This window comes from Pseudomonas sp. SAS7 (assembly GCF_052112345.1).
GTDB lineage: Bacteria > Pseudomonadota > Gammaproteobacteria > Pseudomonadales > Pseudomonadaceae > Aquipseudomonas > Aquipseudomonas putida_Q.
In genome coordinates, this window is the sequence record NZ_JBEGGO010000007.1 from 171,656 (window position 1) to 229,326 (window position 57,671).

45 protein-coding genes (2 of these 45 running past the window's edge) are annotated in these 57,671 nt (G+C 61.4%); 17 read left to right on the forward strand and 28 right to left on the reverse strand.

Annotated elements, in window-relative coordinates:
* The 8 genes from ABI582_RS13480 to ABI582_RS13515 form a co-directional block, all read left to right on the forward strand.
* A protein-coding gene (locus ABI582_RS13480) for a glycosyltransferase (protein ID WP_442119418.1) crosses the window boundary here: on the forward strand, positions 1-1,690 show its 3' portion. The gene continues 1,646 nt to the left of window position 1, outside the view; the window shows 1,690 of its 3,336 coding nt (coding positions 1,647-3,336); the start codon falls outside the window, past its left edge; the stop codon is at positions 1,688-1,690.
* Complete coding sequence (gene rfbB, locus ABI582_RS13485; RefSeq protein ID WP_442119419.1) at positions 1,687-2,787, forward strand: dTDP-glucose 4,6-dehydratase; 1,101 nt, start codon at positions 1,687-1,689, stop codon at positions 2,785-2,787. Before ABI582_RS13480 ends, rfbB begins: the two co-directional genes overlap by 4 nt.
* Positions 2,784-3,689, forward strand: coding sequence for a dTDP-4-dehydrorhamnose reductase (gene rfbD, locus ABI582_RS13490; RefSeq protein ID WP_442119420.1), 906 nt, complete (start codon positions 2,784-2,786; stop codon positions 3,687-3,689). Before rfbB ends, rfbD begins: the two co-directional genes overlap by 4 nt.
* A 9-nt stretch (positions 3,690-3,698) precedes the next feature.
* Positions 3,699-4,580 carry a glucose-1-phosphate thymidylyltransferase RfbA gene (rfbA, locus tag ABI582_RS13495; protein WP_442119421.1) on the forward strand — a complete coding sequence of 294 codons (882 nt, stop codon included), beginning with the start codon at positions 3,699-3,701 and terminating at the stop codon, positions 4,578-4,580.
* Entirely contained in the window at positions 4,580-5,128 is a 549-nt protein-coding gene (gene rfbC / locus ABI582_RS13500; RefSeq protein WP_442119422.1) for a dTDP-4-dehydrorhamnose 3,5-epimerase, read from the forward strand. The genes rfbA and rfbC overlap by 1 nt, the downstream gene beginning before the upstream one ends.
* A gap of 195 nt (positions 5,129-5,323) precedes the next feature.
* Positions 5,324-6,436: an acyltransferase family protein gene (locus ABI582_RS13505; RefSeq protein ID WP_442119423.1), complete on the forward strand. Its 1,113-nt coding sequence runs from the start codon at positions 5,324-5,326 to the stop codon at positions 6,434-6,436.
* 161 nt (positions 6,437-6,597) lie between these two features.
* Positions 6,598-7,692: an acyltransferase gene (locus ABI582_RS13510; RefSeq protein ID WP_442119424.1), complete on the forward strand. Its 1,095-nt coding sequence runs from the start codon at positions 6,598-6,600 to the stop codon at positions 7,690-7,692.
* A 165-nt stretch (positions 7,693-7,857) separates the two neighbouring features.
* Positions 7,858-9,003: an acyltransferase family protein gene (locus tag ABI582_RS13515; RefSeq protein WP_442119425.1), complete on the forward strand. Its 1,146-nt coding sequence runs from the start codon at positions 7,858-7,860 to the stop codon at positions 9,001-9,003.
* A 133-nt stretch (positions 9,004-9,136) separates the two neighbouring features.
* Here the strand turns inward: ABI582_RS13515 and ABI582_RS13520 are convergent, their stop codons facing one another.
* The 12 genes from ABI582_RS13520 to ihfB form a co-directional block, all read right to left on the reverse strand.
* The gene (locus ABI582_RS13520) at positions 9,137-9,529 is read right to left on the reverse strand and encodes a GtrA family protein (protein WP_338746418.1); all 393 of its coding nucleotides are present in this window, start codon (positions 9,527-9,529) and stop codon (positions 9,137-9,139) included.
* Positions 9,526-10,470: a glycosyltransferase family 2 protein gene (locus tag ABI582_RS13525; RefSeq protein WP_442119426.1), complete on the reverse strand. Its 945-nt coding sequence runs from the start codon at positions 10,468-10,470 to the stop codon at positions 9,526-9,528. The genes ABI582_RS13520 and ABI582_RS13525 overlap by 4 nt, the downstream gene beginning before the upstream one ends.
* A complete protein-coding gene (locus ABI582_RS13530) occupies positions 10,467-12,047 on the reverse strand; it encodes a DUF6311 domain-containing protein (protein WP_338746416.1) in 1,581 nt (526 codons plus the stop codon). The genes ABI582_RS13525 and ABI582_RS13530 overlap by 4 nt, the downstream gene beginning before the upstream one ends.
* A 102-nt stretch (positions 12,048-12,149) precedes the next feature.
* Positions 12,150-14,681 carry a glycosyltransferase family 4 protein gene (locus ABI582_RS13535; protein WP_442119427.1) on the reverse strand — a complete coding sequence of 844 codons (2,532 nt, stop codon included), beginning with the start codon at positions 14,679-14,681 and terminating at the stop codon, positions 12,150-12,152.
* A 6-nt stretch (positions 14,682-14,687) separates the two neighbouring features.
* Positions 14,688-16,079: a methyltransferase domain-containing protein gene (locus ABI582_RS13540; protein WP_338746414.1), complete on the reverse strand. Its 1,392-nt coding sequence runs from the start codon at positions 16,077-16,079 to the stop codon at positions 14,688-14,690.
* Entirely contained in the window at positions 16,079-17,293 is a 1,215-nt protein-coding gene (locus tag ABI582_RS13545; RefSeq protein WP_338746412.1) for an ABC transporter ATP-binding protein, read from the reverse strand. Before ABI582_RS13545 ends, ABI582_RS13540 begins: the two co-directional genes overlap by 1 nt.
* On the reverse strand, positions 17,290-18,084 hold the full coding sequence (locus ABI582_RS13550; RefSeq protein ID WP_442119428.1) for an ABC transporter permease: 795 nt from the start codon (positions 18,082-18,084) through the stop codon (positions 17,290-17,292). The genes ABI582_RS13545 and ABI582_RS13550 overlap by 4 nt, the downstream gene beginning before the upstream one ends.
* Before the next feature lie 2 nt (positions 18,085-18,086).
* Entirely contained in the window at positions 18,087-19,448 is a 1,362-nt protein-coding gene (locus tag ABI582_RS13555; protein WP_306380058.1) for a phosphomannomutase, read from the reverse strand.
* Positions 19,449-19,573: 125 nt separating this feature from the next.
* Entirely contained in the window at positions 19,574-21,016 is a 1,443-nt protein-coding gene (locus ABI582_RS13560) for a mannose-1-phosphate guanylyltransferase/mannose-6-phosphate isomerase (protein ID WP_084966315.1), read from the reverse strand.
* Between the two features lie 318 nt (positions 21,017-21,334).
* Positions 21,335-22,768: an MBL fold metallo-hydrolase RNA specificity domain-containing protein gene (locus tag ABI582_RS13565; RefSeq protein ID WP_442119429.1), complete on the reverse strand. Its 1,434-nt coding sequence runs from the start codon at positions 22,766-22,768 to the stop codon at positions 21,335-21,337.
* 102 nt (positions 22,769-22,870) lie between these two features.
* Entirely contained in the window at positions 22,871-23,134 is a 264-nt protein-coding gene (locus tag ABI582_RS13570) for a lipopolysaccharide assembly protein LapA domain-containing protein (RefSeq protein ID WP_338746407.1), read from the reverse strand.
* Positions 23,135-23,153: 19 nt separating this feature from the next.
* A complete protein-coding gene (gene ihfB, locus ABI582_RS13575; RefSeq protein WP_019472263.1) occupies positions 23,154-23,450 on the reverse strand; it encodes an integration host factor subunit beta in 297 nt (98 codons plus the stop codon).
* A 665-nt stretch (positions 23,451-24,115) separates the two neighbouring features.
* On the opposite strand from ihfB, the gene ABI582_RS13580 reads away from it, so the two are divergent.
* Positions 24,116-24,571, forward strand: a complete 456-nt coding sequence (locus ABI582_RS13580) for an REP-associated tyrosine transposase (RefSeq protein ID WP_442119430.1) — start codon at positions 24,116-24,118, stop codon at positions 24,569-24,571.
* Between the two features lie 364 nt (positions 24,572-24,935).
* On the opposite strand, the gene rpsA is transcribed toward ABI582_RS13580, so the two are convergent.
* The 7 genes from rpsA to mtnA all read right to left on the reverse strand — a co-directional run bounded on the left by rpsA (position 24,936) and on the right by mtnA (position 36,400).
* Positions 24,936-26,612 carry a 30S ribosomal protein S1 gene (gene rpsA / locus ABI582_RS13585; protein WP_003252673.1) on the reverse strand — a complete coding sequence of 559 codons (1,677 nt, stop codon included), beginning with the start codon at positions 26,610-26,612 and terminating at the stop codon, positions 24,936-24,938.
* A 124-nt stretch (positions 26,613-26,736) separates the two neighbouring features.
* Positions 26,737-27,423: a (d)CMP kinase gene (gene cmk / locus ABI582_RS13590; protein WP_338746405.1), complete on the reverse strand. Its 687-nt coding sequence runs from the start codon at positions 27,421-27,423 to the stop codon at positions 26,737-26,739.
* A complete protein-coding gene (locus ABI582_RS13595) occupies positions 27,420-29,672 on the reverse strand; it encodes a bifunctional prephenate dehydrogenase/3-phosphoshikimate 1-carboxyvinyltransferase (RefSeq protein ID WP_442119431.1) in 2,253 nt (750 codons plus the stop codon). Before ABI582_RS13595 ends, cmk begins: the two co-directional genes overlap by 4 nt.
* A 153-nt stretch (positions 29,673-29,825) precedes the next feature.
* Positions 29,826-30,920 (reverse strand): prephenate dehydratase, encoded by a 1,095-nt coding sequence (pheA, locus tag ABI582_RS13600; protein ID WP_016485356.1) that lies wholly within the window; start codon positions 30,918-30,920, stop codon positions 29,826-29,828.
* A complete protein-coding gene (gene serC, locus ABI582_RS13605) occupies positions 30,920-32,005 on the reverse strand; it encodes a 3-phosphoserine/phosphohydroxythreonine transaminase (protein WP_063423002.1) in 1,086 nt (361 codons plus the stop codon). Before serC ends, pheA begins: the two co-directional genes overlap by 1 nt.
* Positions 32,006-32,252: 247 nt before the next feature.
* Positions 32,253-35,018 (reverse strand): DNA gyrase subunit A, encoded by a 2,766-nt coding sequence (gene gyrA / locus ABI582_RS13610; protein ID WP_258655628.1) that lies wholly within the window; start codon positions 35,016-35,018, stop codon positions 32,253-32,255.
* Positions 35,019-35,323: 305 nt separating this feature from the next.
* On the reverse strand, positions 35,324-36,400 hold the full coding sequence (gene mtnA, locus ABI582_RS13615; protein WP_442119432.1) for an S-methyl-5-thioribose-1-phosphate isomerase: 1,077 nt from the start codon (positions 36,398-36,400) through the stop codon (positions 35,324-35,326).
* Positions 36,401-36,510: 110 nt separating this feature from the next.
* On the opposite strand from mtnA, the gene ubiG reads away from it, so the two are divergent.
* Genes ubiG through ABI582_RS13630 form a run of 3 tightly spaced genes read left to right on the forward strand, consistent with a single transcriptional unit; the run spans position 36,511 to position 38,645 of the window.
* Positions 36,511-37,209 carry a bifunctional 2-polyprenyl-6-hydroxyphenol methylase/3-demethylubiquinol 3-O-methyltransferase UbiG gene (gene ubiG / locus ABI582_RS13620; protein ID WP_012271034.1) on the forward strand — a complete coding sequence of 233 codons (699 nt, stop codon included), beginning with the start codon at positions 36,511-36,513 and terminating at the stop codon, positions 37,207-37,209.
* Between the two features lie 2 nt (positions 37,210-37,211).
* On the forward strand, positions 37,212-37,883 hold the full coding sequence (gene mupP, locus ABI582_RS13625) for an N-acetylmuramic acid 6-phosphate phosphatase MupP (protein ID WP_258655626.1): 672 nt from the start codon (positions 37,212-37,214) through the stop codon (positions 37,881-37,883).
* Between the two features lie 21 nt (positions 37,884-37,904).
* Entirely contained in the window at positions 37,905-38,645 is a 741-nt protein-coding gene (locus ABI582_RS13630) for a YciK family oxidoreductase (RefSeq protein ID WP_442119433.1), read from the forward strand.
* A 137-nt stretch (positions 38,646-38,782) separates the two neighbouring features.
* Here ABI582_RS13630 and ABI582_RS13635 read toward each other — a convergent pair whose 3' ends face one another.
* The 7 genes from ABI582_RS13635 to ABI582_RS13665 form a co-directional block, all read right to left on the reverse strand.
* Positions 38,783-39,568, reverse strand: coding sequence for a TenA family transcriptional regulator (locus ABI582_RS13635; protein ID WP_442119434.1), 786 nt, complete (start codon positions 39,566-39,568; stop codon positions 38,783-38,785).
* Positions 39,569-39,598: 30 nt separating this feature from the next.
* Entirely contained in the window at positions 39,599-42,055 is a 2,457-nt protein-coding gene (locus tag ABI582_RS13640; protein ID WP_338746400.1) for an EAL domain-containing protein, read from the reverse strand.
* A 269-nt stretch (positions 42,056-42,324) separates the two neighbouring features.
* Positions 42,325-44,157 (reverse strand): ABC transporter ATP-binding protein, encoded by a 1,833-nt coding sequence (locus ABI582_RS13645; protein WP_442119435.1) that lies wholly within the window; start codon positions 44,155-44,157, stop codon positions 42,325-42,327.
* Positions 44,150-44,782: a DsbA family protein gene (locus ABI582_RS13650; protein WP_442119436.1), complete on the reverse strand. Its 633-nt coding sequence runs from the start codon at positions 44,780-44,782 to the stop codon at positions 44,150-44,152. Before ABI582_RS13650 ends, ABI582_RS13645 begins: the two co-directional genes overlap by 8 nt.
* Before the next feature lie 3 nt (positions 44,783-44,785).
* The gene (gene trhO, locus ABI582_RS13655; protein WP_338746397.1) at positions 44,786-45,718 is read right to left on the reverse strand and encodes an oxygen-dependent tRNA uridine(34) hydroxylase TrhO; all 933 of its coding nucleotides are present in this window, start codon (positions 45,716-45,718) and stop codon (positions 44,786-44,788) included.
* A gap of 220 nt (positions 45,719-45,938) precedes the next feature.
* A complete protein-coding gene (locus tag ABI582_RS13660; RefSeq protein WP_016501024.1) occupies positions 45,939-46,235 on the reverse strand; it encodes a BolA family protein in 297 nt (98 codons plus the stop codon).
* A 10-nt stretch (positions 46,236-46,245) separates the two neighbouring features.
* Positions 46,246-46,770 carry a DUF2059 domain-containing protein gene (locus ABI582_RS13665; protein ID WP_019473006.1) on the reverse strand — a complete coding sequence of 175 codons (525 nt, stop codon included), beginning with the start codon at positions 46,768-46,770 and terminating at the stop codon, positions 46,246-46,248.
* Between the two features lie 154 nt (positions 46,771-46,924).
* Between ABI582_RS13665 and ABI582_RS13670 the strand changes: the two genes are divergently transcribed.
* On the forward strand, positions 46,925-48,319 hold the full coding sequence (locus ABI582_RS13670) for a class II fumarate hydratase (RefSeq protein ID WP_338746396.1): 1,395 nt from the start codon (positions 46,925-46,927) through the stop codon (positions 48,317-48,319).
* 139 nt (positions 48,320-48,458) lie between these two features.
* Here ABI582_RS13670 and ABI582_RS13675 read toward each other — a convergent pair whose 3' ends face one another.
* Complete coding sequence (locus ABI582_RS13675) at positions 48,459-49,424, reverse strand: DMT family transporter (protein WP_442119437.1); 966 nt, start codon at positions 49,422-49,424, stop codon at positions 48,459-48,461.
* 254 nt (positions 49,425-49,678) lie between these two features.
* Complete coding sequence (gene pap / locus ABI582_RS13680) at positions 49,679-51,172, reverse strand: polyphosphate:AMP phosphotransferase (protein ID WP_338746394.1); 1,494 nt, start codon at positions 51,170-51,172, stop codon at positions 49,679-49,681.
* Between the two features lie 136 nt (positions 51,173-51,308).
* Here pap and mnmC point away from each other — a divergent pair, with 136 nt between their 5' ends.
* The 4 genes from mnmC to ABI582_RS13700 all read left to right on the forward strand — a co-directional run.
* Positions 51,309-53,273: a bifunctional tRNA (5-methylaminomethyl-2-thiouridine)(34)-methyltransferase MnmD/FAD-dependent 5-carboxymethylaminomethyl-2-thiouridine(34) oxidoreductase MnmC gene (gene mnmC / locus ABI582_RS13685; RefSeq protein ID WP_442119438.1), complete on the forward strand. Its 1,965-nt coding sequence runs from the start codon at positions 51,309-51,311 to the stop codon at positions 53,271-53,273.
* Between the two features lie 228 nt (positions 53,274-53,501).
* Positions 53,502-55,289, forward strand: a complete 1,788-nt coding sequence (locus tag ABI582_RS13690) for an N-acetylglutaminylglutamine amidotransferase (RefSeq protein ID WP_442119439.1) — start codon at positions 53,502-53,504, stop codon at positions 55,287-55,289.
* A gap of 3 nt (positions 55,290-55,292) precedes the next feature.
* The gene (ngg, locus tag ABI582_RS13695; RefSeq protein ID WP_442119440.1) at positions 55,293-57,038 is read left to right on the forward strand and encodes an N-acetylglutaminylglutamine synthetase; all 1,746 of its coding nucleotides are present in this window, start codon (positions 55,293-55,295) and stop codon (positions 57,036-57,038) included.
* A 129-nt stretch (positions 57,039-57,167) separates the two neighbouring features.
* On the forward strand, positions 57,168-57,671 hold the start of the coding sequence (locus tag ABI582_RS13700) for an osmoprotectant NAGGN system M42 family peptidase (RefSeq protein ID WP_338746390.1). 681 nt of this gene lie beyond the right edge of the window; 504 of the gene's 1,185 nt are visible here — the first part of the coding sequence; its start codon is at positions 57,168-57,170; its stop codon lies beyond the right edge, outside the window.

The window sequence follows — 57,671 nt, forward strand, 5'->3', positions numbered from 1 at the left end:
CATCGTGCTGGCCGAGCAGCCACTGGAAGCCCAGCGTGTGGTAGTCGTAGGGCGTCATCTGCTGGCCTACCCATTGGATCAAGTACCGGTCATTGACGGCTTGCAAAGCTGCCAGGTAGTGGAGACCGTGCGTGAAGCCAAGCTGCTGGCGATTGCACCTGTAGCTCAGGCCATTGCGCCAAGCGAAAAGCAGCACTCGGTAGCCGAGCACCCCGCCCCTGCTACTGCTTTGGCGGAACCCGAGGCGCCCGAGCCGGCCCCGGTGCAGGACAACGCCACAGGGCTACCAGCATTGTTCGACGCCGCCTGGTACCTGCAACGCTACCCCGATGTGGCGAAAGCCGGTATCAGCCCCTGGGAACACTATGTTGCCAACGGTTTTGCCGAAGGCCGTGAGCCGGGCCCGGACTTCAATACAGCCTGGTACCTGGAACAATGCATAGAGGCGCGCGACAGTGGTCTGCCGCCGCTGGTGCATTATGAACAGGTCGGTCGCCAGGCAGGTTACAACCCCACCCACCCTACTTTCACGGGCAACCAGCCGAACCGAGCGGGTCGGCCAACCGTGTTGCTGTGCGCCCACGCGGCCGATGTGCAACTGTTTGGCGCCGAACGCAGCCTGCTGGATGTACTCGATGCCTGCAACGCCCTGCAACTCAACGTGCTGGTCAGCGTGCCAAGCGTTGCCAACATCGCCTATATCGATGAATTGCGCGCCCGCTCGCTGTTCGTCACCTGTATTCCAACTCGACCATGGTCAGCCAGTACAGCGCCATGCCCGCTGGCAGTGGAACGCTTCCGCACGCTGATCCGTGACCATTCGGTAGAGTTGGTGCAGGCCAACACCCTGATGCTGCGCGAGCCATTGCTGGCTGCACGTAGCGAGAACGTACCGGCAGTGCTGCATGCACACGAATCCCCGGCCCATGACCCGGCACTCTGCGCCTCAATCGGCCTGCCTGCCCCGCAGATTGTGGAGCAAGCCCTGGAACGCGCCGATCACGTACTGGCCAACTCAGCCTTTACTGCGCAGCATCTGGGCAAGCCAGGGGCCACCCACGTGGTCAGCAACATCATTGACCTGAAGGCGTTCGACCTGCCTAACGTCATTGACAACAAGCGCATCACGGCCGCGCTTATCAGCAGCAACTTGCCGAAAAAAGGTATCCAGGACCTTCTGCAGCTGGCCTGCGACACCGCTCGGGACACGCCTAACCTTCAGTTGTTGCTGATAGGGCCAAATACGCCAAGTGTCGCCGCCTTGAGAACACTGGAAGCGCGTGGCCAGCTGCCAGCCAACTTCAGCTTGTTGCCTTACGCAACCAGCCCGCAAACGGCTATTTCTCAAGCTAATATTGTGCTCAACCTGTCGCACTGCCAGGAAACCTTTGGCCGTACGCTGCTCGAAGGCATGGCCGCCAGCCGTCCAGTATTGGCTTATCGCTGGGGGGCATTGCCCGAATTGGTTGATGAAGGGGTCAATGGCCACACCTTCGAGCACGGTGACACCAAAGCAATCGCCAACAGGCTGCGCCAGTTCTGCCGCAACCCGAAAAAAATTCGTACGCTGGGGGCTGCCGGGCGCAAACGTGCCAAGCAGTACAACTTGAAGCGCTTGTGCAAGCAGTTGGGCGAGGCCTATACGTCGATCCTTGACTATCCCCTGCTGCAGACAGAGGAATTGACATGATTCTAGTCACAGGCGGGGCCGGCTTCATCGGGTCCAACTTCGTGCTGCAATGGTGTGCGAAAGGTGGCGAAGAGGTGCTGAACCTCGATGCCTTGACCTATGCTGGCAACCTGGCCAACCTGCAATCGTTGGAAGGCAACGACCAGCATCGGTTCATCCAAGGCAACATTTGCGACGCCGACTTGCTTGCGCGGCTGTTCGCCGAGCATCGCCCAAGGGCAGTGGTGCACTTTGCCGCCGAATCTCACGTCGACCGGTCCATTGCGGGCCCCGAAGCATTCGTTGAAACAAACGTGGTCGGCACCTTCCGCTTGCTGGAAGCGGCTCGCGCCCACTGGAACCAGCTGGAGGGGGAAGCCAAGGCAAGCTTCCGCTTCCTGCATGTTTCTACCGATGAGGTCTACGGCACGCTGGGTAGCAACGACCCGGCATTCACCGAGGCCACGCCATACGCCCCGAACAGCCCCTATTCGGCTAGCAAGGCCGCCAGCGATCACTTGGTGCGATCGTACTTCCATACCTATGGCATGCCAGTACTGACCACCAACTGCTCGAACAACTATGGGCCGTTCCACTTCCCGGAGAAGTTGATTCCGCTGATGATCGTGAACGCTCTGGCGGGAAAGGCACTGCCTGTGTATGGGGATGGCCAGCAGATTCGCGACTGGCTGTACGTCGAAGACCACTGCGCTGGTATCCGCCGAGTGCTGGAAGCCGGTGCTTGCGGGGAAACCTACAACATTGGCGGCTGGAATGAAAAAGCCAACATCGACATCGTGCGCACACTGTGCACGCTGCTCGATGAAATGGCGCCTGCCAGCGAGCGAGATGTCATCAATGTGAAGACCGGTGCACCAGTCAAGCAGTATGCAGAGCTGATCACCTATGTCACAGACCGCCCGGGCCATGATCGCCGCTACGCCATCGATGCACGCAAGATTGAGCGAGAGCTTGGCTGGAGGCCTGCAGAAACATTCGACACGGGTATCCGCAAGACCGTGCAGTGGTATCTGGACAACCAGCATTGGGTAGCTGGCGTCATCGATGGCAGCTACCGGGACTGGGTAGCGCAGCAGTATGGTTCGGGTAAACAGTGAAAATTCTGCTTTTGGGTAAAAATGGTCAAGTGGGTTGGGAGCTGCAACGTTCACTCGCACCGCTTGGCCATGTGATTGCGCTGGATCGTCAAGGATGCCTGGACCTGAGCGGCAATCTGGGGGACCTGGATGCCATAGCGGCCACAGTTAGGGCGTTAAAGCCGGATATCATCGTCAACGCGGCCGCCTACACCGCGGTAGACAAGGCGGAAAGCGAAGCAGCCTTGGCTGTACGCATCAATGCCGAAGCGCCTGGGGTATTGGCGCGCCAGGCGGCTGCTATCGGCGCTTGGCTGATTCACTACTCCACAGATTATGTATTCGACGGCAGCGGCTCGACCCCCTGGCCAGAAGAGGCGCCCACCCATCCGCTTTCGGTGTATGGCCGTACCAAGCGCGATGGTGAAGCAGCCATCGCTGCCAGCGGTGCCCGCGCCGTGGTGCTTCGCACCAGTTGGGTATACGCCGCCCGCGGTCAGAACTTTGCCAAGACCATGCTGCGGCTGGCTAAAGAGCGCGACGCACTTAACGTGGTAGCTGACCAGTACGGTGCACCCACCGGGGCGGAGTTGATCGCTGATGTAACGGCCCACATCATCAGGCAGATCTTCAGCTGCGCCAATGCGAGTCAGCTAGCGGGTATCTATCACCTGGCAGCAGCGGGTGAAACCAGCTGGCATGGCTACGCGCAGTTTGTACTGCAACATGCCAGCCGCCAGGGTTGTGCGTTGAAGGTAAGCCCCGAACAGGTGGGTGCAATCGCCACTGAGGATTATCCGGTCCCGGCCGCCAGGCCGCGAAACTCTCGCCTGAATTTGGCTAAACTCGAAAAGGTATTCAACCTCAAGATGCCGCCTTGGCAACAAGGTGTGCAGCGCATGCTGGACGAGATCCAGCTTTAAGGACCGCATATGGCGCGTAAAGGAATTATTCTGGCGGGGGGTTCGGGCACGCGCCTGCATCCCGCCACATTGTCGGTATCCAAGCAACTGCTGCCGGTATACGACAAGCCCATGATTTATTACCCGCTCAGTACGCTATTGCTGGCGGGTATCCGCGACATCCTCATTATCTCGACGCCTCAGGATACGCCCAGGTTCGAGCAACTACTGGGTGATGGCAGCCAGTGGGGGCTGAACCTTTCCTATGCGGTACAACCAAGCCCGGATGGCCTGGCCCAGGCGTTCACCATCGGCGCAGGATTCATTGGCAATGATCCATCGGCGCTGGTGTTGGGCGACAATATCTTCTATGGCCATGACTTCCAGGCGCTGCTGCTCAATGCAGACAAGCGACAGGATGGTGCTTCGGTGTTCGCTTATCACGTTCAGGACCCTGAGCGGTACGGGGTGGCTGAGTTCGATGGGCACGGCTGCGTGCTTTCCATCGAGGAAAAGCCGAAAGTACCCAAGTCCAGCTATGCCGTAACGGGCCTTTACTTCTATGACAACCAGGTCGTTGACCTTGCCCGGCAGTTGCAACCTTCAGCGCGGGGCGAACTGGAAATCACCGACCTGAACAACCTGTACCTGCAACAAAAGCAGCTGCACGTAGAGATCATGGGCCGCGGGTACGCCTGGCTGGATACCGGCACTCACGACAGCCTGCTTGAAGCCAGCCAGTACATTGCGACCATTGAGCGCAGACAAGGACTGAAAATAGCCTGCCCCGAAGAAATCGCATATCGCGCCGGGTGGATCTCTGCAGAACAAATCGAACGCCTGGCGCAACCCATGATGAAAAATGGCTATGGGCAATACCTGCGTAATTTGCTTGAGGTGAAAGTTTTCTGATGCGTGCAATACCTTTAGCCATCAAGGACGTAATGCTCATCGTTCCCAAGGTGTTCGGCGACGAACGTGGTTTCTTCTACGAAAGCTTCAACGCCAGTGTCTTCAGCGAAGTGACCGGCCTGCAGCCCGACTTCGTACAAGACAACCACTCGCGCTCGGTAAAAGGCGTGCTGCGTGGCCTGCACTACCAGCTGGCACCTCACGCCCAGGGCAAGCTGGTGCGTGTGGTGCAAGGCGAAGTCTTCGATGTTGCGGTGGATATCCGTCGCTCGTCCCCTACCTTCGGTAAATGGGTAGGTGCGGTGTTGTCGGCCGAGAACAAGAACCAACTGTGGATCCCGCCAGGGTTCGCACACGGGTTCGTCACGTTGAGTGAAACCGCAGAGTTCCTCTACAAGACCACCGACTTCTACTCGCCGCAGTGCGAGCGCTGCATTGCCTGGGATGACCCGGCAGTCGGCATCGAATGGCCTATCGATTTCGCACCAAGCCTGTCTGGCAAGGACCAGCTTGGGGTCGCGCTAGCTGACGCCGAACTGTTCGATTGATGAGATAGGCGAGGCGGCATGGCCTCGCCTATCTTGTTTCTCTCAGCAGCCACCCTGCATAAACGCGATTCGTCCAGCCTGAACGGCTCGCACTCAGACGTAGTAAAACCTATTGGATGAGTGGCCGCTTTACGTTGACAGGGCGCAGCAACAGCTGCCAGCATTTCGCTTTTTCTGCGACCAGCGACTACTCCAATGTCTGCCACATCCGCCCCAGCCGAACGGCTTTATATCCTGGACACTTTACGGGGTATCGCAGCGCTCTGCGTCGTGTTCTGGCATTGGCAACATTTTTTCTACGTGGGGAACAGTCCGTCAGATTTCGACCCAACGCGCCAACCCTTCTATACCGCGCTTGCGCCGTTGTACCAGCATGGCGGTCTGGCGGTGCAACTGTTTTTTTCCATTTCCGGGTTTGTGTTCTTCTGGTTGTTCGCGCAAGGCGTGGCCACGCGCAGGGTCAACGCGCGCAACTTCGCGGTCGACCGTTTTAGCCGTCTATACCCGCTGCACTTGCTGACATTCGCCGCAGTAGGGGCGCTGCAGTTTGTCTACTCCAACAGTCATACTGGCTTTTTTGTTTACCCTTTCAACGATGCCTATCACGCATTGCTCAATCTTTTGCTGGTGCCCGCCTGGGGATTTGAACGCGGGTGGTCGTTTAACGCGCCAATCTGGTCGGTCTCGGTCGAGGTGCTGCTCTATACCTTGTTTTTCGTCATCTGTCTGGCCGGCCGCTGGCGCTGGTTACTTACCGTAATCGCTTTTGCCGCAGGCCTGATGCTATACCCCGACAACTACAAAATCGGTAGCGGGTTGTTATGCTTTTTTGCTGGCGGGCTCGCTTACGGCGTACTTTGCGAGTTACGGAAATGGCTAGGCTCCGGCCCGGCGTTTCTCGCTGCCTGCTGCATTGCGTCAGGTAGTTGGGGCTCGCAAATATGGCTATACGATGCGATAAACCCCACCCTGGTCATATGCCTGTGCTTCCCTGCTACCCTGGCTGCGCTGGCCGCTGCCGGCCTGCACTGGCCAGGGCTGTTGCGCAGTACTGCCTGGGTCGGAGATATCAGCTACGCCTCTTACCTCCTGCATTTTCCGCTGCAAATAGCGTTTGCACTGGCGCTGGATGGCCTTGGTTACGCGCGCGAAAACTTCTACAGCCCAGGGCTGATGCTGGCATTCTTTGCAGTGCTCATTCCCCTCAGTCTGGCCTGTCATAAATGGTTTGAACGCCCGGTTCAGCGATATTTGCGCCGTAGCCGATTGGCAAACCCCAGACAATCGGGCACACGGGCGTCGGCGTAAGCCTGGGCAATAGCGCCTTCAGCACTGTCCGCCTAGCTGTACCCCTGGATGCTGGAGCTGCTGGGGTTTATCCCGCGCATGCTTTATGGTGAAGTAGCTACTGCACCCACTGATATCTGCACCATTTACGCCGCCCTCAAATAAATACAACAGGACGCCCCGTGAATACTTTGACCGCGACAACCGCGCCGCCTCAGGTTGCGGTGCAGTACTCGGCCGACAAAACCCACGACGTGTCACTTGATGCGTTACGACTCGTCGCCACATTGATGGTAATCGTGATCCATGTTTCCGCCACCGGGTTTGCCCAGCTGGCGCCACACTGGTGGGGGGTCAACACCTACGAGAGCTTGTCCCGCGCAAGTGTGCCGATTTTCTTCATGATCACCGGTGCATTGCTGCTGCCGCGCTCGCACAGTGTCAGCAGCGTACTACGCCGCGTGTGGCGCATGGGCTTCGCGCTGCTCGCGTGGTCTTTGATCTATCTTGCCTACAATAAGTACAAGGTCACCGGGCTGATACTGCCAGACCTTTCCGAGCTCAAACACTGGCTGGTTGCAATCGTGCGCTGGCCGGTGGCGGGCCATTTGTGGTACCTGTACACGCTGATGGCGGCCTACTTCTTCATCCCTGTGTTGGCGGGTTTTTTCCGCAGCAGCCCGTTGAGGCTGCAGTGCCTGGTACTTGGAGTGTGGTTGATAACTGCCAGCATCGTACCGTTCGCCGAACGCGCCTTCGGTGAAGCACGGGCGTATATTGATACGCGCTTTTTCTATATTTACCCCGGTTATATATTGGCAGGCGCACTGTTGTATCACCATTTCAAGATAAACCTGAAAGGGGTGTACGCAGGCATAACTTTCTACCTGCTATGCAGTGCAGCAACCGCAGCGCTGACCTGGTACTACTCCAAAAAAGCTGCGACCAACACCGAACTGTTTTATGAGTACTTCGCTCCGTTCGTGGTCGCTGCTGCAGTGTGCCTGTTCTGCATCGTCAGGTATCTGGCCCAGCGCCTGGTGGCCCGCTACCCAGGCTCCCGGGGCGGGATGATTTTTCTCGGCAACCTCACTTTTGGCATCTATCTGATGCACCCCATGGTGATCTGGGAGCTGCACCACAAAGGCCTCGCCTGGAATTTCATCAACCCCTGGCTGGCGATCCCGACCGTAATGGTCGTGGTTTTCGTGATATGTGGGCTCATCACCTACATCATCAGAAAAACCCCTGTCGTTCGAGCAATTATTCCTGGCTGACGTAAACACTGGGGCCAGTATCATTGTGGTCTGGCGACAGCTCTGCGGCATGGTTTAAAACGCTTGCCCATCAGTATTCATTCTACAGCCGGAAAAAACAACGGCAATGAGCTTATCCGCAGCCTCGGTGATAACTACAATGCCACCACTTTCAGGAGAACCGGCATGCAACAAGCTTCAGACAGAGCGCTTTTCGCCAACCAGTTAAGAGGCGTGGCGGTGATCGCCGTGCTTATCGTTCACTGGTGCGGTGTTTATTGGTTTTCACGGGATGTGGTGGCTTCTTATATCCATGCCCCGGTCGTGGAAGGGCCTTCGTCAAGCATGATCTACTGGCTGACGATCCCAACCTTCAACTATGGTCCTTTTGGCGTTTCGGTTTTCTTCCTGATAAGCGGCTTTGTCATCCCGTTTTCGCTGAATCGTCTGGAGCCTGCCAAGTTTCTGATCGCCCGGTTTCTGCGTATCTACCCGACCTATATCGTCGCCTCGCTGATCATGCTGGCGCTGGTCTATATGTCCAGCCGATATTGGGGGCAGCCCTTCTCCATGGCGCTGGACCGGCTATTTGCCAACCTGTTCCTGCTGCAAGGCAACTTGCATTACCCCTCCATCGACATGGTCAACTGGACCCTGGCCATCGAGATCAAGTTCTATATCATCGCCGCCCTGCTGTATCGCTCGATCAAGGCCGGCAATGCCTTCCCGGTCATTTTGTTCGCCGTCGCGGTGCTCGCGGCGTGCGAGGCGCTTCCCACATTGCTGGCCGGGTGGGAGTTGCGCGTCGGCCTGGTGGAATCGCTTGAGACCGAGTTGATGTGTGTGATCTTCATGTTCATTGGTACCGGCTTCTATCACCACTACACCGGTACCTACACGACTCGACAATTACTGGCCTATGTGGCCATTTTGATGCTGGTGTTCCTGGTGTGCTGGCCACACACCGACTGGGATGTACAGATGCCATCGGTGCCGCAAAACTATGTTTACGGCTTTATCCTGTTCAGCGTCAGTTACATGCTGCGCCGGTATTTCCGCCCGTTTGCGCCGCTGGATTTCATCGCCAATATCAGCTATTCGATCTATGTAACACACTCGATCATCGGCTATCTGTGCCTGCGTATTCTGATGGACCAGGGCCTGTCGTTCCCGGTCTCGGGTTTGTTGACGCTGATCTTCGTGCTGACGCTGGCGTACGCGCTTTATCGGCTGGTAGAGGTACCGACCATGCATCTGGGTAAGCGGATTTTCGGGAAGGGGGCCAGGCCTGCGCCGGTCGCGCCTGGGAACCTGGGGAATGCGACCGAGTAGGCGTGCCACTCAGTCAGCAACGGGCGCCGGCCACCACAGGTAGCCGGTGAGCCTGAAAACTGCGCACTACCTGTGGGGCGGGTTAGCGGGCCAAGGATTCAACACCGTTGATGGCCCGCAACCATGCAGGCAATCACGCCGCAGGCTTGAACGCCCAAAGCTTCATTACCAGGTAATTCAACACCGGCACCACGAAGATCACCATCACCAACCCTACCGCGTAATGCAGACCGATGTACTCCACCAGGGAGGTGATCAGTAAGGTCAGGCCCAATGACACTAGCGATACCGCCAGAAAGCGGCGATAGCCGAGCAGGCTCGCTGGCATCCTGAAAGTGAACCGGCTGTTGAGCAGGTAGGACATCACGTTGGCAAAACAGAACGCCACCCCATTGGCCACGAAGGCCGGGGGCGCAAGCAACTCCATCAACGCCACCACGATACCGGCATGTACAGCGGTGTTGGCAACGCCAACCAAGCCAAAACGTATGAACTCGTGATAACGCACAGGGATGATGTGTTTCACTTGATCACATCACGCACGATATACACAGGCCGGTTCTTCGACTCGGTGAAAATGCGCCCCACGTACTCCCCCAGCACACCGATACCAATCAGTTGCACACCGCTGGCAAACAGTACCGTGATCATGATCGACGCGTAACCGGGCAAATCCACGCCAAAGAACAAGGTTTTTACCAGCAGGAACGCCGCGTAGACGAACGACAACGCCGATACCGCGCAGCCCAGGTAAGTCCAGATACGCAAGGGCACCGAGCTGAAACTGGTAATGCCCTCGATGGCAAAGTTCCACAGCTTCCAGGTGTTGAAGCTGGAAGTACCGTGCTCGCGGGCGGCAACCTTGTATTCCACCGTAGTGGTACGAAAGCCCACCCAGGCGAACAGCCCCTTCATGAAGCGGCGGCTTTCCGGCAATGTCTTCAAGGCGTCGACCACCTTCCGGTCCATCAACCGGAAGTCGCCCACATCAGCTGGAATGTCGATGTCCGAAATGCGGTTGTGCACCTTGTAGAAGTAGTTGGCCGTCAGCTTCTGGATTGGCCGGTCAGTTTCGCGGTCAACGCGCTTGGCCAACACCACTTCCGCGCCCTGCTCCCACTTTTCGACCAGTTCCAGAATGACCTCTGGCGGGTGCTGCAGATCGGAGTCTATCGGCACAATGGCGTCGCCAGTCGCGAAGTCGAGCCCGGCAGAGATCGCGGCCTCCTTGCCAAAGTTGCGCGACAGGTCCACTACGGTCAGATAGGGATTTGCTGCCTTGGCCTGTACCAACTGATCATAGGTGCGGTCGCGGCTGCCGTCATTGACTGCGATCACTTCGAGTTCGTAGCGATCAGCCAAGCCGGCGAATACTTCATTGATGCGCTGAAAAAACGCCTCTACACCTTTCTCCTCATTGTAGAAAGGCGAAACCAGCGAGATTGTGCGCTTGTTCGGTTCGGTCATGGGTTCACCTGCCCTGCTTGGCCGACGCGGCAGACATAGGCAAAGTCGATCACTTTGCACTCAGGCTGACGGTTTGATGGGAAAAACTGTTTAACCTGATCCACTTGCGGGAAGTCGCCAATATTGAACACGTACATGGACTGTGCAAATTGCGACCCTGCAATTTCTGCCTGGGTACTCTCGGTACTGCAGTTGGCGTTGGACCGGGCAACGTAACCGGTGTTGATCTTGATGTTGTTCACGGCAGCGTAACGCATGGTCGGCATCAAGCTCCGGAGCACCTGGTCGCCACGGCCACATTTGAATTTCGGGAAGAAATACAGGTACTGGGTATCTTTCGTTGCCTGCTCGTTCCAGGCGGCCTGGGTGAGCACGGTTTCAGCCGGGCGATTGGCCACCGCCACCAGCAAGCGCCGGAATGCAGACAGGTCGCTGATTTGTACAACCAGCATTACCAGCATGCACGCTGCGAACAGCTTGGCATCCAGCCGACGGTACAGGTAGGTGATGGAGAAGATTACCACGCAAAAACCCACCGGCCAGAAGAACCGGCCCGAAGCACGGAACTGAGAGGTGATGGGGCTCAGAATCGACGGGTAGTCGATCGATACCAGATGGCTGGTGCCCAGGTAGATCTCGTTGGACAACGCATACACGGTGAACAGCGCCATCAACCAGGTGAGCGCCTTGTGGCGGGCGAACGTGTCGTCGTTACTCTTGCGGTACAACACCAGGCTCAAGACAAAGGCCAGCAGCACGCCCATGCCAAGGTAGTTGAAGCCTTCACCCTGCCCTGGCATCTCCGGGTTGGGGAAGTGCAGGTATTTTCCACCGTGCAGCGGTGACAGCAGGTTCATCGAGAACACGCCGAAACCGCCCTCCTTTGACACTGCCGCCTCACCCATCGGGAATATGGTCAGGAACAAGCTGGCGCCGATGATAACGAATGGCACCAGGGCGCGGGCGATAGAAGCGGGCTTGAAGCGATCAGCGCGCCCCAGGTAGCTGGCCAGGTAGATGGCGCTGGCCATGGCGAACAGGTAGATGTTCACGTAGAAACCAGCAACCAGCAGCACCCCCCAGGCCCAACCATGTGGCTGCCCGGTGTTGCGGCAGCGCAGGTACATCGCCAACGCGCACAACACGATCCACTGCGACATCAGCGACACATGTGCAATGCGCGAAGTGAACTCGGGCATGCTCACCAGGCACACTACTGCGGCCACAAGCGCCAGCCACGAGCGCACCCGCAGTTCGCGCAGAATCCACCAGGCACACAGGGCCTGGGCGATGAAGCAGCCCGCAATCCACACGCCGAAAGGGTTGAACGGCGCGAAGCTCTTGGGCACCAAGACTTTCAGCACGAAGGCGTACAAGGGTATTGCATCTACAAAGGTAGCCCTTGTCCCTTGCGGGTAGTTTATGCTGTCGAACGCCAACAGCGGGTAGCTGAACGGCGCGCTGAAGAACGCGTTGAAACCCGCAAAATATTGGGTGACGTCCTCGACTTCAGTCTGCCAATACGAATTGGTGCCAAGAATGAAGTCCAGCGGGAAGTGCCGCAGTACAAAGAACAACCCGAAAGCCAATGCGAACGCAAAGCCGGCTCTGCCTGTTGAGTCAAGCTTCAAACCCATTATTCTATTTTCCCGTCCATGCAGTTTTTCAGGGCGATGCGGTCAGTACGCATTCTTGCTGATTTCGCCAATTAGCTGTTGCGCGCTTCCTTGCCAGGTAAGCCACGGCATATCGGTCGACTTGGGGTGCTGGCCCTGAGCATGCAGTTCCAGCCAGGCAGCGATGCTGTCAGCCATGTTACGCGCGTCGGTGCCGGCGAAGAACCAGGCATGCTCGCCCGCTACTTCACGGAACACCGGCAGGTCGCGGGCAATGATCGGCAGCCCGTGCTGTGCCGCTTCGATCAGCGGCAGGCCAAAGCCTTCGCCATACGAAGCAGCCAACAGGCAGTCGCACTGCTGGTACAGGTGCTCCAGGTACTCGTCGCTTGCCCCTTCCAGCCACAACAGGCGCTTTCCACGCTCGGGGTGGTCGGCAAGCCTGGCCGCAAGCTCTTCCACCAGCCAGCCGTGCTTGCCAACAATGACCAGGTTCGCCTGCACACCCTGTTGCCACAACAGCTCGAAGGCCTCCAGCGTTTGCAGGTGCCCTTTGCGCGGCTCCAGCGTACCGACCATGAGGAAGGCAGGGTTGGGTTGCAAGGCTTCGATACGCATGGCCGGGTCTTCCGGTATACCGGTAGTCGGCACCGACTGGTCGATATCGGCCCCCAGGTGGAACACACCGATGCGGAATGGCCGGTTACGCTTGGGTGCGTTTTCGTCCATCCACGCCTGCAGTTCGTCCCCTACCGCGCGGGAAATGCACATTGCACCGTCGTAGCGGGCGATGGTGTTGATCCAGTCAACGTAGAACGGGTGCAGGTGGTCAGAGAAGAAGTGGCGCATCTGCAGGATCAGCAGGTCATACACCACAAAGAACAGGCTTACCCCGTGGGCACGCATGGTATCGAGGTACGGCTGGCGCTGCGGCAGCATATCCAGCAGCAGGTCCAGGCAAATGTAGGCGTCACCGGCCTTGTAGCTGATGGGCTCGTCCACGTCGTCGTCGCCTGGCGCATTGCCAAGGAACTGGGCCGTGAACTGCCTGGCGTAACGGTAGAACGATTCCTCTACCTTGGTGTAGATCGGCGTGACGGTGTAGCCTTCGGGCGGGTTGGTCAACCATTCCAGTAGAATGCTGCGCACCACACGCTGGATACCGCTTTTGGCATCGTGCCGGCACAGCTGTGAGATATCCACCAGCAGGTTCGGTTTGGCCGCTGGCCCTTGCAGCGAATAATCTATGGCCTTCGCCAGGCGCTCGACATCGACCTCGCCGTTGCCCAGATCAACCGACGCAACCAGCGCCTCGGCCAGTTGCTGGATGCGTTGCTCGGTAGGCAGGTCTTCATCCACGGGCTGCTCAACAGCTGCCCTGTCTTGCATACACTGCTCGAACGCGGCAACGGCAGCCTTGCCTGTCAGGTCCCAGGAGAACAGCTTGGCGCGCTCCAGGCCGTGGCTGATCATCGCCTCGCGGAAGGTGTCGTCCACCAGTGCCTGGCTCATTTTCTGGGCGATGGAGGCGGTGTCGAGCGGGTCGAAAGTGGCTTCTTCCCAACCAATCACTTCAGGCACACTGGATGTATTGGCACCGATCACCGGGGCGCCGCACTTCATGGCTTCCAACGGCGGAAGGCCAAAGCCCTCATGCCAGGACGGGAATACGTAAAGGCGGCATGTGTTGTACAGCGCCACCAGCTCATCGTCAGTGATGAAACCCGTAAACACCAGGTCATCCTCACCCAGCCCTTGCGCCAATGCTTCCCCGCGGTAGCGCTCGACAATGTGCTGAGACATCTTGCCGGCAAACACCAGCTGCACGTCCTTTACTTCCCGCTTGACGTCAGCAAACGCGACAATCAGCCGAGACAGGTTCTTACGCTCATCTGCCCCACCGGAATACAGCACAAACGCATCGCGGAGCCTGAACTTGGCCTTGAGCGCGCTGCGCGCCTCGTCTGTGAGGGTGACGGGCCGGAAAACTTCGTCTGCTGCGCCCGACACATTGAAAACCTTGTGCTGGTCCAACGGCAGTAACGACAGCGCTTCCTGACGGGCACATTCCGAGATCGCCAGCAGCACGCCGTGGTCCTTGAAAGAGCCGACGATGTCCATGTAGTACTGTTTGTACTGAGCGTGGTCCAGGTATTGCTGCGGGTTGGTCAGCGGAATCAGGTCATACAGGGTGACGCTGACAATAGCCCGCTTGTTCTCAGGCGGGCGGCCGATGACGGCGTCATCAATGAAGCCCTCGACCGCGCTGGTGATGTGCACCACATCGGGCTGCAGTTCATCGATAGCAGCCTGGCGAATGAGCTTGGCCACTTCATGACGGCTATGGTTAGCCGGGTTGATACCGGCCACCGGGCCTTGTGCATACCAGACGCGGATATGGCTTTGTGGCAGCAAGCCGTCAAAAGCGCCACGAATGGCTTCGATCCCTTCGCTGAGCATGCCATTGAGCAGCAGGTAAACCTCATGTTCGCCGCGATTGCGAACAATGCCTTGAGCCAAGGATACGCTGTATCGGCCGATGCCACGGAAGCGGCTTTCGGTTTGCGCGCCTTGCATGTCAATTACAATACGCATTCGGTGTTAGCCCTTTTTCATTGCTGCTCGGAGGGCGTTTTCGATAGCGCGGCCTCGCGGTGTCAAAGGTGCGTGATCGATCACGCCGTGCTGATGGTCAACGGCAACGCTTGCCGGGTCTGGAGCCAGCAGGTTTCGCAGCTTGGCTGTCAGCCAGGGACTACGGTTCAACACTGCCTGGGCCAAACGCCGCACCGCCGGCCGGCGTGCTACCCACAACCGGGCGTGTGGCGCGGCGCGACGCAACTTCACGCGCAGCCATGCTTTACCGTGACGGGACGGCCACAGCACTACCCGCCCGGTGACGCGCAGGGGGCCTGTAAGACGCCAGGATGTGCTGGTACGCATGGCTTCAATCTGCTGCTCGGCGCCTTGGGCACGCATGTGTTGCCAATGGCAGTTTTCCAAGGCAGCGTTGCGCTCCTGGGTCATGGCTTCAGCCTGCGCCTGGACCTGGCTCAGCGCCTCCTGCATGGCACCACATTGGCGGTGCAAGGCCTCGGTGGTAGCTTCGTAATGTTCCTTCATCGCCAGCAATTGCTGGGTTTGCTGCTGGCTCACTTCGGCCATCAGCCTCTGGAATTCGGCGGGCTCGAAGAAGGTGGCACGCACCTCCTCTACGCTGCTCTCCAACTTGCCCAGGCGGCCCTCGATGCCTTGGTCGTAGCGCAGGGCAATGTCGTCAAGCGACAAGCCGTAAGAGGCTTCGAACACTTCCTCGAAATGTTCAAGTTGCTCCGCGCCGGCTTGCTTCTGGGCAACCACGGCATAATCGGGGCTGGCGCCAGACAGCACTTCGCGCACCCCTACCCGGGCCTGTTCATCGTGCAATGCAGCTGCTTCTTGCAGGCGAACAACCTTCGAGCGAACGAAGCCGGTGTGCTCGGTAAGGAACGACATCAGCAAATTGGGTATCGGCTGATCGTGAGTGGGGTCGAGGTAGAAATTGTTGGTACCCACCATCACGTTTTCAGCGTTGGGGGTTTCCAGAATCAGCAAGCCGGCCGGGCGCAATACTCGCAGGGCCTCGCTGACCAACTCGCCAAGCACCGAGAACGGCACATGCTCTGCGATATGAAAGCCGCTCACTACGACCTGGCTGTCGTCCGCAAGCGCTCGCAGGGCTTGCAGTGCATCGCCTTTCTGCGCAGGCAGGCCAGCGGCCAGGCAGGCTTCCAGCATGCCCTCGTCCAGATCGACGCCCATCGGCGTGAAGCCTTCGCGCTTCATCAACTCCAGCCATTCGCCACGGCCACAGCCGATATCGAATACGGGACAGTCGGTATACAGCGTTTTCAGGGGTTGCAGAAACGGCAAGTAAGCTTCGAGCCGCTGGGTGATGAGCTCCCTCGAGCCACGGTAGCGGTCTTCGAAAGCCCTGTAAAAACCAGCATTCATCAATTGCACTCCACGGTCGGCGGGATCCACGCCAGGCCTACGAAGGTTTCTTCGGACATGTTCACAACGTTGAAGACCAACGCCAGGTCACGCCACTCATAATTATCGGCAATATGGGTGTCACTCGCATGCAGGGCTACTGCCACCGAATACGACCCTACGCCAAGGTTTGCAGGAAAACGGAAACTGTACGTCAGCAGCTCACCTTCAGCCAAATCCGTGCGGATGCACTTCAAGTGATGGGTATTGGTGCCAAATACATCCTGACCAAGGCGATCCTTGATCACATAGCCCACCACCAGCTCCGGAATGGGTGCATTGACCTTGACCTGGATACGCAGGCAAACGTCTTCGCCTACCGAGATATATTCGACCGGGGCGGCGTCACGATTGTGCAGGGCGATGGTTTCGATGCTTGCCTTGCCGCTACCAGAGCGCGTCTGCTTGGTGCCATCGGACAAAGTCTGGACTTCGACGGTGGCGTTTTCCTTCTGGGCAATAATGGCGTTGTAGTAGTCCATCACCTCTTCAGGTGGGCCGTCCTTGATGACGGTACCGCCATCCAACAGGATCGCCCGGTTGCACAGGGCCTGGATCGAGCCGCGGTCATGGGAAACGATCAGCAGCGTGGTGCCTGCTTTCTGGAATTCCTTGATGCGGCCAAAGCTTTTGTGCTGGAAGTAACTGTCACCCACCGACAGGGCTTCGTCGATAATCAGGATCTCGGGGCGGAAGGCGGTGGCCACGGCAAACGCCACACGCATCTGCATGCCGCTGGAATAGGTGCGTACAGCCTGGTCGAAGTACTCGCCGATTTCAGCGAAGGCTTCTATGTCGTCAATCACCCCGTCAATCTGGTGGGTGGTAAACCCCATGAGCCCCGCCGCATGGTAGGCGTTTTGCCGGCCCGTCAGCTCACCGTTGAAGCCCATGCCCAGTTCCAGGATGGCGGCAATACGGCCATTGACATGTACCTTGCCTTCGGTAGGTTGCAAGGTACCTGTGATCATCTTCAACAAGGTCGACTTGCCGGCGCCGTTCTGGCCCACCAGGCCAATGGCCTCGCCTGCCTGGATATTGAAGCTTATGTGCTTTAGCACCCAGTGTTCGCTGCTGGCCTTCACCGGCAGGTAGAACCAGCGAGCGATGCGCTGCCATTCCGAACGGTAGCTGCGGTAGGCCTTGCCTACGTTATTGACGGCCAACAGGGTCATAGGGAGTCCACCATTTCAGCAGAAGCACGGCGGAACAGGAACAGGCCCAGAACCAGCAAGCCCAGGGCAATGGCGAACACGACCCCCACCTGCGCAACTTCAGGCGCCTGTTTGTACACCAGCACGTTGTGATAGGCCGTGACGATGGGGTACATCGGGTTGACGTCCAAGGTACCTCGTAGGTAATCCGGCACGATATTCACCGAGTACACGATAGGCGTGAACCAGAACCATACCTGCATCACGATCGGCACGACTTGGCCGATATCTCGCAGGAACACGTTCAATACACCCAGTACCAGGCCGATGCCAACCGCCAGCGCCACAACCGCCAGGGTCAGGGGCAACAACCACAGCATCTGCACATTAGGCGCGTGGCCAAGCACGGCAAAAACAATCATGACCGCCGCGAACAGCAACAGATTGTTGAGCAAGCAGGACCCGACCACGATCACCGGTAGCGCAATGCGCGGGAAGCGCATCTTTTTCATCAGGTTGCCCTGATCGATGAACACCGAGAGGCAACGCTGGACAATTTCTGCAAACAGGTTCCAGGCCAGGATGCCGGCAATCAGGTACAGCGCGTAGGCATACTTGTTGTCGATGCCGGGCAGGCGTGCACCCAGCACGTTGGACAGGATCAGCGCATAAATGGCCACCTGCGCCAAGGGGTGGATGATCATCCACAAGCCACCCAGCTTGCTGCGGGCAAAGCGTGAGATGAACTCGTTCTTGATGGAAGTAAGGATGAAGCCTCTGTAATCCCAGACGCCCCGAAGCATGCCAAACATAATTATCCTTGGATCAGACCGGCGATTTCAGCAACGCGTTGCGCTACCAGTGCTTCATCCCCGCGGCTCTCGACGTTCAAGCGCAGCAGAGGCTCGGTATTGGAGCCGCGCAGGCTGAAGCGCCAGTCGGCGAACTCCACACTGATGCCGTCGGTGCGATCAACATCGGGGTTTTGCGGCAGGTAGTAGGCCAGGATCTTCTCGATGGTGCCTTTTACATCTGCCACTTCGTAGTTGATCTCGCCGCTGCACGGGAACTTGGCGATACGCTCGTCCACCAACTGGGCCAGGGTCTTGCCGGTTACGCTCATCAGCTCCGCTACCAGCAACCACGGGATGTTGCCGCTGTCGCAATAGGCAAAATCGCGGAAGTAATGGTGGGCGCTCATTTCACCGCCATACACGGCGTCTTCGGCGCGCATGCGCTCCTTGATGAAGGCGTGGCCTGTCTTGCTTTGAATGGCTTGGCCACCGGCGGCGCTGACTTGTTCGATAGTGTTCCAAGTCAGGCGAGGGTCATGGATGATCTTGCTGCCTGGGTGCTTGGCCAGGAGCATTTCGGCCAGCAGGCCAACCACGTAGTACCCCTCGATGAAACGGCCTTTGTCGTCGAAGAAGAAGCAACGATCAAAGTCACCGTCAAAGGCGATGCCCATGGCGGCTTGGGTGTCGAGCACTGCCTGGCGGGTAAGGTCGCGGTTCTCTGGCAGCAACGGGTTGGGGATGCCGTTGGGGAAATTCCCGTCAGGCTCGCCATTGATGATGGTGATGTCCAGCGGCAGGCGTGCTTTGAGCAATTCGATTACCGGCCCTACCGCACCGTTGCCTGGGTCGGCCAGCACTTTCAGCGGTTTGAGCGATGCCACGTCCACATAGGTCAGCAAGTGGTCGATGTAGGCCGTCTTGTCGAACGCTTCGCGCACATTGCCAACGGTTGCCGCAGCCTCACCCAGTTCACCTGCTTCAACACGCTGGCGAATATCGTTCAGACCGGTATCGCCGCTGATCGGGCGAGACTGCTCGCGGACCAGCTTCATGCCGTTGTAACCCTTGGGGTTATGACTGGCCGTGATCATCACGCCGCCATCGGCCTGGTGGTGGCTGGTGGCGAAGTACACTTCTTCGGTGCCGCACAGCCCGATATCAATCACATCGGCGCCACCTTCGGTCAGGCCCTTGATCAAGGCCAGGGACAAACCCGGGCTCTCCAGGCGCATGTCGCGGCCCACTACATAAGTACGGCCGCCAAGCTGCGCCACCAAGGCGCGGCCGATGCGGTAGGCCACGTCATCATTGAGGTCGGCAGGCACTTGGCCGCGAATGTCGTAGGCTTTGAAACAACGGGTCTGAATAGGTGGGTACATGGGTCTCACTCGGTGCGTTGATGCCTGGGCATCAACGATCTGAACAGGGGTAGCCGGCAATGCGGCGACCGAAGACCGGCCCGGTGCCTGGGAAGGCAACGACGGGCCGACGGGGGAGCCTGGAGTCAGGCGTCGCAACGACCGTAGTTGTCTTCGAAGCGAACGATATCGTCTTCGCCGAGGTAGTCGCCGCTTTGTACTTCGATGAGTACCAGGTCGATTACACCTGGGTTTTGCAGGCGGTGCTTGTGGCCAGCACGAATGAATGTGGATTCATTGGTGTTGAGCATCAGCTCCTGGTCGTCGTTGACCACAACGGCCATGCCGCTGACTACGATCCAGTGCTCACTGCGATGGTGATGCATTTGCAGTGACAGGGACGCCTTGGGCTTGACCACGATACGTTTGATCTTGAAGCGTTCGCCGTCTTCCAGCGTGGTGTAGGTACCCCACGGACGGTGAACCGTCTGGTGCAGCAAATGCGCCGCGTGCCCGTCGCTCTTCAGACGTTTGACAATATGCTTGACGTCCTGGGCGTGGTCCTTGTGCGCAATCAGCAGCGCGTCAGGCGTGTCCACCACCAGCAAATCCTGAACGCCCACCAGCGCAGCCAGGCGATCTTCAGTACTGACGTAATTGTTGCTCGCCTCGTAGGCCATGACCTCACCTTCGAAGCGGTTGCCATGCTCATCTGGAGGCGTCAGCTCGCTGACGGCGTTCCACGAGCCGATATCGCTCCAGCCGATGTCGCAAGGGATGGTCGCGACCTTCCGCGAGCGCTCCATCAAGGCGTAGTCGATGGAAATATCGGGCACGTTGGCGAAGGTTTCGGCGTCCAGGGAAAGGCAGCTGTAACCCTTGGAGGTTGAACGGCGCGAAGCGTCGAGGGTCAGCTTGACCGCTTCCAGCACGTCAGGTGCGTGGGCCTTGAACTCTTCAAGCACAGTGCCAACCTGGAAGCAGAACATCCCGGCGTTCCAGAAGTAATTGCCAGCAGCTACATAGGCTTCTGCAGTTTTGGCATCGGGCTTTTCAACGAAGCGCTCAACCTTCAACCCGCCATCGAGCACGCCGCTGGCAGCGGCCTCAATGTAGCCAAAACCGGTTTCAGGATACTGTGGCTTGATGCCGAAGGTTACCAGCCAGCCTTGCTCGGCAAGCCGCACTGCGCTTGTTACCGCCTCGGCAAATGCGCCATCGTTCTGGATCAGATGGTCTGCAGCCAGTACCAGCATATGGGCCTGGGGGCCATGGGTTTCATGAAGCTGCAGCGCTGCGGCGGCGACAGCAGCTGCGGTATTGCGGCCGAAAGGCTCGAGGATGTAACCCTGAGGATGACCTTTGGTATTGATGGTGCGGTATTCGTCTTCGGTCTTGAACAGCAACTCGCGGTTGGTAACTGTAAGTACCTCGACCACACCGTCAAGCCGCGCTGCGCGCAGGAACGTCTTTTGAATGAGGTTTTGCCCATCGGGCAACATCATGAACGGCTTGGGATGAGCCTCACGGGATACTGGCCACAAACGGCTACCAACGCCACCGGATAGAATTACCGGGATCAATTCCATATTCGGATCCTTAAACGGCTACTTGAATACCTGGCTTCAAGCGGCCGGCATGTGTCTTATTTCTGACCGCCGCCGCAAAGTGCGCGGCGACGCTAAATTACGCGCCCAGCGTGTGTAATCCCTGGCTATCCATAGGCTAAAGACGCAAGCTTGAACAATTAGAATACCAGAGAATCCTATTTGTAGCTTGCCCGCTCAAACCTCGACGCGCGGCCTGCACAGTCGAATTCGCAGCGGTCACGGGCGTGACTGACAGACAGTGCCCGCGCTGATGGCTATCAGACACCGCACATGCCCATCGTTCCCTACGCAGGGCATTTATCTTGCAATTTGCACCTGGATAGCCCAGCTCCGCGCCTGGATTCGACGCATCAACGCAGCCGCCAAAGCGGTTTTCGCGTGTGGCTCGCCGTGCACCAGCACGACAGTTGCTGGCGCGCTTGTTACGCCTGCTGCAAACGCTACCAGCGCTGCCTGGTCGGCATGCCCAGAGTACCCGGCCAACGTTTGTACCTTGGCTCGGACTTCGTACCTCTGCCCATCCAGATCAACCTGCACAAACCCTTCTGCCCCTTCACTGGCCTGTATAACCGCCCCCGGCGTACCCTTGGCCTGATAGCCGACGAACATCACCTCATGACGCGCATCCCCGAGCATGGCCTTGAGGTAATTGACAATGCGCCCACCCGAGCACATGCCATTGCCGGCTATGACAATCGCCGGTCGCCCGGTGCTCTTGAGGTAATTGACTACCTGCTGGTGCCGGGCATGCGTATCCACACTGATCAACTGGCTGAAATCCAGCGGGTCCCGCCCTTCGGCAAGCCGCGCCCTTGCTTCGGCATTCCAGTAGTCGTGCAGCTCCCGGTACGCGTTGGTGATGCGCTGAGCCAGGGGCGAGTCGAGGATGACAGGCAACTGCGACCAGTCAAGCGGGTCGCCATCAGGCCCGGGGCCAGCGCTGCCCAACAACGCCTTGCGATGAAGGATGTCTTCGAGCTCGTATAAAAGCTCCTGGGTGCGCCCCAGGCTAAAAGCCGGGATGAGGATGGTACCTTTGTCAGCCAAGGCGCGATCGATGGCGGCTTCCAGCCGCTGCCTGCGGTCGCCGGCCTGCGCATGCAGGCGGTCGCCATAGGTACTTTCAAGCACCAGTACGTCGGCACGTTCCGGAGGCTGGACCGGGCGCAGCAGCGGGTTGCCACAGGCGCCCAGGTCGCCCGAAAACACATAGCGGGTATTGGCTAGATCATGCTGCATGTCGCACTCGACGTAAGCCGAACCCAGCAGATGCCCCGCGCGCTGCAGGCGAATACGACAAACCAGGCCAGGGCGCTCGAGCACCGCGTGCCACTGCTCGAAAGGCAGCGGCACGATCAGGTCACGGATGAAATCGAGGTACCGCGCCACCTGCGCAGGCTCACTGCTGATGCCCAGCTTATAAGCATCTTCCAGTACCAGCGGTAGCAGCCGGGCGGATGGCTCGCTGCACAGGATAGGGCCGCAATAGCCGGCGGCCAGCAGTGCTGGAATGCGGCCAACATGGTCGAGATGGACATGGGTAACAACCAGGGCCTGGATGCCCTGTATGTCGAAGCCGAGCGCCACGCTTTCGGCACCCGGTGCAGCATCGCCCCCCTGTTCAAGCCCGCAATCAATCAGCAGACTGGCGGACGGATCAAGGTGCAACTGATGGCAGGACCCGGTGACCCCGCGGGTAGCACCGTGATGGGAAAGGCTGGGATATTCCATGCTGCGCGCACTCGCCGGGGCCGAAAATGAAGTGGGCTATTACTCCATGACGGCCAGTGCATGCATAGGTGATACTTTCCTCAGCAGGCGTAGGAAGTTTCCTTAGTTGCTGCTGAGTGCCGCCTGACGGGCAGACTCTCTGATCTTGCGCTTGCTGCGCTGCACGCCGTAGGCACCCAGCAACGGCCCGATTGCCAGGCCAATGACCAGCGCTGCCAGCACCAGCACGGCAACCGGCATTTCTGGTGCCGCCCAACCGAACAGGACCAACGACACGGCTTGCTGGTTCTCCAGCACGAAGAACAGCACCACAGCCGCCAACAGCAGCACGAACACCGCCGCCAGGGCGCGCTTGAGGTTACGCATCAGAATGCTCCTTGATTGATCAGGCTTCAGCCTCGTCTTCTTCGTTGACCCGGTCTCGCAATTCTTTGCCGGGTTTGAAGTGCGGCACAAACTTGCCCTCGAGGCTGACCGACTGGCCGGTCTTCGGGTTACGGCCCACGCGCGGGGCGCGATAATGCAGCGAGAAGCTGCCAAAACCGCGAATCTCGATGCGATCGCCAGTGGCAAGACATTGTGACATCTGCTCAAGCATGGTCTTGATGGCCAGCTCCACGTCCTTGGGCGAGAGCAGCCCCTGATGGGTGACAATACGTTCGATCAGCTCCGACTTCGTCATATTTTTCCCTTCGTTATCAAGCAGCTAGATCATTGCTTAACCAGTTTGTAGCACGCTGGGAGGGATTTGAACAGGGTGGTTCTTGACTTAATAAAAAAATTCAAGATTGAAGTTTTGCAAGAATGGTCTAGCTGTCGGGGGCTGACAGGGCCTGACGACGGATTTGCGCTGGCGCAACAATCGAGCGCCGCCCGCGCGGCGCATCGCGAGCTCTGCTCGCTCCTACGTTTTTTCGGGCCAGTTATTTCTGCGGGATTTGCGCGCGTACGCCTTGGCGCATGGCGCGATATCGCGTCGTACAAACAAGGCGGTCGCGCGCCTGTCGCAGGTTTAACTGGCCCGAAACAAACGTAGGAGCGAGCAGAGCTCGCGATGCGCCGCGCGGGCGGCGCTCGATTTCTGCAACACCCTAAAACTCACGCCAAACATACCCGGCCATTCCGCAACCTCCTGCCATGCGGTGTGGCTTTAAAGGTATGGCGGTAGAGGTATATCGCCTGGGAGACCGAGCTCCGCGCGGGCGCGCATCGCAAGCTGTGCTCGCCCTTACGGTGATCCAGGCGGTCGCCTTGGTGCGCGTTTACATACTGCAAATTTCTATCGAATCGATTCCTGCATGGGCTAGCTACGCTAATCCAGCACATACTCGCCCAAGGATGAACGCAATGCCCAACCCTCATGGCTGCAGACTTCGCCGCGCAAGATGCTCGGTGCCTGGCAGGCTCTATATGCTGACTACCGTCACTCACCTACGCAGGCCGTTGTTTCATGACCTCCGCTTTGCACGACTGGTCATTCAGAACCTTCGTTACGCGGAAGAACAACACCACTGCCGATCACTGACCTGGGTCGTAATGCCAGACCACGTGCATTGGCTGATTGAGTTGAAAGACGTGGCGCTTGGAACACTGATGCAACGTTTCAAATGCCAGTCCAGCAATGCGCTGCACAAGGCAGGGGCAAAGGGGAAGCGGGTGTGGCAGGCAGGTTATTACGACCGGACCTTGCGCAAGGACGAGGATGTTTTCAAGGTCGCGAGATATATCGTTGCCAATCCGGTAAGGGCAGGACTGGTGGCCACGGTTGGTGATTATCCGCATTGGGATGCGGTGTGGCTTTAAAGGTATGACGGTAGAGGTGCGTCGCCCGGGAGATCGAGCGCCGCCCGCGCGGCGCATCGCGAGCTGCGCTCGCTCCTACGTTTGTTTCGGGCCAGTTATTTCTGCGGGATTTGCGCGCGTACGCCTTGGCGCATGGCGCGATATCGTGTCGTACAAACAAGGCGATCGCGCGCGACTGCCACAGGAATAATTGGCCCGAAACAAACGTAGGAGCGAGCGCAGCTCGCGATGCGCCGCGCGGGCGGCGCTCGGTCTCACTAGCGATAAACCCCTTACGGGGAACACCTCCACCCCACCACGCCACCAACAGAAGCATAAAAAAGGGCGACCCGAGGGTCGCCCTTTTTTACCGATCAAACAGAACTCAGTTCTGCTTGGCCATTGCTTCGCGCAGCAGCGCAGCCATGGTGGTGTCGGCAGCCGCTTCCGGAGCGTTTTTCAGGCTCTGGATGGCTTCACGCTCTTCAGCGTCGTCTTTCGATTTGATCGACAGGCTGATAACGCGCGACTTGCGGTCAACGCTGATGATCTTGGCTTCGATCTCTTCGCCTTCCTTCAGAACGTTACGCGCGTCTTCAACGCGGTCACGGCTGATTTCGGAAGCTTTCAGAGTGGCTTCGATGTCGTCGGCCAGGGTGACGATGGCGCCTTTGGCGTCAACTTCTTTCACGATGCCCTTGACGATAGCGCCCTTGTCATTGACAGCAACGAAGTTGGAGAACGGATCGTCTTCCAGCTGCTTGATGCCCAGGGAGATGCGCTCGCGCTCTGGGTCGACCGACAGGATGACGGTTTCCAGCTCGTCGCCCTTCTTGAAACGACGTACGGCTTCTTCGCCGGTTTCGTTCCAGGAGATGTCGGACAGGTGAACCAGACCGTCGATGCCGCCGTCCAGGCCGATGAAGATACCGAAGTCGGTGATCGACTTGATGGTACCGGTGATCTTGTCACCCTTGTTGAACTGGCCGGAGAAGTCTTCCCATGGGTTGGACTTGCACTGCTTGATACCCAGGGAGATACGACGACGCTCTTCGTCGATGTCCAGAACCATGACTTCCACTTCGTCGCCAACCTGAACGACTTTCGACGGGTGGATGTTCTTGTTGGTCCAGTCCATTTCGGAAACGTGTACCAGACCTTCAACGCCTTCTTCCAGCTCAGCGAAGCAGCCGTAGTCGGTCAGGTTGGTAACGCGAGCTTGTACGCGAGTACCTTCTGGGTAACGGGCAGTGATAGCTACCCACGGATCTTCGCCCATCTGCTTCAGACCCAGCGAAACGCGGTTACGCTCGCGGTCGAACTTCAGAACGCGTACGTCGACTTCGTCGCCAACGTTAACGATTTCCGAAGGGTGCTTGATGCGCTTCCAAGCCATGTCGGTGATGTGCAGCAGGCCGTCGATACCGCCCAGGTCCACGAATGCGCCGTAGTCGGTGAGGTTCTTGACGATACCTTTGACTTGTTGGCCTTCCTGCAGGGTTTCCAGCAGGGCTTCGCGCTCGGCGCTGTTCTCGGCTTCCAGCACGCTGCGACGCGAAACAACAACGTTGTTGCGCTTCTGGTCCAGCTTGATGACCTTGAATTCCAGCTCTTTGCCTTCGAGGTGGGTGGTGTCGCGCACTGGGCGGACATCAACCAGGGAGCCCGGCAGGAACGCACGGATGCCGTTAACGTCGACAGTGAAGCCGCCTTTAACCTTACCGTTGATAACGCCCTTGACCACTTCTTCGGCGGCGAAAGCTGCTTCCAGAACAATCCAGCACTCGGCGCGCTTGGCTTTTTCACGGGACAGTTTGGTTTCGCCAAAGCCGTCTTCGACCGCGTCCAGCGCAACGTGAACTTCGTCACCGACCTTGATGGTCAGCTCGCCAGCTTCGTTGTAGAACTGCTCGAGCGGGATGACGCCCTCGGACTTCAGGCCAGCGTGTACGGTAACCCAGTCGCCGTCGATGTCGACAACGATACCGGTGATGATGGCACCCGGCTGAAGATTGAGGGTTTTCAGGCTTTCTTCAAAGAGTTCTGCAAAGCTTTCGCTCATTTTAATTCCTGTAGATTCGGGCGAAACAAACGCCCATAACCACATTCCAGACAATGTGGGTTCGTTTTAAGTAAAGGAAAGCCGGCAGGACGTTGACTGGTGCCCCTGCCTGCTTTCCTGGCGATCAGGCGAGGTCGCGCAGGGCGATCTCGCTTCTGATACGTTGCAACACCTGCTCGATGGACAACTCGGTGGAGTCCAACTGAATGGCATCGGCCGCTGGCTTCAGCGGGGCCACTGCACGTTGGGTGTCGCGCTCATCACGCGCACGAATCTCATCCAGCAGACTCGACAGACTAACATCTTCACCCTTGCCCTTCAACTGCAGGTAACGGCGACGTGCGCGCTCTTCTGCGCTGGCGGTCAGAAAAACCTTCAACGGCGCGTCAGGGAATACCACGGTACCCATGTCGCGGCCGTCGGCGATCAACCCCGGCACATCGCGAAATTCGCGCTGACGCACCAGCAGGGCATCACGCACTGCCGGCAGCGAGGCCACCATCGACGCGCCCGCGCCGACGGTTTCGGTGCGGATGACGTTGCTGACGTCCTCACCCTCGAGGATGATCTGTTGCAGCTTACCGGGCTGGGCAGCGATGAACTGCACATCCAGATGGGCGGCAAGCCTGGTCAGCAGCTCTTCGTTGGTCAGGTCGACACCATGATTGCTGGCGTTGAACGCCAGCAAGCGGTACAGCGCGCCGGAGTCCAGCAGCTTCCAGCCCAGCTCGCGGGCCAGCAAGCCGGCGACCGTGCCCTTGCCCGAGCCGCTCGGCCCGTCGATGGTGATGACCGGTGCCTGCGAATTCACGACTTGCCCTCTTCCGCCACGCGGATACCCACTTCGGCACACAGCGCCAGGAAGTTGGGGAACGAGGTGGCGACGTTGGCACAGTCGTGGATGCGAATTGGCGCGCTGGCACGCAGCGAGGCAACGCTGAAGGCCATGGCAATACGGTGGTCACCGTGGCCATGCACTTCGCCACCGCCCAACTGGCCGCCGTCGATGATGATGCCGTCCGGGGTCGGTTCGCACTTGATGCCCAGGGTGATCAGGCCGTCGGCCATCACCTGGATGCGGTCGGACTCCTTCACCCGCAGCTCTTCGGCGCCACGCAGCACGGTACGCCCTTCGGCGCAGGCGGCAGCCACGAACAGTACCGGGAATTCGTCGATGGCCAGCGGCACCAGCTCTTCAGGGATGTCGATACCTTTCAGCCTGGCACCGCGCACGCGCAGGTCGGCCACTGGCTCGCCGCCGACTTCACGCTGGTTTTCCAGGGTGATGTCGCCACCCATCAGGCGCAGGATGTCGATTACACCGGTGCGGGTCGGGTTGATGCCAACGTGCTCCAGCACCAGCTCGGAACCTTCGGCGATGGAGGCGGCCACCAGGAAGAACGCTGCCGAGGAAATGTCGGCCGGCACTTCAATGCGGGTAGCGGTCAGCTTGCCGCCGTACTGCAGCGAGGCCACCGGGCCGTTCGACTCGACCGCATAGCCAAAGCCGCGCAGCATGCGTTCGGTGTGGTCACGGGTAGGCGCAGGCTCGGTAACGGTGGTCTTGCCTTCAGCGTACAGGCCGGCCAGCAGCAAGCAGGATTTGACCTGGGCGCTGGCCATCGGCAGCGTGTAGGTCAGCCCTTTGAGCTTGTGGCCACCGCGGATGGTCAGCGGCGGGCGGCCTTCCGGGCCGGTCTCGACCACAGCACCCATTTCGCGCAGCGGGTTGGCCACACGGTTCATCGGGCGCTTGGACAGCGAAGCGTCGCCAGTCATGGTCACGTCGAACGACTGGCCGGCCAACAGGCCCGACAGCAGGCGCATCGAGGTACCCGAGTTGCCCACGTAGAGCGGCCCGGGCGGCGGCTTGAGGCCGTGCAGGCCAACACCATGAATGGTCACGCGACCGTGGTTGGGGCCTTCGATGACCACACCCATGTCGCGGAATGCCTGCAGGGTCGCCAGTGCGTCCTCACCTTCGAGGAAGCCTTCGACTTCGGTGGTGCCTTCGGCCAGCGAGCCGAGCATGATCGAGCGGTGGGAAATCGACTTGTCGCCCGGTACGCGGATCCGCCCGTTCAGGCGGCCACCCGGTTGGGCCAGGAAAATCAGATCGTTGGCGTTCATAGCGTCCACATAGGCCCGGCGGGCCAGGATTTTACTGAAATGCTCGCGGGCAACACGCGCACGGGTGAATACACCCAGCAACTGGTGCCCGTCCCCTTCTGCGATCGCGTCGCGCAAGGCGTCGAGATCGCTGCGATATGTATCGAGTGTGCGCAGGACAGCGTCGCGGTTGGCGAGGAAGATGTCGTGCCACATGGTCGGGTCGCTGCCGGCGATTCTTGTGAAATCGCGGAAGCCTCCCGCAGCGTACCGGAAGATCTCGAGGTTTTCATTGCGCTTGGCCAGCGAATCGACCAAGCCAAAGGCCAGCAGGTGCGGCAAGTGGCTGGTGGCTGCCAGCACTTCGTCATGACGCTCGACCGACATGTGCTCCACATCGGCACCCAGCGCACGCCACAGGCGGTCGACCAGGGCCAGCGCGGCCGGGTCGGTTTCGGCCAGCGGCGTGAGGATCACCTTGTGCCGACGGAACAGGGTGGCGTTGGAGGCCTCCACCCCGCTCTGCTCGGAACCGGCGATGGGGTGGCCAGGGACGAAGCGTGGCAGGCGCTGACCGCTCTCGTTTACAAAAACAGAACGCGCCTCACGGACGACATTACCCTTGGCACTGCCGACATCGGTAATGATCGCATCGCCCACATCGAGCCGGGCCAGGAGGGCCAGGACTTTTTCCATGGCCAGGATCGGCACGGCCAGCTGGATGACATCGGCACCGACACAGGCTGCGGCGAGGTCTTCTTCGCAGCGATCGACCACGCCCAGGGCCACGGCCTGCTTGCGCGAAGGGGCGTCCAGGTCGACACCGACCACTTCGCGGCACAGGCCGCTTTCACGCAGGCCCTTGGCGAACGAGCCACCGATCAGGCCGAGACCGACCACGACCAGGCGGTTGATGATCGGCTCAGGTTTGGTTTTTGCTGCTTTTACCACTGGTGCGAACCCTGTTCTGGAATCTGGACAGCCTGCTGGACCCTACGGGGCCGCTTCGCGACCCTTTCGCGGCACAAGGCCGCTCCTACAAGGGCCCTGTAGGAGCGGCCTTGTGCCGCGAAAGGGCTGCAAAGCAGCCCCAAAGGCCTTGAATCAAAGCACCGCCTTCGGGTAGGAGCCCAGCACCTTCAGCGCCACAGCCTCCTGGCTGATCTGTTCGAGCACCGCCTTGATCAGCGGGTCGCGGTGGTGGCCAACGAAGTCGATGAAGAACACGTAGGTCCACTTGCCACTGCGCGACGGGCGGGTCTCGATGCGGGTCAGGTCGATGCCGTTCTGGTGGAATGGCACCAGCAACTCGTGCAAGGCACCTGGCTTGTTGCTCATCGAGACAATGATCGAGGTCTTGTCGTCGCCGGTCGGCGGCACTTCCTGGCTACCGATCATCAAAAAGCGCGTGGAGTTGTCTGGGCGGTCTTCGATCTTTTCTGCCAGGCGGGTCAAACCATACAGGTTGGCCGCCATGTCGCCGGCGATCGCCGCCGAGTTCCACTCGCCCTTGACGCGCTTGGCCGCCTCGGCATTGCTCGAAACCGCCACGCGCTCCACGTTCGGGTAGTGCGCGTCCAGCCACTTGCGGCACTGGGCCAGCGACTGGGCGTGGGAGTAGATGCGGGTGATGCTGTCGGTCTTGGTGTTCTCACCTACCAGCAGGTGGTGGTGGATACGCAGCTCGACTTCGCCGCAAATGACCATGTCGTGCTCGAGGAAGCTGTCCAGGGTGTGACTGACAGCACCTTCGGTGGAGTTTTCCACCGGCACCACACCAAAGTTGACGGCACCGGCCGCCACTTCGCGGAACACTTCATCGATGGCCGCCATCGGCCGGCTGATCACCGCGTGGCCGAAGTGCTTCATGGCCGCCGCCTGGGTGAAGGTACCCTCAGGCCCGAGGTAGGCGATTTTCAGCGGCTCTTCAAGGGCCAGGCACGACGACATGATTTCGCGGAACAACCGCGCCATCTCTTCGTTGCCCAGTGGGCCCTTGTTGCGTTCCATGACGCGCTTGAGCACAGCAGCTTCGCGCTCAGGGCGGTAGAACACCGGCTTCTCGCCTTCTTTCAGCGAGGCGGTCTTGACCCGGGCGACTTCTTCGGCGCAACGGGCGCGGTCGCTGATCAGCTCGAGAATCTTCTCGTCGAGGCTGTCGATGCGTACGCGCAGCGCCTTGAGTTCCTGTTCGGACATCAGCCGTGCTCCTTCTCGAATTCGGCCATGTAGCCCACCAAGGCTTCTACAGCCTCAAGGCCCAGGGCGTTGTAGATGGAAGCGCGCATGCCGCCCACCGAACGGTGGCCCTTGAGGTTGAGCAGGCCGCGGGCATCGGCGCCGGCGAGGAAGGCCTTGTCCAGGCGCTCGTCAGCCAGGCGGAACGGCACGTTCATCCACGAACGGGCGTTGACGCTGATCGGGTTGGTGTAGAAATCGCTGTTGTCGATGAAGCCGTACAGGCGCTCTTTCTTGGCGCGGTTGCGCTGCTCCATGGCGTCGACGCCACCCTGCTCTTTCAGCCACTCGAAGACCAGGCCCGAGAGGTACCAGGAGTATGTGGCCGGGGTGTTGTACATCGAGCCGTTGTCAGCCGAAACCTTGTAGTCGAGCATGGTTGGGCAGCTGCTGCGGGCATGGCCTAGCAGGTCTTCGCGCACGATTACCACCACCAGGCCGCTTGGGCCGATGTTTTTCTGCGCGCCGGCGTAGATCAGGCCGAACTGCGACACGTCGATGGGGCGCGAGAGGATGTCGGAGGACATGTCGACCACCAGTGGCACATCGCCAGTCTGCGGCACCCAGTCAAACTGCAGGCCACCAATGGTCTCGTTGGACGCATAGTGCACGTAGGCAGCGTTCTTGGTCAGGTTCCAGTCGTTCTGACCGGGGATGTTCAGGTAGTCGTAGGGCTTGGCACTGGCGGCGACGTTGATGTTGCCGAAGCGGCGCGCTTCCTCGATGGCCTTTTTCGACCAGATACCGGTTTCGATGTAGTCGGCAGTGCCGTTTTCCGGCAGCAGGTTCAGCGGGATTTCGGCGAACTGCTGGCTGGCGCCGCCCTGCAGGAACAGCACCTTGTAGTTGGAGGGGACGGACAGCAGGTCACGCAGGTCCTGCTCGGCCTTTTCGGCGATGGCCACGTAGTCGTCGCTGCGATGGCTCATTTCCATCACCGACAAGCCCTTGCCGCGCCAGTCCAGCATCTCGGCCTGGGCGCGCTGCAAGACAGCATCAGGAAGCGCGGCAGGGCCTGCGCAGAAGTTAAAGGCTCGTTTGCTCACATCCACTCTCGCTCTGCCAAATAGAACAAATTCGTTATTGCATGCTGCTCGCTGCTCTTTGTAGGAGCAGCCTTGTGCTGCGAATGGGCCGCAAAGCGGCCCCGGCCATTCATGTGCTATTTCTGAAACCCAGGGGCCGCTTCGCGCCCCATTCGCAGCACAAGGCTGCTCCTACAGGGCCAGGCATTGCCTGCTGTAATCAGTCAAACGGGGCGACCTTGGTCGCCCCGTTCGGGTTTACGCTTGCTTACTCCTGCGGGGCCTCTTCGGCACCCGCAGCGTCTTCATTGTCTGGCGCTTCAGCCTCGACGCCCTCCTCGTCCGTCTCGATCACATCATCGAGTTCGTCCTCGGACGGCTCCTGGATACGCTCCAGGCCCACCAGTGTCTCGTCAGCCGCCAGCTTGATCAGCGTAACACCCTGGGTGTTACGGCTCAGGCTGGACACCTCGCCAACCCGGGTACGCACCAGCGTGCCCTGGTCGGAAATCAACATGATCTCCTCGCCTTCTTGCACCTGGATAGCACCGACCAGCAGACCGTTGCGCCCTTTGGTACCCATGGCAATCACGCCCTGGCCACCACGGCCGCGACGCGGGAACTTGGACAGCGGGGTGCGCTTGCCGAAGCCACGCTCGGAGGCGGTGAGGATCTGCGCGCCGGACTCCGGGATCAGCATCGAAATGATCTGCTGGCCTTTGCCCAGTTTCATGCCGCGCACACCGCGGGCCGTACGGCCCATTTCACGCACGACGCTTTCGGCGAAGCGGATGACCTTGCCGGCGTCGGAGAACATCATGACTTCTTTGGCGCCGTCGGTGATGGCCGCCGCAATCAGGGTGTCGCCTTCCTTCAGCTTCAAGGCGATCAGGCCGTTGGAGCGCGGACGGGCGAACTGCACCAGCGGGGTCTTCTTGACGGTACCGGAGGCGGTGGCCATGAAGATGTAAGCGCCAGTCGGCTCTGCCACCCATTCTGCGGTGTCGCCGTCTTCTTCGTCGACTTCCTCGGCCTCTACCAGCTCACCCTCGAGCACGGTGTCATCAGCGTCTTCCAGTTCTTCGTCCAGGTCGGCGTTCTGCTGCAGCGCTTCGAGGTCGATCTGCAGCATGGCGGTGATGCGCTCACCCTCCTCCAGCGGCAGCAGGTTGACCAGCGGGCGACCACGGGCAGCGCGGGACGCTTCGGGGATTTCGTAGGTCTTCTTCCAGTACACCTTGCCCTTGCTGGAGAACAGCAACAGGGTGGCATGGCTGTTGGCAACCAACAGGTGCTCGATGTAGTCCTCGTCCTTCACGCCGGTTGCCGACTTGCCTTTGCCGCCACGGCGCTGGGCCTGGTAAGCGGACAATGGCTGGGTCTTGGCATAACCACCGTGGGAGATGGTAACCACGCGCTCTTCTTCCGGGATCATGTCGCCGTAGTTGAGGTCGTGGCTGGCATTGAGGATTTCGGTGCGGCGCACATCGCCGTACTCGGCACGGATGGCTTCCAGCTCTTCGCGGATCACTTCCATCAGGCGCTCGGCGCTGCTGAGGATGCGGATCAGCTCGCCGATCTGCTCGAGGATTTCCTGGTACTCGGCCAGCAGCTTCTCGTGCTCCAGGCCGGTCAGGCGGTGCAGGCGCAGGTCGAGAATGGCCTGGGCCTGCTCCGGCGACAGGAAGTACTTGCCATCATGCAGGCCGTACTGCTCCGGCAGGTCTTCAGGGCGGCAGGAATCGGCGCCGGCGCGCTCGACCATGACCTGCACGGCACTGGATTCCCACGGCGTGGAAACCAGGGCTTCCTTGGCCTCGGACGGGGTAGGCGAAGCCTTGATCAGGGCGATGACCGGGTCGATGTTGGACAGCGCAACCGCCTGGCCTTCAAGGATGTGGCCACGCTCACGGGCCTTGCGCAACTCGAATACGGTGCGGCGGGTCACCACTTCACGGCGGTGACGGACGAACGCTTCGAGCAGGTCCTTGAGGTTGAGCAGGCGCGGACGACCGTCGATCAGGGCGACCACGTTGATGCCAAACACGCTCTGCAGCTGGGTTTGCTGGTAGAGGTTGTTGAGCACCACCTCCGGCACCTCGCCGCGACGCAGCTCGATGACGATGCGCATGCCGTCCTTGTCGGACTCGTCGCGCAGCTCGGTGATGCCTTCGATCTTCTTCTCTTTTACCAGCTCGGCGATCTTTTCGATCAGGCGCGCTTTGTTCAGCTGGTACGGCAGCTCGGTGACGACGATCTGCTGACGGCCGCCCACCTTGTCGATGTCTTCGATCTCGGAGCGGGCGCGCATGTAGATGCGGCCACGACCGGTGCGATAGGCCTCGATGATGCCTTGGCGACCGTTGATGATGCCGGCAGTCGGGAAGTCTGGCCCAGGGATGAACTGCATCAGTTCATCGATGGTGACTTCCGGATTGTCGATCAGCGCCAGACAGCCGTCGATGACTTCACCGAGGTTGTGTGGCGGAATGTTGGTCGCCATGCCCACGGCGATTCCGCTGGAACCGTTGACCAGCAGGTTGGGAATACGGGTCGGCATGACCGCCGGGATCTGCTCGGTGCCGTCGTAGTTGGGCACCCAATCGACGGTTTCCTTGTGCAGGTCGGCCAGCAGCTCGTGAGCCAGCTTGGTCATGCGCACTTCGGTGTATCGCATGGCTGCGGCGTTGTCGCCGTCCACCGAACCGAAGTTGCCCTGGCCGTCGACCAGCAGGTAGCGCAGCGAGAACGGCTGGGCCATACGCACGATGGTGTCGTAGACCGCAGTGTCGCCGTGCGGGTGGTACTTACCGATCACGTCACCGACCACACGGGCGGATTTCTTGTACGGCTTGTTCCAGTCGTTGCCCAGTTCGCTCATCGCATAGAGAACGCGACGATGCACGGGCTTCAAGCCGTCACGCGCATCGGGCAGCGCTCGCCCGACAATCACGCTCATCGCGTAGTCGAGGTAAGACTGTCTCAGTTCGTCTTCGATATTGACCGGGAGGATTTCTTTGGCCAGTTCGCCCATGAGAAGCCTGATTCCTTTTTCTGGTGAAACTTCGCAGCTCCATCAAGGGCCGAACGAAGCTCGCCGCCGCAGCGTACAAGCGTGCGACGACTTACGACAAATCAATGAGTTGTGCCATGGATCTGCGCAATGAAGGCCGCCGTGATGGGCGGTCTTGGAAACTGCCGGATGTTATCACAAACGCGGGGGCGGTGGGGAGAGGTGGCCCGGGGTGCTTGCCTTGAATATTGTGTCGCCTGGGAGATCGAGCGCCGCCCGCGCGGCGCTCGATCTAAAAGGCGACAGACTTCTATCGCCATACACCCTCAGTGCAGGCGCTTGCGGCAAATCAACTGGGCCAGCTTGGCGGTATCCGGGCGCTCCACGATGCCGCGCTCGGTCACGATCACGTCGATCAGGTCGGCCGGGGTCACGTCGAACACCGGGTTGAAAACCTCCACATCCTTTACCGCCGGGGCACCGCCAAAGTCCAGCCACTCGTCGGCGTCACGCTCCTCCAGCGGAATATCCTCACCGGTGGCCAGGTTCAGGTCGATGCTGGTACTCGGCGCCACCACCATGAAGCGCACACCATGGTGCATGGCGCTGACCGCCAACTGGTAGGTGCCAATCTTGCTGGCCACGTCGCCATTGGCAGCGATGCAGTCCGCGCCCACCACCACCCAGGTGATGCCCTTGGTCTTCATCAGATGCGCCAGCGCCGAGTCAGCGCACAGGGTCACCGGAATTCCTTCGTTGGCCAGCTCCCAGGCCGTCAGGCGCGAGCCTTGCAGCCAAGGGCGAGTTTCGCCGGCATACACCCGCTCGACCATGCCCTCCAGGTAGCCGGCGCGAATTACCCCCAGCGCGGTGCCGAAACCGCCGCTGGCCAGGGCACCGGCATTGCCGTAGGTAAGCAGCGTCTGGGCATTGCCCTGATGACGGCGGATCAGCTCGATGCCTTGCTGGGCCATGGTCAGGTTGGCTTCACGGTCGCTTTCTTGGATAGCCACTGCTTCTGCCTCCAGCGCTGCCAGCACGTCTTCATCCGGGCGCAGACGCAGCAGGCGCTCACGCATGCGGTTCAGCGCCCAGAACAGGTTGGCCGCCGTGGGGCGTGCTTCGGCAAGGGTGAGAAAGTCCTCTTCCAGGTCCATTTCCCAGTCGCCACCCTCGGCCAGCCGCTCTTCCAGGGCCAGCACCAGGCCGTAGGCCGCGGCAATACCAATGGCCGAGGCGCCGCGCACCGCCATGTCGCGGATTGCCGCCGCCACCTGCGCAACATTGTCGCAGGCCAGCCAGCGTTCCTCCGACGGCAGCAGGCGCTGGTCGAGCAGGTGCAAGATGCCGCCCTGCCAGCGGATCCCGGTCACCTTCTCCGCCGCCAAAAGTCGCTCGCGCATCGCCTCTCCCCGTGGTTCGCATGTCAAAAGCCGGCGATTATAGCGAGCCTGGGGGCCGAGCGCTCGGGTATACTCCGGCGCAATTTTGCGAAGTTTCAGAGGACTGTTCAATGAGCAACGTCGACCGCGCCGAAATCGCCAAGTTCGAAGCGCTGGCCCACCGCTGGTGGGACCGCGAAAGCGAGTTCAAGCCGCTGCACGAAATCAACCCGCTGCGCGTCAACTGGATCGACGAGCGGGCTAGCCTGGCCGGCAAGAAAGTGCTGGACGTAGGCTGCGGCGGCGGCATCCTCAGCGAAGCCATGGCCCTGCGCGGCGCCACGGTAACCGGTATCGACATGGGCGAGGCACCCCTGGCCGTGGCCCAGCTGCACCAGCTGGAGTCTGGTGTACAGGTGGAATACCGGCAGATCACCGCCGAAGCCCTGGCCGAAGAAATGCCTGAACAGTTCGACGTGGTCACCTGCCTGGAAATGCTCGAACACGTGCCCGACCCATCCTCGGTGATTCGCGCCTGCTACCGCATGGTCAAGCCGGGCGGCCAGGTGTTCTTCTCCACCATCAACCGCAACCCCAAGGCCTACCTGCTGGCCATCGTCGGCGCCGAGTACATCCTGAAGATGCTGCCGCGCGGCACCCATGACTTCAAGAAGTTCATCCGCCCGTCCGAACTGGGCGCCTGGAGCCGCGATGCCGGCCTGCAGGTGAAGGACATCATCGGCCTCACCTACAACCCGCTGACCAAGCACTACAAGCTCAACAGCGACGTCGACGTCAACTACATGATCCAGACCCTGCGCGAGGAATGAGCATGCGTTTGCGAGCAGTACTCTTCGACATGGACGGCACCTTGCTCGACACGGCGCCGGACTTCATCGCCATCTGCCAGGCCATGCTCGCCGAGCGCGGCCTGCCGGCCATTGACGACAACCTGATCCGTGGCGTGATCTCTGGCGGCGCCCGCGCCATGGTTGCCACCACGTTTGCCATGGACCCGGAAGCCGAAGGCTTCGAGGCCCTGCGCCTGGAGTTTCTGGAGCGCTACCAGCGCGACTGCGCGGTACACAGCAAGCTGTTCGACGGCATGGCCGAGCTGCTGGCCGACATCGAGAAAGGCAACCTGCTGTGGGGCGTGGTCACCAACAAGCCGGTGCGCTTCGCCGAGCCGATCATGCAGCGGCTGGGCCTGGCCGAGCGCTCGGCACTGCTGATCTGCCCGGACCACGTGAAAAACAGCAAGCCTGACCCCGAGCCACTGACCCTGGCCTGCACGACGCTGGGCCTGGACCCTGCCAGCGTGCTGTTCGTTGGCGACGACCTGCGCGACATCGAGTCTGGCCGCGACGCCGGCACCCGCACGGCAGCCGTGCGCTACGGCTATATTCATCCAGAGGACAACCCCAACAACTGGGGCGCCGACGTGGTGGTGGACCACCCGCTGGAACTGCGCAAAGTGATCGACAGCGCGCTGTGTGGCTGCTGAACTAGAGACAGGGAATACACAATGTTCGACTACACCGCCCGTCCCGACCTGCTGCAAGGCCGGGTCATCCTGGTTACCGGCGCCGGCCGCGGCATCGGTGCTGCGGCCGCCAAGGCTTACGCGGCAGTGGGCGCCACCGTGCTGCTGCTGGGCAAGACCGAGGCCAACCTGAACGAGGTCTACGACCAGATCGAAGCCGCCGGGCACCCGCAACCGGTGGTCATCCCGTTCAACCTGGAAACCGCCCTGCCCCACCAGTACGACGAGCTGGCCGTGATGATCGAAGACCAGTTCGGCCGCCTGGACGGCCTGCTGAACAATGCCTCGATCATTGGCCCGCGCACGCCGCTGGAGCAGTTGTCGGGCGACAACTTCATGCGCGTGATGCACATCAACGTCGACGCCACCTTCATGCTCACCAGCACCTTGCTGCCCCTGCTGAAGCTGTCGGAGGACGCCTCGGTGGTGTTCACCAGCAGCAGCGTCGGGCGCAAAGGCCGGGCCTACTGGGGCGCTTATGGCGTGTCGAAGTTCGCCACCGAGGGCCTGATGCAGACCCTGGCCGACGAACTCGAAGGTGTGGCGCCAGTGCGCTCCAACAGCATCAACCCCGGCGCCACGCGCACGGCGATGCGGGCCCAGGCTTACCCCAGCGAAAACCCGCAGAGCAACCCGCTGCCTGAAGAGATCATGCCGGTGTACCTGTACCTGATGGGGCCGGACAGCAAGGCAGTGAACGGGCAGGCGCTCAACGCCCAGTAAGGCTTAAGATTGCCGGGGCTGCTTTGCAGCCCATTCGCGGCACAAGGCCGCTCCTACAGGGGAATGTACAACCCGACGGGCACGCTATCCCTGTAGGAGCGGCCTTGTGCCGCGAATGGGCCGGTACAGGCGGATGATCAGCCCGCCGCCAACGCCGGGCGCAAACGGCCTTGCTGGCGGCCTTCCAGCTGCATGCACCGCTCCAGGAACAGGTACATGCAGTCATAACTCTTGCAAATCGCCCTGCGCAACTCGGTACGCAGCCCCAGGGTCGGGTTCTCGCCGGCCAGGGTACAGATGATTTCCAGCGCCTCCCACGGGTGCGCATCGTCATACTGGGCATGCATCTTCAGCCACTTCATCGCCCGCTTGCGCTGGTCTTCCGGGAAACCCTGGGCATAGGTATCGGTCGAGCACACCACCGCCGACCATTCCCCGGTCGCCCCTTCGATGGCGTAGTTGGTCGCCGCCATGGAAATGGCCAGGTTCTCGGTGGCACACACGCGCCAGCACCAGTCGTTCAGGCCGTTAAGCTCGGGGGGCACTTCCTGAGCCTGCAGCTCATGCAGGTGCACGCCATGGGCATGGCACCAGTTCACCCAGTAGTCGGCATGGTTGAGCTCGACGCGGATGTTGCGCATCAGCCAGCGCCGCGCCATGTCTTCGCCCTGGTGGCGGCCATAGCGGGTCTTGGTCAGGTTATGGGCCATGTACAGCGAGAACTGCTCTACCACCGGCCAGCCACCGATCAGGTACTGACGAATGGTCGACTGCTTGAGCTGGCCGTCGCGCAGGCGCGCGTAGAATTCATGCTCCACCACCCGGCGCTTGCTCTCGCGGCAGTCTTCAATCAGTTGCTGGGCCCATTGGGGATAGCTGGCGGGGTCCATCAAAGGCCCGATACGAACGAATGCATCAATCACTTTCAGCTCCTTGATCCTTGTGATTTCTCGCTAGCGAAATGTGCCAGGCGCCCGCTGCAACAGAGGCCGGGCGGCGATCCGTTGGCGCTGCAGACTGTCACAGGTGAACACCTGGGGGCGTTCGATCAGGTAACCCTGGGCGTAATCCACGCCTATTTCCTGCAGGGCCTGCTCGATCAAGGGCGTTTCGACGAACTCGGCGATAGTGCGTTTGCCCATGACATGGCCGATGTGGTTGATCACCTCGACCATGGCCCTGTTGACCGGGTCGTCGAGCATGTCCTTGACGAAGCTGCCGTCGATCTTCAGGTAATCCACGGGCAGGTGCTTGAGGTAGGCGAACGACGACATGCCGGCGCAAAAGTCATCGAGGGAAAAGCGGCAGCCCAGCCCCTTCAACTCATTCATGAAGCGAATGGCGCTGCCCAAGTTGGCAATCGCGCTTGTTTCGGTAATTTCGAAGCAGATCATCCGTGGCGGAATGGCGTACTCGACAAATAACCTTTGCAGGTATTCGAGGAACTTGTCGTCGCCGATGCTCGACCCCGACAGGTTGATCGCGCAGATAGACAGCGGCCCTTCGCGGCCTTCGTCCAGGCACTGGCGTATAACCTGGAACACATTGCGCACCACCCAGCGGTCCAGCGCAGTCATCAGGCCGTAGCGTTCTGCCGCAGGAATGAAGCTGCTGGGCAGGATGGTGCGGCCACCTTCGTCGTGCAGGCGCAGCAGGATTTCTATGTGGCCTGGGCCCTCGAAAGTTTTAAGCGGGGCTATTTCCTGTGCGTAGAGGCAAAAGCGGTTTTCTTCCAGGGCCACGTGCAAGCGCTGGATCCAGGCCATTTCGCCAAAACGCATGGACAGCTCGCTGTCGTCGGCGTGGTACACCTGCACGCGGTTGCGCCCCTTCTCCTTGGCCATGTAGCAGGCCATGTCGGCGGCACGCAGCGAGGTTTCCAGGGTGCCCGGGCTTTGGGCGATGTGCACCAGGCCGATACTGACCGTGGTGACGAACGGCCGCCCCTTCCACACGAAGTGCAGGCTCTGCACCATCTGGCGCAGTTGCTCGGCAATGCGCTCGGCCTGGTCGGGCGGGCAGCTTTCCAGCAACACGCCAAACTCGTCGCCACCCAGCCGGGCCAGCGTGTCACCTTCGCGCAGGCCGGATTGCAGCACGGCGCAGATGTGCCGCAGCAATTCGTCGCCCGCGGCATGGCCGCAGGTGTCGTTCACCAGCTTGAACTGGTCGAGGTCCAGGAACATCAGCGAATGCCGCCCGGCCTGGCGCGCAAGGCCGTTCAGCGCCTGCTCCAGGCGGTATTCGAACTCACGGCGGTTGGCCAGCCCGGTCAGGGCGTCATGGGTCGCCTGCCATGACAAGTTGGCGATGTACTGGCGCTCCTGGGTCATGTCATGCAGCACCAGCACGATGCCACTGAGCTGGCCATCACTGACGATCGGCGAGCCCACCAGGTTGATCGACACGGTGCTGCCGTCCAGGCGCTGGATCAGCCGGGCATGCTCGGCGCCGCCCTTGAGGCTGCCGCTAAGCACCTGCTCGACCAGGCTACGGCCATCTTCCTCGGCCTGCTCGTCCACCAGGCTGAACAGGGCCGACAGCGGCAGGCCCTGCGCCTGGCCAGACTGCCAGTGGGTCAGTTGCTCGGCGGCCGGGTTCATGTAGCCGATGCAGCCCTCCACGTCGGTGGTAATGACCGCATCGCCAATGGCTTGCAAGGTGGTCTGCGCTCGCTCTTTCTCCTCCTGCAGGGCGGTGGCGAAGGCCTGGCGCTGGGCCAGCAGCTTGCTCGAGCGGCGCCAGGCGATGGCAATGAGGAACATCGCTGTCAGCAGGTTGGTGATCAGCAGTACCCGCAGCAACATGCGCGAACCTTCGCCCAAGGCATCGCTGAACGCTTTGGCAGCGGGCGTGACCCCTTCGTTGATGGTGACGATGCGGGCCTTCCACGCGTTGACTGCCTGGCCGTCGACCGGGCCACTGGCAAAGCTTTGGCGCATCTCGCCAGCCAGCACATCCAGCTTGGCCAGGTAGTCGTCGCCGATGTTCCAGTAGTCGATGGCTGTCTGCATATAGCTGATGTTGCGAAAGTTACGGTAGAACCAGATGATCCGCTCGACGTCGTCGGGGTGGTTGCCGCCTTGCAGTACAGCCTGGCGCGCGGCATCCAGGTCGGGGCTGGGCTGGTCGAGCACCTCGCGCAGCTGGTGGTCGCCCTGGGGCACGGTAATGGCTTGGCGATAACGCTGGTAAGTACTGTCGTCGCGGGTGTCGGCGTAAAGGTTCAGGTAATAGATGGCGTCTTTCTGCGCCTTGGACCACAGGCTTTCGCCCGCGACGTAGGCGCGCACGGCCGAAAGCGTATAAAGGCTGAGGCTGCCCAGCGCCACCTGGAAGACCACAACGGCGATGAAGGGCCAGGTGATGCCGAGCAACTTCGGCGCTTCGAGTGTGCGATGTCCCTTCATGGAGTCCCTGTCACAGAGCAGATAAGGCGCAAATCGACCCAGACAAGCACAGCGTAGGCCATCTGCCATCAACGTGACGGGGTTTTTTATGACAGGGGATCCCGCCGTTTCCGATTCTGTCGCCGCGCTTTCTGTAGGAGCGGCCTTGTGTCGCGAAAGGGCCGCAAAGCGGCCCCGGGATATCAGCGGTGGTGTGGAGATCTGGGGCCGCTTTGCGGCCCATCGCGACACAAGGCCGCTCCTACACCGACCGAGGTGGCGTTTCAGAATCAGCTTTGCTGCAGGTGCCCATAAAGCTTGGCATACAACCCACCCTCGGCAATCAGCTGCTGGTGGTCGCCATCTTCGGCCACATGCCCGCCATCGAACACCAGCACCCGGTCGGCCTGCTTCACCGCCGACAGCCGGTGGGCGATGATCAGCGTGGTGCGGCCGCTGAGGAAGCGCGCCAGGGCCTGGTGCAGGTTGTACTCGGTGGCGGCGTCCAGGGCCGAGGTGGCTTCGTCGAGGATGACCACCTTGGGCTCGGCCAGCACCATGCGGGCGATGGCCAGGCGCTGCCGCTGCCCGCCAGACAAGCGCACGCCGGAGCGCCCCACCACACTGTCCAGGCCCTGCGGCAAGGCGGCGATGGTGGCGTCCAGCTGGGCGATGCGCAGCGCGTGCCAGCAAGCGTCGTCGCTGCTGTCGCGGCCCATGGTCAGGTTGGCGCGTACGGTGTCATTGAACAGCGACGGGTGCTGCAACACCACCGCAACGTTTTCGCGCAGGGTTTCCAGGCCGATTTCCTGCAGGCTGGCACCGCCAAAGCGGATGGTCCCGGCCTGGGCGCTGTAGAGGCCCAGCAGCAGTTGCACCAAGGTGCTCTTGCCGCCGCCGCTGGCGCCGACAATCGCCACCTTTTCGCCCGGGGCAATGGACAGGTCGAGGTTCTCCAGCACGGGCTCGTCGGCATAGGCAAAGCGCAAGTCGCGCACCTCGATACCCACCGTCTCGCGGCCGGCGAACGGGTCGCTGGCGGCCGGGTACTGCGGCTCGTCATCGCGCGCCAGCAGCTCGTTGAGGCGGCTTAGCGCACCACCGGCGGCGTAGTAGGCATATTGCAGGTTGAGCAGTTGCTCCACCGGGCCGATCATGAACCACAGGTAGCTGAACACCGCCAGCATCTGGCCAATGGAAAGGTCGGAGAACAGCACGGTCAGCATGGCTGCGGCGCGGAAGATGTCGATACCGAACTGGAACAACAAGCCACTGGCACGGCCACTGGCATCGCTCTTCCACTGCGAATCCACGGCGTAGTCACGCACTTCGCGGGCGCGCAGGCCCAAACGGCCAAGGAAGTAGCCCTGACGGTTGCTGGCACGGATTTCCTGAATGGCATCGAGGGTTTCCGTCAGCGCCTGGGTAAAACGCGCGGTGCTGTCGTTCTCGAGTTTTTTCAGGTGTTTGACCCGTTTGCCCAACTGCACGGTGAAGTAGATCACCAGCGGGTTAAACAACAAGATCAGCAAGGCCAGCTGCCAGTGCATCCAGATCAGAATCGCCGCTGTGCCGGTCAGGGTCAGCATGGCCACCAGGAAGCGGCTGAGGGTTTCGCCCACGAACTTGTCGAGGGTGTCCAGGTCGGTGACCAGGTGGGTGGTTACCGTGCCACTGCCCAGGCTTTCGTATTCCTTCAGCGAAATGCGCTTGAGCCGCTCGATGAGGCGGATGCGCAGGCGGTAGACGATATCCTTGGCCAAACCGGCGAACAGCTTGGCCTGGATCACGTTGAACGCCAGCGCAGCCAGGCGCAGGCACAGAGTGAGCGCCAGCATCAGCCCGATATAGCCGGCTGCCACCTGCCAGTTGGAGGGCAGCAGGTGGTTCATCCACTTCAGCGCAGCATCGCCATGGCCCAGCAGGACTTCGTCCACCAACAGGGGCAACAGCAACGGAATGGGCACGCTGCAGCAAGCCGCCAGCACGGCGATGAGGTTGGCAGACCAGAGGTTCTTCTTGTGATGCAGGGCCAGGCGGCGGATTTCCGCCCAGCTCAGTCGATCGCCCGCAGTGTGAGGCTTGCCCGGCACCGGGTCGGGTGACCCAGGCACATCAAGCACAGGCGGCCTGCTGCAGCCAGCGGCCGAGCAAGGGTTGCAGGCGCTCCAGCGGCTGGTAGCCGTTGGTCAGCAGGGCCAGTTGGCCATTGCGCTCGGCCAGCAGGGTCGGAAAGCCGGCAATACCCAGGTCCTGGGCCCAGCTGAAATCGGCTGCGGTGGCGGCGCGGGTATCGGCGCGGGCGAAGGTTTCGGCAAACACGGTGCGGTCGAAGCCGCACTGCGAGGCCAGCTCGACCAGCTGCGGCGCCGTGGTCACGTCCACGCCCTGCTCGTAGAACGAACGCTGGATCAGCGCCAGCAGCGGCCAGACGCGTTCGGCGTCCAGCTCACGGGCAGTGACCAGGGCACGGCAGGCCGGCTCGGTGTCGTAGACGAAGCCCTCAGGCATGGCCCCTTCGAAACGAAACGGCTGCCCGGTGGCGTCGGCCACCGCCTGCCAGTGTTCGAGGATGTACTTGCGGGTGGCGCTGTCCAGGGCGCTGCCGCCGGTGCGCAGCCCACCCGGCACCACGCGGGTGACAACGCCCGCCTCACGCGCCTGGATGATCAGGGCGGCGGCTACCGGCGCGAAACCCCAGCACCAGGAGCACATCGGGTCCATCACATAAATCAGGCGTGCAGACATGCATCAGGCCTCGGCTTTGTAGTTGTAACCGATCGGGTGCGGCAGGTTGCGGGCCTTGGCCAGCTCGATCTGCTTCTGCCGGTCGATGGCACTGCGCCGGGTCTTCTCGCTCAGGGTGTCCCAGCAATGCGGGCAGCTGACACCTGGCGAATAGTGCTCGGACGCGCGCTCTTGTGCATTGATCGGGTGGCGGCAAGCGTGGCACTGGTCGTACTCGCCTTCGCTCAGGTCATGGCGCACCGTGACGCGGTTGTCGAAGACGAAGCAGTCGCCGTCCCACAGGCTTTCTTCCTGAGGCACTTCCTCGAAGTATTTCAGCACGCCACCTTTAAGATGATAGACCGCCTCGAAGCCTTCACCGAGCATGTAGCTGGAGGCTTTTTCGCAACGAATGCCGCCGGTGCAGAACATGGCCACTTTCTTGTGCTTGCTGGGGTCGAAGTTGGCCTTGATGTACTCGGGGAACTCGCGGAAGGTTTCGGTCTTCGGGTCCATCGCGCCCTTGAAGGTGCCGATGGCCACTTCGTAGTCGTTGCGGGTGTCGATCAGCAGCACTTCCGGGTCGCTGATCAGCGCGTTCCAGTCCTTGGGCTCGACATAGGTGCCGACCGCCTGATTCGGGTCCACGCCTGGCACGCCGAGGGTGACGATCTCTTTCTTGAGCTTGACCTTGGTGCGGTAGAACGGCTGCTCATCGCAGTACGACTCTTTATGGTCGACATCGGCCAGGCGCGGGTCGTTGCGCAGCCAGGCCAGCAGGCCGTCGATGCCTTCGCGGGTGGCCGACACGGTGCCGTTGATGCCTTCGTGGGCCAGCAGCAGGGTGCCTTTGACGTCATTGTCGAGCATGGCCTTGAGCAGCGGCTCGCGCAGCTCGACGTAGTCTTGCAGGGTGACGAATTTGTACAGCGCCGCGACGACGATAGGTTGTGACATGAAGCGGGTTCTCCAGGTGGTTGCCCTCGTAAGGGGCGGACCGGGTTTGACAAAAAGCAGGGGGCGCTTTGCGCCCCATTCGCGGCACAAGGCCGCTCCTACAGGGAAATACACAACCCAACGGGCGGTGCAATCCCTGTAGGAGCGGCCTTGTGCCGCGAATGGGCCGCACAGCGGCCCCCTTGGATGGTACGGATTCTACCAGAACGACAAAAAGGTTTCAGTGCCCGCCGCCGGCGCACACCGGCGAGGCCGGCGCCACGCCGACCTTGGCCCACTCTTCGGCGGTGTAGGTATGAATGGCCAAGGCATGGATCTGGCCCATCAGCTCACCCATGGTGGCGTACACCTTCTGGTGGCGCTTGACGCTGTTCAACCCGGCAAACTGCTCGCTGACGATCACTGCCTTGTAGTGGGTCTCCTGACCACGACTGTGCATGTGGCTTTCGTCGAGCACCTGCAGGTGCTGCGGCGCCAGGGCGCCCAGCTGTTGTTCAATGCGCTGTTGCATGGTCATTGCGGCGTGCTCACTTCTTGGCAGGGACGGCAGCCTTGCCAGCGTTAGGGTCCAGTTCCTTGGTCATGTCTTCCAGCAGCTTGTTCACCACCGGCACTGCTGGCTCCAGGCTCTGCTGGGTCAGCTGGGCCGACTGCTGGGTAACCTTGGGCATTTCACGCAGGACTTTCTTGCCCAGCGGCGATTCGTAGAACTTGACCAGGTCTTTCAGCTCTTGCTCGGTGAAGGTCTGGGTGTACAGGTCGACCATCTTCGGCTTCAGCTTGTTCCAGCCGATGGCGCTGTCCAGCGCGGCGTTGGCTTTGGCCTGGTAGCTTGCCAGCACTGGCTGTTTGGCGGCCGGGGCCTTGGTTTGAGCGAAGCGCTGGGCGAACATCTGTTGGACCTGCATGTACACCGGGGTGCCCAGCTTGTCGGCGTTGGCCAGGGTCAGGAATTTCTCGGCAGCAGCGTTGTGGCTGGCGGTGGCAGCGAGCACCTGGCCGCTGGCGCAAGCCAGGGCAACGGCGGCACAAAGGACACGGAGACGGGTCATTGCATTTCCTTCAAGAAGAGGGAGGCGGGTACCTCAGAGTAGAGCATTCTGCGCCGTGGTGGCGATGTGCTCAAGTGGCACGACGAGCGATGGAACCGCTTGGTCGAATCAGGGCCTAAACTGCGATTTCGAACTACACGGGAGTGAGTACAGAATGAGCCGTATCGAGACAGACAGCCTGGGCCCGGTCGAAGTTCCTGAAGACGCGTACTGGGGTGCGCAGACCCAGCGCTCGCTGATCAATTTCGCCATTGGCAAGGAACGCATGCCCCTCGCGGTGCTGCACGCCCTGGCGCTGATCAAGAAGGCCGCGGCACGCGTCAACGACCGCAACGGCGACCTGCCGGCCGACATCGCCCGGCTGATCGAACAAGCCGCCGACGAAGTGCTGGATGGCCAGCACGACGACCAGTTTCCGTTGGTCGTCTGGCAGACCGGGAGCGGCACGCAAAGCAACATGAACGTCAACGAGGTGATCGCCGGGCGCGCCAACGAACTGGCCGGCAAAGGCCGAGGCGGCAAAGCGCCAGTACACCCCAACGACCACGTCAACCGCTCGCAAAGTTCCAACGATTGCTTCCCCACAGCCATGCACATTGCGGCTGCGCAGGCGGTGCACGAGCAACTGCTGCCAGCCATCGTCGAGCTGTCGTCGGGGCTTGCCGAGCTGTCGGCGCGCCACCACAAGCTGGTGAAGACCGGCCGCACGCACATGATGGACGCCACGCCGATTACCTTCGGCCAGGAGGTGTCCGCTTTCGTCGCCCAGCTCGACTATGCCCAGCGCGCCATCCGCGCCACCCTGCCGGCGGTGTGCGAACTGGCCCAGGGCGGCACCGCCGTGGGTACCGGGCTTAACGCCCCGCACGGCTTTGCCGAAGCCATCGCCGCCGAGCTGGCGGCACTGTCCGGCCTGCCATTTGTCACGGCGCCGAACAAGTTCGCCGCCCTCGCCGGCCACGAGCCGCTCACCAGCCTGGCGGGCGCCCTGAAAACCCTGGCCGTGGCGCTGATGAAAATCGCCAACGACCTGCGATTGCTGGGCTCGGGCCCACGCGCCGGTTTGGCCGAAGTACGCCTGCCGGCCAACGAACCGGGCAGTTCGATCATGCCGGGCAAGGTCAACCCTACCCAATGCGAGGCGCTGTCGATGCTGGCCTGCCAGGTGCTGGGCAACGATGCGGCCATCGGTTTTGCCGCCAGCCAGGGGCATTTGCAGTTGAACGTGTTCAAGCCGGTGATCATCCACAACCTGTTGCAGTCGATCGAACTGCTAGCGGATGGCTGCCGCAACTTCCAGTTGCACTGCGTGGCGGGCATCGAGCCCGATGCCGAGCAAATGGCCGCGCACCTGGAGCGGGGCCTGATGCTGGTGACGGCGTTGAATCCGCATATCGGCTATGACAAGGCGGCGGAAATTGCCAAGAAAGCTTATAGCGAGGGCAAGACCTTGCGCGAGGCTGCGCTGGAGTTGAAGTACCTGACCAATGAGCAGTTCGACCAGTGGGTGCGGCCGGAGAACATGCTGGCGCCGGGTGGCAAGGGCTGACAGCTCGGGTATCGCCCCCTGTATCGCCCCCTGTAGGAGCGGCCTCGCGTCGCGATGGGCTGCGCAGCAGCCCCAGAAATCTCGGCAGTGACATGGATTTTGGGGCTGCTGCGCAGCCCATCGCGACACAAGGCCGCTCCTACAGAGAACGCGCAACTTTCTTGAACTTGCGGGCGCGCCAACTGGCCACCAGCGATGGCCCCAGCGCCACCAGCGCCGAGCCGAACACCACGGTCACCGCCCCTACATAACCCAGGGCATTGATGTCTTCGGCGTGCACATACTCCGGCCACACCATTGCCGCCAGCGCCACCGCGATAAAGGTCACCAGCGGTGTCAACGCCAGGGTGGCACTCACCCGCGACGCCTCCCAGTGCGCCAGCGCCTCGGCAAACGCGCCGTAGGCCACCAGGGTATTCAGGCAGCAGGCCAGCAACAGCCAGCCTTGCACCGGGGTCAGTTGCAACGCCTCCAGCGGGTGTACCCAAGGCGTGAGCAGCGCAGCGCAACTGAGGTAGATCACCATCATCACCTGCTGTGAGTTCCATACCGTCAACAGTTGCTTCTGGCTGAGGGCGTAGAACACCCAGATGCTGGTGGCCAGCAGAATGGTCAGCACCCCGGTGGTGTAGGTGCCCAATGAAGTCAGCAGCTCTTCGAGGCGCTGGTTGAAGAACAGGCCGAAACCCGCCAGCAGTATCAGCAGGCCCACGCCCTGCCCCAGGCTGAAGCGCTCGCGGAACACGAACACGCTGGCCACCAGTAACAGCACCGGGCCTACCTGCACCACCAGTTGCGCGGTGCCGGGGCTGAGCAGGTTGAGGCCGATCAGGTACAGCACGTAGTTGCCCATCAGGCCAAGCACGGCCACCGCTACCAGGCCTTTGCCCCTGGGTGCCAGCCGGGTGAACGATGGCAAGCGTCGCTTGGCTGCCAGCCAGGCGAACAGCAGGCCACCGGAAACCAGCAGGCGGTACCAGGTGACGGTGATCGGGTCGATCACCTGCAGTACCTGCTTGAGCTTGATCGGCAAGATGCCCCAGAGCAATGCGGTCAGAAGTGCCAGGAACAGGCCATAGCTCCAGCGGCCGGAAGTGGTGTGCATAGTGTCCTCGATCAAGCCCGTGGTGGGGGTGACTGAATTCTACGGGCTTGGAGGGCAGTGACGGGGAAGAGTGCCAAGAAAAGAATTCATCAGGTCATTCTTGTGTGGCATGGCTTGGCAGGTGTGCAGCCTGTTCTGGCCTCTTCGCGGGTGAACCCGCTCCCACAGGGACTGCACAATGGCCAATCCTGTGATCATCCTGTGGGAGCGGGTTCACCCGCGAAGAGGCCAGAACAGGCAATCAAAAGCCCTGGCTATTTCTTGTCCTTGGCAAATGCCGCCTCTAGCGCCTGGTTGATGGTGCGCAGCACCTTGACCCGCGCCCAGCGCTTGTCGTTGGCCTCCACCAGCGTCCATGGCGCAATCTCGCTGCTGGTGCGGTCGACCATGTCGCCCACCGCCTGGGCATAGTCGTCCCACTTGTCGCGGTTGCGCCAGTCGTCCTCGGTGATCTTGTAGCGCTTGAACGGGATCTGCTCACGCTCCTGAAAACGCTCCAGCTGGGTCTGCTGGTCGATCGCCAGCCAGAACTTCACCACTACCACCCCGGCATTCACCAACTGCTCTTCAAAGTCGTTGATCTCGCTGTAGGCACGCATCCAGTCGGCCGGGCTGCAAAAACCCTCCACCCGCTCCACCAGCACCCGGCCATACCAGGAACGGTCGAAGATGGTGAACTTGCCGCGTGCCGGAATATGCCGCCAGAACCGCCACAGGTAGGGCTGCGCCCGCTCTTCTTCGGTGGGCGCGGCAATCGGCACGATGCGGTACTGGCGTGGGTCCAGTGCTGCCGCCACGCGGCGGATGGCACTGCCCTTGCCGGCAGCATCGTTGCCTTCGAACACGGCCACCAAGGCGTGCCGGCGCATGCGCTTGTCGCGCAGCAGGCCGGCCAGGCGGGCCTGCTCGGTGACCAGTTGCTCCTGGTAGTCGGCCTTGTCCAGGCGCAAGGTCATGTCCAGGGCGCCGAGCAGGCTGCGCTGGTCGATGCTGCGGCCCAGCGGGGCCACATTGCCCTGGTGCTTGCCCTTGGGGTTGTTGGCCAACGCGGCTTGCAGGCTGTCCAGCAGGATGCGCCCCACCGCAAGGCTGCGGTAATTCGGGTCTACCCCTTCGACGATGTGCCACGGCGCATAGTCGCGGCTGGTGCGGCGCAGCACGCGCTCGCCAAAGCGCACGAAACGGTCGTAGGTTTGCGACTGCTGCCAGTCCAGCGGGCTGATCTTCCAGCTGTGCAGCGGGTCGTCCTTGAGCGATTTCAGCCGTGCCTTCATCTGTTTCTTGGACAGGTGGAACCAGAACTTGATGATCAGCGCACCTTCATCGCACAGCATCTGCTCCAGGCGCTCGGCGCCCATGATCGCCTGATCGAGCACGGCATCCTTGAACACCCCGTGCACCCGCCCCTGCAGCATCTGGCTGTACCAGTTGCCAAAGAACACGCCCATCCGCCCCTTCGGCGGCAAAGCCCGCCAGTAACGCCAGGCGGGCGGCCGGGCCAGCTCTTCGTCAGTCTGCTGGTCGAAGGTGAGAACATCGATCATGCGCGGGTCCATCCACTCGTTGAGCAGCTTTACCGTCTCACCCTTGCCAGCGCCTTCGATGCCGTTGATCAGCACGATCACCGGGAAGCGCGCCTGCTGCTTGAGTTCGTACTGGGCTTCGAGCAGGGCCTCGCGTAATGCGGGTACCTCGGCGTCGTAAGCCTCCTTGTCGATGCTGTGGCCGATTTCGGCGGATTCGAACATGCACTGGCTCCTTCAATGGATAAGCAAGACTAGCGGATTTCATTTCTGCCTGTACTGACCTCTTCGCGAGTGAAGTCGCTCCCACAGGTAGGCGCGATGGCATAAAATCTTGCCATCCGCTGCAACCGAGCCAACCATGTCCACCCTCCTCCAGCACGCCCAGATCGACTGGGACGACCAGGGCCGCCCCCACTCGCGGCAATATGACGACGTCTATTTCGCGGTCAACGAAGGCATCGAAGAAACCAAGCATGTATTCCTCGGCCAGACCCGCCTGGCCGAGCGCTTTGCCAACCTAACGCCGCACAGCTGCATGGTGATAGGCGAAACCGGTTTTGGCACCGGCATGAATTTTTTCTGCGCCTGGCAGCTGTTTGACCAGCACGCGCACAGCGATGCGCGCCTGCACTTCGTCAGTGTCGAAAAATACCCCCTCGGGCACGCTGACATGGCCCGCGCAGTACGCCTGTGGCCTGAACTTGCCGCCTACACCGAGCCACTGCTTGAGCAATATGTGGCGGTGCACCCGGGCTTCCAGCAATTCACCTTCGCCGATGGCCGGGTCACCCTGACCCTGCTGATCGGTGACGTGCTCGAGCAACTGCCGCAACTCGATGCGCAGATCGATGTGTGGTTCCTCGACGGTTTCGCCCCGGCCAAAAACCCCGACATGTGGACCCCGGAGCTGTTCGCGCAGCTGGCGCGGTTATCGCACCCGGGTACTGTGCTGGGCACCTTCACCACCACCGGCTGGGTACGCCGCAGCCTGGTCGAAGCCGGTTTCGCCATGAAGAAGGTGCCAGGCATCGGCAAGAAGTGGGAGGTGATGAGCGGTGCCTACGTCGGCCCCCTACCAGCACCAGGCGCACCTTGGTACGCGCGCCCCGCCCCTGCGCAGGGGCCACGCGAGGCACTGGTGATCGGTGCAGGGCTGGCCGGCAGCACAACCGCTGCCAGCCTGGCCCGGCGTGGCTGGCAGGTCACCGTGCTGGAACGCCACAAAGCCCCGGCCCAGGAAGCTTCGGGCAACCCGCAGGGAGTGCTGTACCTCAAGCTGTCCGCCCATGGCACCGCACTTTCACAGATGATCCTGTCCGGTTTCGGCTACACCCGGCGCCAGCTTGAACGCCTGCAGCGTGGCCGCGACTGGGATGCCTGCGGCGTGCTGCAACTGGCCTTCGACAACAAGGAAGCCGAGCGCCAAGACAAGCTGGCTGCCGCTTTCGACCACGATTTGCTGCATTCACTGGAGCGCGCCGAGGCTGAAGCCATCGCCGGCGTGGCCTTGCCGGCCGGCGGGTTGTTCTACCCCGAAGGCGGCTGGGTGCACCCACCTGCGTTGTGCCAGCAACAGCTGCAGCACCCAGGGATTCGACTGGTCACCCATCAGGAAGTGCTGGAGCTGCGCAAGGTCGACCAGCAGTGGCAGGCCTGGGCGGGTGACCGCCTGATTGCCAGCGCACCGGTGGTGATTCTGGCCGGTGCCGCCGAGGTAAAGCGCTTCGAGCCTTGCGCGCAACTGCCGCTCAAGCGCATCCGGGGGCAGATTACCCGCTTGCCGGCCACCGCCAGCAGCCGGGCGCTGCGCACCGTGGTGTGTGCGCAGGGCTACGTGGCGCCGCCGCGCGGGGATGAACATACGCTGGGCGCAAGCTTTGATTTCCACAGCGAAGACTTGGCGCCGACGCTGTCCGAGCACCAGGGCAACCTGGCGTTGCTGGACGAGATTTCCGTCGACCTGGCGCAGCGCCTGGGCACAGCCGCGTTGGCCACTGAGCAGTTGCAGGGGCGCGCGGCATTCCGTTGCACCAGCCCGGATTACCTGCCGATCGTGGGGCCGGTAGCTGATGTACAGGCATTTGCCGAGGCCTATGCGGTGTTGGGCCGGGATGCGCGGCTGGTGCCGGATGTAGCCTGCCCTTGGCTGGATGGGTTGTATGTGAACAGCGGGCATGGGTCGCGCGGGTTGATCACGGCGCCGCTCAGTGGCGAGCTGGTGGCGGCCTGGGTGTGTGGGGAACCGCTGCCGTTGCCGCGGGCAGTGGCAGAGGCGTGTCATCCGAACCGGTTTGCCTTGCGTAAGCTGATTCGGGGGAAGTAATCGGCCGGGGCTGCTACGCAGCCAATCGCCGGCAAGCCAGCTCCCACAGGGACCGCGCAAGGCATCAGGCCTGACGTGACCCGTGGGAGCTGGCTTGCCGGCGATTGGGCCGCACAGCGGCCCCATATAACAAATCGTTCTAAAACTCTCAAAAAGCACACCGGTCAGTTCCTTAAGGTGCCCTAATCCTGGGTACCCCCTCCCCAACGGAAAAACCGGTAAGGACTTATGTGCGGATTAGCAGGAGAGTTGCGTTTCACCCCCATCGACCAGGCCCCTCGCCCAGCCGACCTGGCTGCGGTAGAGCGCATCACGCATCACCTGGCGCCTCGCGGCCCGGATGCGTGGGGCTTCCATAGCCAGGGCCCTGTTGCCCTCGGCCACCGACGCCTGAAAATCATGGACTTGTCCGACGGCTCGGCGCAGCCGATGGTCGATAACACCCTGGGCCTGTCGCTGGCTTTCAACGGTGCCATCTACAACTTCCCCGAACTGCGCCAGGAGCTGCAGGACCTGGGCTACAGCTTCTGGTCCGACGGCGACACCGAGGTGCTGCTCAAGGGCTACCACGCCTGGGGCGCGGCCTTGCTGCCCAAGCTCAACGGCATGTTCGCCCTGGCCATCTGGGAGCGCGACAACCAGCGCCTGTTCCTGGCCCGCGACCGCCTGGGCGTCAAGCCCCTGTACCTGTCGCGCAATGGCGAACGCCTGCGTTTTGCCTCCACCCTGCCAGCGCTGCTCAAGGGCGGCGACATCGACCCGATGCTCGACCCGGTGGCGCTCAACCATTACCTGAACTTCCACGCTGTGGTGCCGGCGCCCCGTACCCTGCTGGCCAACGTGCAGAAGCTGGAGCCCGGCACCTGGATGCGCATCGACCGCCATGGCGAAGTAGAACGCCAGACCTGGTGGCAGCTGAAATACGGTGCCAACCCGGATGAACGTGAGCTGGACCTGGAAGGCTGGACCACCCGCGTGCTCGACGCCACCCGCGACGCCGTGGCCATCCGCCAACGTGCCGCCGTCGACGTCGGCGTGTTGTTGTCCGGTGGCGTCGACTCCAGCCTGCTGGTCGGCCTGCTGCGCGAAGCGGGCGTGGACGACCTGTCGACGTTCTCCATTGGCTTTGAAGATGCCGGTGGCGAACGTGGCGACGAGTTCCAGTATTCCGACCTGATCGCCAAGCACTACGGCACCCGCCACCATCAGCTGCGCATCGCCGAACACGAGATCATCGACCAGTTGCCGGCAGCATTCCGCGCCATGAGCGAGCCGATGGTCAGCCACGACTGTATCGCCTTCTACCTGCTGTCGCGGGAAGTGGCCAAGCATTGCAAGGGTGTGCAAAGCGGCCAGGGCGCCGATGAGCTGTTCGCCGGATACCACTGGTACCCGCAGGTGGACGGCGCCGATGACGCCTTTGCGGCTTACCGCGATGCCTTCTTCGACCGCAGCCACGCCGAATACCGCGACACCGTGCAGGCGCCCTGGCTGCTGGAAACCGACGCGGCCGGCGACTTCGTGCGCGAGCACTTCGCCCGCCCCGGCGCCCGCGACGCGGTGGACAAGGCCCTGCGCCTGGACAGCACGGTGATGCTGGTGGACGACCCGGTCAAGCGGGTGGACAACATGACCATGGCCTGGGGCCTGGAGGCGCGGACGCCGTTCCTCGACTACCGCCTGGTAGAGCTGTCGGCGCGTATCCCGGCACGCTTCAAGCTGCCCGACGGCGGCAAGCAGGTGCTCAAGCAGGCGGCGCGGCGGGTGATCCCGCATGAGGTGATCGACCGCAAGAAGGGCTACTTCCCGGTGCCGGGCCTTAAGCACCTGGAAGGCGCCACCCTGGGCTGGGTGCGTGAGCTGCTGACCGACCCCAGCCAGGACCGTGGGCTGTTCAACCCGGCCATGCTCGACCGCCTGCTGAGCAACCCGCACGGCCAGCTCACCCCACTTCGCGGCTCCAAACTGTGGCAGCTGGCGGCGCTGAACCTGTGGTTGAGCGAACAAGGAATCTGATCAATGAAACCCCATGAAATCGCTTACGGTCAGCGCCTGCTGCGCGGCCAGCCGCCGTCCTACGAGCGCCTGCAGGCGCGCCTGGCCGGCGACGGCAGCCAGCCACACGACCAGCCGCGCGCCGTGCACTGCGGTTGGGGCCGGCTGCTGATCGGCCACACTTACCCCGACCCGGCTTCCCTGGCCGAGGACTTGCTCGACGAGCGCCCTGGCGAACGTGACATTGCCTTGTACGTGGCCGCGCCCCAGCAATTGCTGGCCCAGGCCCCGCAGCAGCTGTTCCTTGACCCTTCTGACACCTTGCGCCTGTGGTTCACCGACTACCGCCCGGCGCAGCGGGTGTTCCGCGGCTTCCGCGTGCGCCGGGCGCAGAACCCTGCCGACTGGCAAGCGATCAACACCCTGTACCAAGCCCGCGGCATGCTGCCGGTCGACGCCGAGCTGCTTACGCCACGGCACCTGGGCGGACCGGTGTACTGGCTGGCCGAGGACGAAGACACCGGCGCGGTGATCGGCAGCGTCATGGGCCTGAACCACGCCAAGGCGTTCGATGACCCCGAGCATGGCAGCAGCCTGTGGTGCCTGGCAGTGGACCCGCACTGCACCCGCCCTGGCGTGGGCGAGGTGCTGGTGCGCCACCTGATCGAGCACTTCATGAGCCGTGGCCTGGCTTACCTAGACCTGTCGGTGCTGCACGACAACCGCCAGGCCAAGCGCCTGTACGAGAAGCTGGGTTTTCGCAACCTGCCCACCTTTGCAGTCAAGCGCAAGAACGGCATCAACGAGCAGCTGTTTCTCGGGCCCGGGCCGCAAGCGGATCTCAACCCCTATGCCCGCATCATCGTCGATGAGGCCCTGCGCCGGGGCATCGAGGTGCAGGTGGATGACGCCGCCGCTGGCCTGTTCACCCTGAGCCTGGGCGGGCGGCGCATTCGCTGCCGTGAATCGCTCAGCGACCTGACCAGTGCCGTGACCATGACCTTGTGCCAAGACAAGCGCCTGACCCAGCACGCCCTGCGTAATGCCGGGCTGCAGGTGCCGGCGCAGCAGCTGGCGGGTAATGCCGACGACAACCTGGCATTTCTCGACGAGCATGGCGCGGTGGTGGTCAAGCCGGTCGACGGCGAGCAAGGCCAGGGCGTGGCGGTCAACCTGACCTGCATCGACGACATCACCCGCGCCGTGGCGCACGCTCGCCAGTTCGACAGCCGCGTGCTGCTGGAAAGCTTCCACGCAGGGCTAGACCTGCGCATTGTGGTGATCGGCTACGAAGTGGTGGCCGCAGCCATCCGTCACCCGGCGCAGGTGCTGGGCGATGGCAAACACAGCGTGCGCCAGTTGATAGAAGCCCAGAGCCGTCGGCGCCAGGCTGCCACCGGCGGCGAAAGCCGCATTCCGCTGGACGACGAAACCGAGCGCACCCTGCGAGCGGCGGGCTTTGCCTATGACGACGTATTGCCCGCCGGGCAGCGTCTGGCCGTGCGGCGCACCGCCAACCTGCACACCGGTGGCACCCTGGAAGATGTGACCGAACGCCTGCACCCGGTGCTGGCCGACGCGGCCGTGCGCGCTGCACGGGCGCTGGAAATTCCTGTGGTCGGGCTGGACTTCATGGTGCGCGATGCCGGGCAGCCGGAGTACGTGATCATCGAGGCCAACGAACGTGCCGGCCTGGCCAACCATGAACCACAGCCAACGGCCGAGCGCTTTATCGACCTGCTGTTTCCGCATAGCCGGCCTTTGGCGTAAACCAGTGCCGGCCTCTTCGCGGGTGAACCCGCTCCCACAGGGCTATCACCGCCTGGGAGGGCAGCGCCGTTCCTGTGGGAGCGGGTTTACCCGCGAAGAGGCCGGCATAGGAGTAAAGGAGTCCCGACCATGTCCGACCGACATCCCGAACCCGATCTCGACTACCTCAAACGTGTGCTGCTGGAGATGCTGGCCATCCCCAGCCCCACCGGTTTCACCGACACCATCGTGCGCTACGTGGCCGAACGCCTGGACGAACTCGGCATCCCCTTCGAGCTGACCCGCCGCGGTACCATTCGCGCCACCCTCAAGGGCCGCCAGACATCCCCCGACCGCGCCGTGTCGGCCCACCTGGACACCATCGGCGCCAGCGTGCGCCAACTGCAGGACAACGGCCGCCTGGCCCTGGCGCCGGTGGGCTGCTGGTCCAGCCGTTTCGCCGAGGGCAGCCGGGTCAGCGTGTTCACCGACACCGGCGTTGTGCGTGGCAGCGTGCTGCCGTTGATGGCCAGCGGGCATGCCTTCAACACCGCCATCGACCAGATGCCGGTCAGCTGGGACCACGTGGAACTGCGCCTGGACGCCTACTGCGCCACCCGTGCCGACTGCGAGGCGCTGGGCGTGAGCATTGGT

Excerpts from the sequence above, each read along its gene's own strand:
- rfbB (WP_442119419.1), top strand. The coding sequence starts at position 1,687 with ATGATTCTAGTCACAGGCGGGGCCGGCTTCATCGGGTCCAACTTCGTG.
- rfbA (WP_442119421.1), top strand. The coding sequence starts at position 3,699 with ATGGCGCGTAAAGGAATTATTCTGGCGGGGGGTTCGGGCACGCGCCTG.
- rfbC (WP_442119422.1), top strand. The coding sequence starts at position 4,580 with ATGCGTGCAATACCTTTAGCCATCAAGGACGTAATGCTCATCGTTCCC.
- ABI582_RS13505 (WP_442119423.1), top strand. The coding sequence starts at position 5,324 with ATGTCTGCCACATCCGCCCCAGCCGAACGGCTTTATATCCTGGACACT.
- ABI582_RS13515 (WP_442119425.1), top strand. The coding sequence starts at position 7,858 with ATGCAACAAGCTTCAGACAGAGCGCTTTTCGCCAACCAGTTAAGAGGC.
- ABI582_RS13525 (WP_442119426.1), bottom strand. The coding sequence starts at position 10,470 with ATGACCGAACCGAACAAGCGCACAATCTCGCTGGTTTCGCCTTTCTAC.
- ABI582_RS13535 (WP_442119427.1), bottom strand. The coding sequence starts at position 14,681 with ATGCGTATTGTAATTGACATGCAAGGCGCGCAAACCGAAAGCCGCTTC.
- ABI582_RS13540 (WP_338746414.1), bottom strand. The coding sequence starts at position 16,079 with ATGAATGCTGGTTTTTACAGGGCTTTCGAAGACCGCTACCGTGGCTCG.
- ABI582_RS13545 (WP_338746412.1), bottom strand. The coding sequence starts at position 17,293 with ATGACCCTGTTGGCCGTCAATAACGTAGGCAAGGCCTACCGCAGCTAC.
- ABI582_RS13550 (WP_442119428.1), bottom strand. The coding sequence starts at position 18,084 with ATGTTTGGCATGCTTCGGGGCGTCTGGGATTACAGAGGCTTCATCCTT.
- ABI582_RS13555 (WP_306380058.1), bottom strand. The coding sequence starts at position 19,448 with ATGTACCCACCTATTCAGACCCGTTGTTTCAAAGCCTACGACATTCGC.
- ABI582_RS13560 (WP_084966315.1), bottom strand. The coding sequence starts at position 21,016 with ATGGAATTGATCCCGGTAATTCTATCCGGTGGCGTTGGTAGCCGTTTG.
- ABI582_RS13565 (WP_442119429.1), bottom strand. The coding sequence starts at position 22,768 with ATGGAATATCCCAGCCTTTCCCATCACGGTGCTACCCGCGGGGTCACC.
- ABI582_RS13570 (WP_338746407.1), bottom strand. The coding sequence starts at position 23,134 with ATGCGTAACCTCAAGCGCGCCCTGGCGGCGGTGTTCGTGCTGCTGTTG.
- ihfB (WP_019472263.1), bottom strand. The coding sequence starts at position 23,450 with ATGACGAAGTCGGAGCTGATCGAACGTATTGTCACCCATCAGGGGCTG.
- ABI582_RS13580 (WP_442119430.1), top strand. The coding sequence starts at position 24,116 with ATGCCCAACCCTCATGGCTGCAGACTTCGCCGCGCAAGATGCTCGGTG.
- rpsA (WP_003252673.1), bottom strand. The coding sequence starts at position 26,612 with ATGAGCGAAAGCTTTGCAGAACTCTTTGAAGAAAGCCTGAAAACCCTC.
- pheA (WP_016485356.1), bottom strand. The coding sequence starts at position 30,920 with ATGTCCGAACAGGAACTCAAGGCGCTGCGCGTACGCATCGACAGCCTC.
- gyrA (WP_258655628.1), bottom strand. The coding sequence starts at position 35,018 with ATGGGCGAACTGGCCAAAGAAATCCTCCCGGTCAATATCGAAGACGAA.
- mtnA (WP_442119432.1), bottom strand. The coding sequence starts at position 36,400 with ATGCGCGAGCGACTTTTGGCGGCGGAGAAGGTGACCGGGATCCGCTGG.
- ubiG (WP_012271034.1), top strand. The coding sequence starts at position 36,511 with ATGAGCAACGTCGACCGCGCCGAAATCGCCAAGTTCGAAGCGCTGGCC.
- mupP (WP_258655626.1), top strand. The coding sequence starts at position 37,212 with ATGCGTTTGCGAGCAGTACTCTTCGACATGGACGGCACCTTGCTCGAC.
- ABI582_RS13630 (WP_442119433.1), top strand. The coding sequence starts at position 37,905 with ATGTTCGACTACACCGCCCGTCCCGACCTGCTGCAAGGCCGGGTCATC.
- ABI582_RS13640 (WP_338746400.1), bottom strand. The coding sequence starts at position 42,055 with ATGAAGGGACATCGCACACTCGAAGCGCCGAAGTTGCTCGGCATCACC.
- ABI582_RS13650 (WP_442119436.1), bottom strand. The coding sequence starts at position 44,782 with ATGTCTGCACGCCTGATTTATGTGATGGACCCGATGTGCTCCTGGTGC.
- trhO (WP_338746397.1), bottom strand. The coding sequence starts at position 45,718 with ATGTCACAACCTATCGTCGTCGCGGCGCTGTACAAATTCGTCACCCTG.
- ABI582_RS13660 (WP_016501024.1), bottom strand. The coding sequence starts at position 46,235 with ATGACCATGCAACAGCGCATTGAACAACAGCTGGGCGCCCTGGCGCCG.
- ABI582_RS13665 (WP_019473006.1), bottom strand. The coding sequence starts at position 46,770 with ATGACCCGTCTCCGTGTCCTTTGTGCCGCCGTTGCCCTGGCTTGCGCC.
- ABI582_RS13670 (WP_338746396.1), top strand. The coding sequence starts at position 46,925 with ATGAGCCGTATCGAGACAGACAGCCTGGGCCCGGTCGAAGTTCCTGAA.
- ABI582_RS13675 (WP_442119437.1), bottom strand. The coding sequence starts at position 49,424 with ATGCACACCACTTCCGGCCGCTGGAGCTATGGCCTGTTCCTGGCACTT.
- pap (WP_338746394.1), bottom strand. The coding sequence starts at position 51,172 with ATGTTCGAATCCGCCGAAATCGGCCACAGCATCGACAAGGAGGCTTAC.
- mnmC (WP_442119438.1), top strand. The coding sequence starts at position 51,309 with ATGTCCACCCTCCTCCAGCACGCCCAGATCGACTGGGACGACCAGGGC.
- ABI582_RS13690 (WP_442119439.1), top strand. The coding sequence starts at position 53,502 with ATGTGCGGATTAGCAGGAGAGTTGCGTTTCACCCCCATCGACCAGGCC.
- ngg (WP_442119440.1), top strand. The coding sequence starts at position 55,293 with ATGAAACCCCATGAAATCGCTTACGGTCAGCGCCTGCTGCGCGGCCAG.